Source organism: Parasphingorhabdus sp. NYA22, from assembly GCF_976973735.1.
Genome location: NZ_OZ333477.1, coordinates 793,788 through 850,526, shown reverse-complemented (window position 1 = coordinate 850,526; position 56,739 = coordinate 793,788). Strand labels below are relative to the sequence as shown.

General features: G+C 57.3%; 58 protein-coding genes (2 of these 58 running past the window's edge). 26 read left to right on the top strand and 32 right to left on the bottom strand.

Features of this window, described 5'->3' with window-relative positions:
- The 4 genes in view from hemH to ACWFTY_RS04185 are tightly spaced (at most 17 nt apart) and all read right to left on the bottom strand, a layout consistent with a single transcriptional unit that may run on beyond the window.
- Nucleotides 1–40 carry the start of a ferrochelatase gene (hemH, locus tag ACWFTY_RS04200; RefSeq protein WP_447526140.1) on the bottom strand. 968 nt of this gene lie to the left of the window's left edge, so only the first 40 of its 1,008 coding nucleotides appear in the window; its start codon is at nt 38–40; its stop codon lies off the left edge, out of view.
- A 3-nt stretch (nt 41–43) separates the two neighbouring features.
- Entirely contained in the window at nt 44–2,332 is a 2,289-nt protein-coding gene (locus ACWFTY_RS04195) for a molybdopterin cofactor-binding domain-containing protein (protein WP_447526139.1), read from the bottom strand.
- 4 nt (nt 2,333–2,336) lie between these two features.
- A complete protein-coding gene (locus ACWFTY_RS04190) occupies nt 2,337–2,759 on the bottom strand; it encodes a CoA-binding protein (protein WP_447526138.1) in 423 nt (140 codons plus the stop codon).
- Nucleotides 2,760–2,776: 17 nt separating this feature from the next.
- A complete protein-coding gene (locus ACWFTY_RS04185) occupies nt 2,777–3,739 on the bottom strand; it encodes an Mrp/NBP35 family ATP-binding protein (protein ID WP_447526137.1) in 963 nt (320 codons plus the stop codon).
- Between the two features lie 131 nt (nt 3,740–3,870).
- On the opposite strand from ACWFTY_RS04185, the gene hflK reads away from it, so the two are divergent.
- The 5 genes from hflK to ACWFTY_RS04160 all read left to right on the top strand — a co-directional run bounded on the left by hflK (nt 3,871) and on the right by ACWFTY_RS04160 (nt 9,716).
- Nucleotides 3,871–4,908: a protease modulator HflK gene (gene hflK, locus ACWFTY_RS04180; protein WP_447526940.1), complete on the top strand. Its 1,038-nt coding sequence runs from the start codon at nt 3,871–3,873 to the stop codon at nt 4,906–4,908.
- Entirely contained in the window at nt 4,908–5,759 is an 852-nt protein-coding gene (gene hflC / locus ACWFTY_RS04175) for a protease modulator HflC (RefSeq protein ID WP_447526136.1), read from the top strand. Before hflK ends, hflC begins: the two co-directional genes overlap by 1 nt.
- A 6-nt stretch (nt 5,760–5,765) precedes the next feature.
- On the top strand, nt 5,766–6,206 hold the full coding sequence (locus ACWFTY_RS04170; RefSeq protein ID WP_447526135.1) for a nuclear transport factor 2 family protein: 441 nt from the start codon (nt 5,766–5,768) through the stop codon (nt 6,204–6,206).
- Between the two features lie 286 nt (nt 6,207–6,492).
- Nucleotides 6,493–8,031: a Do family serine endopeptidase gene (locus ACWFTY_RS04165; RefSeq protein WP_447526134.1), complete on the top strand. Its 1,539-nt coding sequence runs from the start codon at nt 6,493–6,495 to the stop codon at nt 8,029–8,031.
- 104 nt (nt 8,032–8,135) lie between these two features.
- The gene (locus ACWFTY_RS04160) at nt 8,136–9,716 is read left to right on the top strand and encodes a helicase HerA-like domain-containing protein (RefSeq protein WP_447526133.1); all 1,581 of its coding nucleotides are present in this window, start codon (nt 8,136–8,138) and stop codon (nt 9,714–9,716) included.
- Between the two features lie 57 nt (nt 9,717–9,773).
- Here the strand turns inward: ACWFTY_RS04160 and ACWFTY_RS04155 are convergent, their stop codons facing one another.
- The 3 genes from ACWFTY_RS04155 to queF form a co-directional block, all read right to left on the bottom strand.
- Entirely contained in the window at nt 9,774–10,166 is a 393-nt protein-coding gene (locus tag ACWFTY_RS04155) for an acyl-CoA thioesterase (RefSeq protein WP_447526132.1), read from the bottom strand.
- Between the two features lie 83 nt (nt 10,167–10,249).
- Complete coding sequence (locus tag ACWFTY_RS04150) at nt 10,250–11,338, bottom strand: glutathione S-transferase family protein (RefSeq protein ID WP_447526131.1); 1,089 nt, start codon at nt 11,336–11,338, stop codon at nt 10,250–10,252.
- Nucleotides 11,338–11,808, bottom strand: coding sequence for a preQ(1) synthase (gene queF / locus ACWFTY_RS04145; protein ID WP_447526130.1), 471 nt, complete (start codon nt 11,806–11,808; stop codon nt 11,338–11,340). The genes ACWFTY_RS04150 and queF overlap by 1 nt, the downstream gene beginning before the upstream one ends.
- Nucleotides 11,809–11,950: 142 nt before the next feature.
- On the opposite strand from queF, the gene ACWFTY_RS04140 reads away from it, so the two are divergent.
- The 5 genes from ACWFTY_RS04140 (at nt 11,951) to ACWFTY_RS04120 (ending at nt 17,759) form a co-directional block, all read left to right on the top strand.
- On the top strand, nt 11,951–13,099 hold the full coding sequence (locus ACWFTY_RS04140) for a hypothetical protein (protein WP_447526129.1): 1,149 nt from the start codon (nt 11,951–11,953) through the stop codon (nt 13,097–13,099).
- Nucleotides 13,100–13,293: 194 nt separating this feature from the next.
- Complete coding sequence (gene sseA / locus ACWFTY_RS04135) at nt 13,294–14,130, top strand: 3-mercaptopyruvate sulfurtransferase (protein WP_447526128.1); 837 nt, start codon at nt 13,294–13,296, stop codon at nt 14,128–14,130.
- Nucleotides 14,131–14,156: 26 nt separating this feature from the next.
- Entirely contained in the window at nt 14,157–15,356 is a 1,200-nt protein-coding gene (gene metC, locus ACWFTY_RS04130; protein WP_447526127.1) for a cystathionine beta-lyase, read from the top strand.
- On the top strand, nt 15,353–16,690 hold the full coding sequence (locus tag ACWFTY_RS04125; RefSeq protein ID WP_447526126.1) for a mechanosensitive ion channel family protein: 1,338 nt from the start codon (nt 15,353–15,355) through the stop codon (nt 16,688–16,690). The genes metC and ACWFTY_RS04125 overlap by 4 nt, the downstream gene beginning before the upstream one ends.
- A 301-nt stretch (nt 16,691–16,991) precedes the next feature.
- Nucleotides 16,992–17,759: a TorF family putative porin gene (locus ACWFTY_RS04120; RefSeq protein ID WP_447526125.1), complete on the top strand. Its 768-nt coding sequence runs from the start codon at nt 16,992–16,994 to the stop codon at nt 17,757–17,759.
- A 57-nt stretch (nt 17,760–17,816) separates the two neighbouring features.
- On the opposite strand, the gene nikE is transcribed toward ACWFTY_RS04120, so the two are convergent.
- The 5 genes from nikE to ACWFTY_RS04095 all read right to left on the bottom strand — a co-directional run bounded on the left by nikE (nt 17,817) and on the right by ACWFTY_RS04095 (nt 23,193).
- Complete coding sequence (gene nikE / locus ACWFTY_RS04115; RefSeq protein ID WP_447526124.1) at nt 17,817–19,364, bottom strand: nickel ABC transporter ATP-binding protein NikE; 1,548 nt, start codon at nt 19,362–19,364, stop codon at nt 17,817–17,819.
- Nucleotides 19,361–20,149 (bottom strand): ABC transporter permease, encoded by a 789-nt coding sequence (locus ACWFTY_RS04110; protein ID WP_447526123.1) that lies wholly within the window; start codon nt 20,147–20,149, stop codon nt 19,361–19,363. The genes nikE and ACWFTY_RS04110 overlap by 4 nt, the downstream gene beginning before the upstream one ends.
- Nucleotides 20,150–20,153: 4 nt before the next feature.
- Nucleotides 20,154–21,047: an ABC transporter permease gene (locus tag ACWFTY_RS04105; protein ID WP_447526122.1), complete on the bottom strand. Its 894-nt coding sequence runs from the start codon at nt 21,045–21,047 to the stop codon at nt 20,154–20,156.
- 33 nt (nt 21,048–21,080) lie between these two features.
- Nucleotides 21,081–22,226, bottom strand: coding sequence for an epoxide hydrolase family protein (locus tag ACWFTY_RS04100; protein WP_447526121.1), 1,146 nt, complete (start codon nt 22,224–22,226; stop codon nt 21,081–21,083).
- Nucleotides 22,227–22,323: 97 nt separating this feature from the next.
- Complete coding sequence (locus ACWFTY_RS04095; RefSeq protein ID WP_447526120.1) at nt 22,324–23,193, bottom strand: 3-hydroxyacyl-CoA dehydrogenase family protein; 870 nt, start codon at nt 23,191–23,193, stop codon at nt 22,324–22,326.
- A 76-nt stretch (nt 23,194–23,269) separates the two neighbouring features.
- On the opposite strand from ACWFTY_RS04095, the gene ACWFTY_RS04090 reads away from it, so the two are divergent.
- Nucleotides 23,270–24,367, top strand: a complete 1,098-nt coding sequence (locus tag ACWFTY_RS04090; RefSeq protein WP_447526119.1) for a DUF1176 domain-containing protein — start codon at nt 23,270–23,272, stop codon at nt 24,365–24,367.
- A 3-nt stretch (nt 24,368–24,370) separates the two neighbouring features.
- Here the strand turns inward: ACWFTY_RS04090 and egtD are convergent, their stop codons facing one another.
- The 5 genes from egtD to gluQRS all read right to left on the bottom strand — a co-directional run bounded on the left by egtD (nt 24,371) and on the right by gluQRS (nt 28,412).
- On the bottom strand, nt 24,371–25,330 hold the full coding sequence (gene egtD / locus ACWFTY_RS04085; RefSeq protein ID WP_447526118.1) for an L-histidine N(alpha)-methyltransferase: 960 nt from the start codon (nt 25,328–25,330) through the stop codon (nt 24,371–24,373).
- A 16-nt stretch (nt 25,331–25,346) separates the two neighbouring features.
- Entirely contained in the window at nt 25,347–26,519 is a 1,173-nt protein-coding gene (egtB, locus tag ACWFTY_RS04080) for an ergothioneine biosynthesis protein EgtB (RefSeq protein ID WP_447526939.1), read from the bottom strand.
- A 171-nt stretch (nt 26,520–26,690) separates the two neighbouring features.
- Nucleotides 26,691–27,269 (bottom strand): cob(I)yrinic acid a,c-diamide adenosyltransferase, encoded by a 579-nt coding sequence (locus ACWFTY_RS04075; RefSeq protein WP_447526117.1) that lies wholly within the window; start codon nt 27,267–27,269, stop codon nt 26,691–26,693.
- 12 nt (nt 27,270–27,281) lie between these two features.
- Nucleotides 27,282–27,512 carry an HIG1 domain-containing protein gene (locus ACWFTY_RS04070; RefSeq protein ID WP_447526116.1) on the bottom strand — a complete coding sequence of 77 codons (231 nt, stop codon included), beginning with the start codon at nt 27,510–27,512 and terminating at the stop codon, nt 27,282–27,284.
- Between the two features lie 9 nt (nt 27,513–27,521).
- Entirely contained in the window at nt 27,522–28,412 is an 891-nt protein-coding gene (gene gluQRS, locus ACWFTY_RS04065) for a tRNA glutamyl-Q(34) synthetase GluQRS (protein ID WP_447526115.1), read from the bottom strand.
- A gap of 87 nt (nt 28,413–28,499) precedes the next feature.
- Between gluQRS and ACWFTY_RS04060 the strand changes: the two genes are divergently transcribed.
- Complete coding sequence (locus tag ACWFTY_RS04060) at nt 28,500–29,066, top strand: HNH endonuclease (protein WP_447526114.1); 567 nt, start codon at nt 28,500–28,502, stop codon at nt 29,064–29,066.
- Nucleotides 29,067–29,092: 26 nt separating this feature from the next.
- Here the strand turns inward: ACWFTY_RS04060 and ACWFTY_RS04055 are convergent, their stop codons facing one another.
- From ACWFTY_RS04055 to ACWFTY_RS04045, 3 genes are all read right to left on the bottom strand, one after another.
- Nucleotides 29,093–29,503, bottom strand: a complete 411-nt coding sequence (locus ACWFTY_RS04055; RefSeq protein WP_447526113.1) for a response regulator transcription factor — start codon at nt 29,501–29,503, stop codon at nt 29,093–29,095.
- Between the two features lie 71 nt (nt 29,504–29,574).
- The gene (locus ACWFTY_RS04050) at nt 29,575–29,727 is read right to left on the bottom strand and encodes a hypothetical protein (protein WP_447526112.1); all 153 of its coding nucleotides are present in this window, start codon (nt 29,725–29,727) and stop codon (nt 29,575–29,577) included.
- A gap of 187 nt (nt 29,728–29,914) precedes the next feature.
- Complete coding sequence (locus tag ACWFTY_RS04045; RefSeq protein WP_447526111.1) at nt 29,915–30,550, bottom strand: CPBP family glutamic-type intramembrane protease; 636 nt, start codon at nt 30,548–30,550, stop codon at nt 29,915–29,917.
- 110 nt (nt 30,551–30,660) lie between these two features.
- Between ACWFTY_RS04045 and ppc the strand changes: the two genes are divergently transcribed.
- Together ppc and ACWFTY_RS04035 are read left to right on the top strand one after the other, a co-directional pair.
- Nucleotides 30,661–33,348, top strand: coding sequence for a phosphoenolpyruvate carboxylase (gene ppc, locus ACWFTY_RS04040; RefSeq protein ID WP_447526110.1), 2,688 nt, complete (start codon nt 30,661–30,663; stop codon nt 33,346–33,348).
- Between the two features lie 130 nt (nt 33,349–33,478).
- The gene (locus tag ACWFTY_RS04035; RefSeq protein ID WP_447526109.1) at nt 33,479–35,617 is read left to right on the top strand and encodes a molybdopterin-containing oxidoreductase family protein; all 2,139 of its coding nucleotides are present in this window, start codon (nt 33,479–33,481) and stop codon (nt 35,615–35,617) included.
- A gap of 118 nt (nt 35,618–35,735) precedes the next feature.
- Here ACWFTY_RS04035 and ACWFTY_RS04030 read toward each other — a convergent pair whose 3' ends face one another.
- A complete protein-coding gene (locus ACWFTY_RS04030) occupies nt 35,736–36,635 on the bottom strand; it encodes an ATP-grasp fold amidoligase family protein (protein ID WP_447526108.1) in 900 nt (299 codons plus the stop codon).
- 184 nt (nt 36,636–36,819) lie between these two features.
- On the opposite strand from ACWFTY_RS04030, the gene ACWFTY_RS04025 reads away from it, so the two are divergent.
- From ACWFTY_RS04025 to ACWFTY_RS04005, 5 genes are all read left to right on the top strand, one after another.
- Entirely contained in the window at nt 36,820–38,121 is a 1,302-nt protein-coding gene (locus tag ACWFTY_RS04025) for an aromatic ring-hydroxylating oxygenase subunit alpha (protein ID WP_447526107.1), read from the top strand.
- A gap of 46 nt (nt 38,122–38,167) precedes the next feature.
- Nucleotides 38,168–38,923, top strand: a complete 756-nt coding sequence (locus ACWFTY_RS04020) for a glucose 1-dehydrogenase (protein WP_447526106.1) — start codon at nt 38,168–38,170, stop codon at nt 38,921–38,923.
- An 89-nt stretch (nt 38,924–39,012) separates the two neighbouring features.
- Entirely contained in the window at nt 39,013–40,077 is a 1,065-nt protein-coding gene (gene obgE / locus ACWFTY_RS04015) for a GTPase ObgE (protein WP_447526105.1), read from the top strand.
- Nucleotides 40,074–41,183, top strand: coding sequence for a glutamate 5-kinase (gene proB, locus ACWFTY_RS04010; protein ID WP_447526104.1), 1,110 nt, complete (start codon nt 40,074–40,076; stop codon nt 41,181–41,183). Before obgE ends, proB begins: the two co-directional genes overlap by 4 nt.
- A 5-nt stretch (nt 41,184–41,188) precedes the next feature.
- Nucleotides 41,189–42,121, top strand: coding sequence for an NAD-dependent epimerase/dehydratase family protein (locus tag ACWFTY_RS04005; protein ID WP_447526103.1), 933 nt, complete (start codon nt 41,189–41,191; stop codon nt 42,119–42,121).
- Here the strand turns inward: ACWFTY_RS04005 and ACWFTY_RS04000 are convergent, their stop codons facing one another.
- Complete coding sequence (locus ACWFTY_RS04000; RefSeq protein WP_447526102.1) at nt 42,122–42,646, bottom strand: Pycsar system effector family protein; 525 nt, start codon at nt 42,644–42,646, stop codon at nt 42,122–42,124. It abuts the gene before it with no gap.
- A 163-nt stretch (nt 42,647–42,809) separates the two neighbouring features.
- On the opposite strand from ACWFTY_RS04000, the gene ACWFTY_RS03995 reads away from it, so the two are divergent.
- The 4 genes from ACWFTY_RS03995 to ACWFTY_RS03980 all read left to right on the top strand — a co-directional run bounded on the left by ACWFTY_RS03995 (nt 42,810) and on the right by ACWFTY_RS03980 (nt 45,669).
- Nucleotides 42,810–43,055 carry an acyl carrier protein gene (locus ACWFTY_RS03995; protein WP_447526101.1) on the top strand — a complete coding sequence of 82 codons (246 nt, stop codon included), beginning with the start codon at nt 42,810–42,812 and terminating at the stop codon, nt 43,053–43,055.
- Between the two features lie 91 nt (nt 43,056–43,146).
- Nucleotides 43,147–44,346, top strand: coding sequence for a serine palmitoyltransferase (spt, locus tag ACWFTY_RS03990; protein WP_447526100.1), 1,200 nt, complete (start codon nt 43,147–43,149; stop codon nt 44,344–44,346).
- Nucleotides 44,346–44,882 (top strand): hypothetical protein, encoded by a 537-nt coding sequence (locus ACWFTY_RS03985; protein ID WP_089133259.1) that lies wholly within the window; start codon nt 44,346–44,348, stop codon nt 44,880–44,882. Before spt ends, ACWFTY_RS03985 begins: the two co-directional genes overlap by 1 nt.
- Complete coding sequence (locus ACWFTY_RS03980; RefSeq protein ID WP_447526099.1) at nt 44,875–45,669, top strand: enoyl-CoA hydratase/isomerase family protein; 795 nt, start codon at nt 44,875–44,877, stop codon at nt 45,667–45,669. The genes ACWFTY_RS03985 and ACWFTY_RS03980 overlap by 8 nt, the downstream gene beginning before the upstream one ends.
- Before the next feature lie 117 nt (nt 45,670–45,786).
- On the opposite strand, the gene ACWFTY_RS03975 is transcribed toward ACWFTY_RS03980, so the two are convergent.
- From ACWFTY_RS03975 to ACWFTY_RS03965, 3 genes are read right to left on the bottom strand one after another with little or no spacing between them, the layout of a single operon-like run.
- Complete coding sequence (locus ACWFTY_RS03975; RefSeq protein ID WP_447526098.1) at nt 45,787–46,704, bottom strand: hypothetical protein; 918 nt, start codon at nt 46,702–46,704, stop codon at nt 45,787–45,789.
- Between the two features lie 15 nt (nt 46,705–46,719).
- Nucleotides 46,720–47,694, bottom strand: a complete 975-nt coding sequence (locus tag ACWFTY_RS03970) for a diacylglycerol/lipid kinase family protein (protein ID WP_447526097.1) — start codon at nt 47,692–47,694, stop codon at nt 46,720–46,722.
- Between the two features lie 35 nt (nt 47,695–47,729).
- Complete coding sequence (locus tag ACWFTY_RS03965; RefSeq protein ID WP_447526096.1) at nt 47,730–48,212, bottom strand: DUF2141 domain-containing protein; 483 nt, start codon at nt 48,210–48,212, stop codon at nt 47,730–47,732.
- A 132-nt stretch (nt 48,213–48,344) separates the two neighbouring features.
- On the opposite strand from ACWFTY_RS03965, the gene lptF reads away from it, so the two are divergent.
- Nucleotides 48,345–49,550: an LPS export ABC transporter permease LptF gene (gene lptF / locus ACWFTY_RS03960; RefSeq protein WP_447526938.1), complete on the top strand. Its 1,206-nt coding sequence runs from the start codon at nt 48,345–48,347 to the stop codon at nt 49,548–49,550.
- A 6-nt stretch (nt 49,551–49,556) separates the two neighbouring features.
- Nucleotides 49,557–50,645, top strand: coding sequence for an LPS export ABC transporter permease LptG (gene lptG / locus ACWFTY_RS03955; protein WP_447526095.1), 1,089 nt, complete (start codon nt 49,557–49,559; stop codon nt 50,643–50,645).
- A 5-nt stretch (nt 50,646–50,650) separates the two neighbouring features.
- On the opposite strand, the gene ACWFTY_RS03950 is transcribed toward lptG, so the two are convergent.
- Entirely contained in the window at nt 50,651–51,751 is a 1,101-nt protein-coding gene (locus ACWFTY_RS03950; RefSeq protein WP_447526094.1) for a fatty acid desaturase family protein, read from the bottom strand.
- A 143-nt stretch (nt 51,752–51,894) separates the two neighbouring features.
- Here ACWFTY_RS03950 and ACWFTY_RS03945 point away from each other — a divergent pair, with 143 nt between their 5' ends.
- Nucleotides 51,895–53,058, top strand: coding sequence for an N-acetyltransferase (locus ACWFTY_RS03945; protein WP_447526093.1), 1,164 nt, complete (start codon nt 51,895–51,897; stop codon nt 53,056–53,058).
- A gap of 31 nt (nt 53,059–53,089) precedes the next feature.
- On the opposite strand, the gene xth is transcribed toward ACWFTY_RS03945, so the two are convergent.
- The 6 genes from xth to ACWFTY_RS03915 form a co-directional block, all read right to left on the bottom strand.
- Nucleotides 53,090–53,878, bottom strand: coding sequence for an exodeoxyribonuclease III (gene xth, locus ACWFTY_RS03940; protein WP_447526092.1), 789 nt, complete (start codon nt 53,876–53,878; stop codon nt 53,090–53,092).
- Nucleotides 53,879–54,229, bottom strand: a complete 351-nt coding sequence (erpA, locus tag ACWFTY_RS03935; RefSeq protein ID WP_447526091.1) for an iron-sulfur cluster insertion protein ErpA — start codon at nt 54,227–54,229, stop codon at nt 53,879–53,881.
- Nucleotides 54,230–54,320: 91 nt separating this feature from the next.
- Nucleotides 54,321–54,980 (bottom strand): M23 family metallopeptidase, encoded by a 660-nt coding sequence (locus ACWFTY_RS03930; protein ID WP_447526090.1) that lies wholly within the window; start codon nt 54,978–54,980, stop codon nt 54,321–54,323.
- Nucleotides 54,981–55,124: 144 nt separating this feature from the next.
- Nucleotides 55,125–55,922: a ferritin-like domain-containing protein gene (locus ACWFTY_RS03925; RefSeq protein ID WP_447526089.1), complete on the bottom strand. Its 798-nt coding sequence runs from the start codon at nt 55,920–55,922 to the stop codon at nt 55,125–55,127.
- 10 nt (nt 55,923–55,932) lie between these two features.
- Nucleotides 55,933–56,394 carry a peroxiredoxin gene (locus ACWFTY_RS03920; RefSeq protein ID WP_447526088.1) on the bottom strand — a complete coding sequence of 154 codons (462 nt, stop codon included), beginning with the start codon at nt 56,392–56,394 and terminating at the stop codon, nt 55,933–55,935.
- On the bottom strand, nt 56,391–56,739 hold the end of the coding sequence (locus tag ACWFTY_RS03915; RefSeq protein WP_447526087.1) for a bifunctional [glutamine synthetase] adenylyltransferase/[glutamine synthetase]-adenylyl-L-tyrosine phosphorylase. It continues 2,378 nt past the right edge of the window; 349 of the gene's 2,727 nt are visible here — the last part of the coding sequence; its start codon lies off the right edge, out of view; the stop codon is at nt 56,391–56,393. Before ACWFTY_RS03915 ends, ACWFTY_RS03920 begins: the two co-directional genes overlap by 4 nt.

The window sequence follows — 56,739 nt, the reverse complement described above, 5'->3', positions numbered from 1 at the left end:
CTGGCGGATGGTCTTTTGGCAATGGTCCGGTTTCACGCATGATTTAGGATACTTCCCCGAAAAGTGGTAATTGCCGAAGCCGGACACCAGTTGCCGAGAACAAGGCATTGGCAACCGCAGGTGCAACCGCGGGTACGCCCAGTTCTTCGTAACCGACCGACTCTTCCTCGCTTCTGACAAATTCGATCTGGATTGGCGGAATTTCGGCCAATCGCGGCAAGGACAGATCGCGCAGCCTTTTGGCCGTCGGCAGGCCTTTTGCAAAGCGGGTCGCGCTGCCCAGCGCCATCGCCAGCCCAAAGACAATGCCGCCCTCGATCTGTTGCCGGGCGATATCGGGGTGGATGATCCGGCCGATGTCGACGCTTGCCGAGATTCGACGGACCTCCAGACCGCTTCCGCCTCGGCTCGCACTCGCGATAACCGCAATATGGCCGCCGCGCATGCTGTGACAGGCGATACCCTGACCGCTGCGATCCAGACCACCATCCCATGCGGCCATGGCCGCGACACTGGTCAGGCAACGGGCAAGTCTCGGCTGATTGTCCATCATCTGCATGCGGAAGGACAAGGGCTCGATACCGGCCTTTGCCGCCAGCTCGTCGATGAACGATTCGAGATAGAAGACATTGCTGCTATGGGCGTTGCTGCGCCAGCTGCCGGTCGGCACGCCGACAAAGGCGCTATGATGATCGACGGTCAGATTGGGAATATCATAAGGCACTTCGAGGCCGGCCACGGCCTTGATATCGGCTTCCCCTATAGAAGAGCGCATGGCATCGACATTGTCCATGCCATCAAACAGCCGCCTCGCCTGTTCGCGCGCAGATGGCGGGGCGGCAATCTTGATCTGCATCGCTTCCACGCGCCCGGCCTTGGCCATCGCCGCATCCAGCCGCGCCTGGCTCGGCGCCCGGTAATGATCATGCATCAGATCTTCGGCGCGGGACCAGACCAGTTGCACTGGCCGGCCCATTTGCCTGGCGATCATGGCGACCTGTGCGGCTATTTCATTGTCGAGATTACGGTCGAACGACCCGCCGCTCAGCATCGGATAAAGCGTCACCCGTTCCTGCCGGATATTCAACGCGCGAGCAGCCGCTTGCACCGCTGCTACGGGCGCTTGCGTCGCCATCCAGAGTTCCAGGCTACCATCCTTGAACTCTGCCGTGGCTGTCCGAGTCTCGATCGGCGCGTGCAGCGCGGCGTCGGCGCGATAGCGCGCCTGAAACAGATTCTCGTCGGTAAAAGCGCCTTTGGTTTCGCCGCGGGAAACGAAGCGTGTTCCCGGCCCCTCGTCGAGCGCCTCTTGCAAAGACGCGTCGATCTTGTCGCTATCGGCCATGAAACCCTTCGTCTCGAAAACCGGGCTCATCTTGTCCAGCGCCCGGTTGGCGGCCCACCAGTTGGTCGCGACCGCAGCGATCCATCTGTCGCCTTTGACCACGTCGATAAAGCCGGTGATCTTGCCGGCCCCTCCGCGGTTGAATGATTTCAGCCTTGTCTCGCCAATCGGGCCCTGCCTTATCGCGGCAAACACCATGTCCGGCAGCCGGACGTCACCGGCAAAATTGGCCGAACCGTCGAGTTTGCTGGGCAGATCAAGGCGCGGAACATCCTGTCCGATCAGACTGCCGGCACCGGCCGTCCGCAACGGAACGGGATCGGGCAGGCTTTGACTTGCCGCATCGCGAACCAGTTCGCCGAAGCGCAGGGTCTTGTCTCCGTTGGCAATGATGCCATTTTCGACCGTACAGGCTTCCCATGAGACATCCCATTTGGCCGCAGCTGCCTTGGTCAGCAACACACGCGCTGCCGCGCCTGCCTCACGGAAACTTGCGGCGAAGGCAGGGATAGATGTGGAATCGGCGGTCAGCATGAACTGTTCGCGGATCGCCACATTTTGCGCGACCCACCGGACCGCAGCATTTTCAGCCAGTTTTTCGGTGCCTGCGGGCATCAGCGATTCGGCCCATTGCTCGGCCAGCGGGATGTTGCTGTAAAGCGGATTGATCGGTGCGGGCTCCACCGCGACCGTCCGCCAGTCGGCGCCCAGTTCGTCGGCAAGAATTTGTGGCAGGACGGTATAGACGCCCTGACCCATTTCGCTCTGCGGCACGACCACCGTGACCTGCCCGTCCTCGGAAATTTTCAGAAAAGCGCCAAAAACCTCTTCATTCTCGGTCGCGGCGACGTTCGGCTCATAGCTGCGCGGCCAGAATGCCCAGGCCACCACCAGACCGCCCAAAGCGCCACCTCCGATCAGGAATTTTCGGCGATTCAGTCCCGTCGATGAATTGTCGTCCTGCCCAAGGTCTGAATCAACCGCCACGATTCTACTTCAATAGACCCAGACGGGGTATTTCGATTTTCGGACAACGGTCCATGACGACCTTGAGGCCAGCGTCGGTCGCGCGCTTTGCTGCAGGTTCATTGATCACGCCGAGCTGCATCCAGACCGCTTTGACCCCGACTGCAATCGCTTCATCAACCGTTACACCGGCCGCCTCTGAATTGCGGAAAATATCGACCATATCAATATCGCCCTCGATATCCGCCAGCGATGCAACCACTGGAACGCCGTGTAACATTTCGCCAGCCAGAACCGGATTGACCGGGATCACATCATAGCCCTGGTCGAGCAGAAATCTGAGTATCTCGTTGCTCGCGCGCTCCGGCTTGGCCGAAGCGCCGACCAGAGCGATACGCCGGGTCGATGTCAGCAATGCGCCTATATCCTGGTCGCTTTCCAGCATCATGCTGATATTCCTTTCTGCTATTGGTTATCCAGCCATGTCGCGAGCTTTTTGGCAATATCAAGGAACGCCTGCCCGTGCACATCGTCAGCACAGGCCGGCGGCGTTCCACCATCGCTCGACTTGCGAATTTCGATATCGAGCGGAATGCGGCCGAGAAAGGGCATGCCCATAGTCTTTGCAGCTGCTTCCGCCCCGCCTGCACCGAAGGGATCGCTGACCTCGCCGCAATGCGGACATTGATAGCCGGCCATATTTTCGACCATGCCGATGATCGGGATTTTCGCCTGATTGAACAAATCAACCGCCCGGGTTGCATCCATCAGCGCCAGATCCTGCGGGGTCGAAACGATCACCGCGCCAACCGGCTTGTGATTCTGCATCATCGACAGCTGCACATCACCGGTACCGGGCGGCATATCGACGATCAGTTCCTCGACATCACCCCAATGGGCGTCGATCAGTTGCTCGAGCGCCTTGCCCGCCATCGGTCCGCGCCAGGCAATCGCCTGCCCCGGTTTCGCCAGATGGCCCATCGACAGCACTGGCACGTCATAATCATTGGGCACCGGAATCAGCTGCTTGCCTTCGGCCTCCGGACGCATCCCCTCACAGTGGAGCAGCCGCGGCTGGGACGGCCCATATATATCGGCGTCAACCATTCCGACCTTGCGGCCCATGCGCTTCATGGCAATTGCCAGATTGGCGGACAGGGTCGACTTGCCGACACCGCCCTTGCCGCTGGCCACAGCGATCAGACGGCGTTCGATCTTCTCGGCGGTCATCGCGATATCGACTTTCTCGACACCGTCGAGCGCCAGCAAACTGCCTTTGACGGCAATCTCGATCTGGCCGCGCTCGCGGACGTCCAGCCCGCCAACATTGAGCACCAGCGTAATCCGGCCTTCGGTGAATTTTACGGCGCTGAAACGGCCCTTGGCAACGTCGTCGAGCGCTGTTTCGATTGTGGAAATATCGGTCATCGGATCGACATAGTTACACTTTTCTCGGATTGACACTGTTTTTCTGGCGGCGTGCTACCTATAAAGAAACTATGAATGAAAATATTAACGGTGACGCGCGCCGCAAATCGATTTTGGGCTCAATATTGAACATGTCCGGCCCTTGGGGCAATAACGGCGACAGCGGCAATGGTGGCGGCGGTGGCGGTGGCCCTCGCAATCCGTGGGGCAATCCTCCCGGCGGATCATCCGGCGGTGGCCGCAAGGGTGCCGGCTCTCTCGAAGAACTGTTTAAAAAAGGCACCGGCGGCGGCTTCAAGGGCGGCATCCCGAAACGTCCCGGCGGACGGTCCTGGTGGCCTCTCATGGCAATCGGCTTCATAGTCCTCTGGGTGTTGCTGACCAGCATCCACCGCGTCAGCCCGCAGGAACGCGGCGTCGTGACATTTCTGGGTTCCTATTCGCGCACCCTGCAACCGGGTCTGCACTTTTCGCTTCCCACTCCGATGGAGCAGGTCACGAAAATGGACGTCGAGGAAATTCGGACAATCGATATTCCGGAAGGCGAATCCGAGAAGCTGATCCTGACCGGCGACCAGAATATCGTCGATCTCGCTTACTCGGTGCGGTGGAATATCAAGGCACCAGAATTGTTCCTGTTCCAGATCGCCGAACCGGAAGAAACAATCAAGGAAGTGGCGGAGGCGTCGATGCGCGCCGCCGTCGCCAATTTCACGCTTGATGACACCATTGGTTCTGAACGGTCCGAAATCGAACAGACGGTGGAACGGAATATGCAGCAACTGCTCGACGGCTATGGTGCGGGCGTTGTCATTCGCGGCATCGCGATCAAGAAGGCCGATCCTCCGGCTTTGGTCAACGATGCGTTTAAGGAAGTGTCCGCTGCCCAGCAGACGGCGCAAACCTATCTCAACGAAGCCCGCGCCTATGCACAGCAATTGACGGCGCAGGCGCAAGGTGAATCCGCGGCCTTTGACAAGGTTTACGAGGAATATCGACTGGCTCCGACGGTCACGAGACAGCGGATGTATTATGAAACAATGGAGCGTGTATTGTCCAAGGTCGACAAGACGGTGGTCGAAGTGAAAGGCGTGACGCCTTATCTGGCCCTGCCGGAATTGAAGAAACGCGCGCAGCAACCCGCGATTACGACCGTGGAGGGCAAATAATGGGACAGATCATGAAAAATCCCGTTGCGCTCGGCGTCATCGTCATTGCGCTGCTGTTCACCTTGCTGAACACGCTCATCATCGTCCCGGAAACACGGCAAGGCGTGGTTGTGCGCTTCGGTGAACCGGTCCGCATCATCAACCGCTATCAGAGTGGTGTCCCCTTCGGCCAGACAGGCGCCGGACTGCTTATGAAAATTCCATTTCTTGAACAGGTGGTCTGGATCGACAAGCGGATTCGCGACGTGGAGATGGAGCAGCAGCAAGTGCTGTCGACCGACCAGCTTCGCCTGCAGGTCGATGCCTTTGCCCGGTTCCGGATCACCGATCCGCTGCGTATGTATATTGCAGCCGGCAGCGAAGAACGCGTCTCTGAGGAACTTCGACCAATTCTAGGCTCTGCCCTTAGAAACGAGCTCGGCAAGCGTCCGTTTGCCGCCTTGCTGAGTCCGGAACGCGGTCAGGTGATGGATAATATCCAGGCCGGCCTCAACCGGGTTTCAAGACAATATGGCGCGGAGATTGTCGACGTGCGGATCAAGCGGGCCGACTTGCCCGAAGGCACACCGCTCGACAGCGCCTATCAGAGAATGCGGACTGCTCGTGACCAGGAAGCGCGGACGATTCGCGCCCAAGGCGCGAAGCAGGCGCAGATCATTCGCGCCGAAGCCGATGCCAGCGCCGCCCGGACCTATGCCGAGAGCTTTGGCAAGGATGCGAATTTCTATGACTTCTATCGCGCCATGAAGAGCTACGAAACGACCTTCCAGGACGGTGGCGAAAACGGTCCGCAAAGCTCGTTCGTGCTGTCACCGGACAATGAATATCTGCGCCAGTTCCGGGGCCGGTAAGGCATTTTGCCCACCAATCGCGAGATTATCGACGCCTATTACACCGCTTTGTCGGTGATGGACGTCGATGGTTTCGAAGCGCTGCACCATCCGGATGTGGTTTACAATGTGTCCGGCAACACGATTATATCGGGCCGATATGACAGCTTCGCCGCGCTGAAACAGGTTTTGCCTGCCATATTCGAGGCACTGGATTTCGAGCAGTTCCGCTTTGCGGAAAAATGGCGAGTGATGAACGACGGACCGGATGGTGCGACCGCCATCATGGAAGCCAAAGGTATCGCCCGAAACGGTCAGCGCTATGACCAGCGCTACGTGCATATCTTTTCGTTCCGCGAAGGGAAAATTGCCTCGGTCCACGAATTTTTCGATACGCAGCTGGCCAATGATGCACTGGGATTTTCGGGAAAACCCCGGTTTGAAACCGACGGTCCGTTTGAATTCTGACGTCCCGAAAATCCGGAACGGCAGCAGTCGACTACAAATGTCGTCTTTTCTGCACAATGCCGGTTTTTTTCTACGAAACGACGATTCCCGGCTTGCGAAAGGGCTTTTGCACACCCAAATAGGTTTGCATCGGGGATGTCTTGCGGTTCTGCGCTTAAGATCGGCAGACAAATATGCTAATATTCAATTTCCGTTCATGAAAATTGCGCCATTATTTCAGCGATTTTGAACGGATTTGGCGGCGACATCCATTTGCTCCGCCAGGATTTTGAGAGGAAGATATATAGTGCGTTACGCTTATGGAATTTCAGCAGCCTTGCTTTTGGCCGGCAGTGCAGCAACTCTGGCTGGCATTGGGCCGGCTGGTGCTCAGACCGCCGCCAACGACAGCTCGGTGATGCGCAATGTCGTACCACGCGCAAATGCTCCGATGAGTTTTGCAGACCTGACAGAGCAATTGCAGCCTGCCGTGGTCAATATCTCCACGACCCAGCGGGTTCGTGTGAACACCAGCAACCCCTTTGCCGGCACGCCTTTTGACGGCCTGTTCGGCAATCGCCAGAGCGGCGGCAGTGAACAAACCCGCGAGGCGCAATCTCTGGGTTCCGGATTCATCATTTCAGCAGATGGTTATGTCGTCACCAACAACCATGTTGTTGCACCGGGCAATCGCAACGCGACGATCGAATCGATCACCGTGATCATGCCGGATCGCACCGAATATGAAGCAGAACTTGTCGGCCGCGATGCGGCATCCGATATCGCTGTCCTCAAGATCAAGGCAAACAAGCCCCTTCCCTTCGTCAAATTCGGAGACAGCACCGGCGCCCGCGTCGGCGACTGGGTCATTGCCATTGGCAATCCTTTCGGCCTTGGCGGCACTGTGACCACCGGCATCCTGTCTGCTATCCACAGAAACACCGGTCAGGGCGGTGCATATGACCGTTTCCTGCAGACCGACGCATCGATCAACCGCGGCAATAGTGGTGGCCCGATGTTCGATCTCAACGGCAATGTCATCGGCATCAATAACGCAATCATTTCGCCAACCGGCGGCAATGTCGGGATTGGCTTTGCCATTCCCGCCGAAGTCGCTGCCCCGATCGTCGAGACGCTGAAAGCCGGACAGGCGATCGAGCGCGGTTATCTCGGTGTGCAGATCAGCGGACTGTCCGAAGATCTGGCAGACTCTCTCGGTCTGGAGAAAAATCTGGGCGAATTCGTCCAGCGGGTCGAACCGGGTGAAGCGGCCGCAAAAGCCGGTATCCAGGCGGGCGACGTGATCACCAAGGTGAACGGCAAGACGGTCACACCCGACCAGACCCTGTCCTATCTGGTGACCAATCTTCCGATCGGCACCGATGTTCCGATCGAACTGGTTCGCAGCGGCAAGACGATCAAGGTCACTGCGAAGCTCGGCAAGCGTCCTTCCGAAGAGGAACTGGCTGGCAGCACATTCGATCCGGATGCTGAAGATGATGCCATGGGCCAGAATGATGATGGCACCAGCGCGCAGGCCACCGCCGATGCGCTGGGCTTGTCGGTTATCGATCTGACGCCGGCCATCGCGCGGCAGATCGGAGTCCCGTCGACGCAAAAAGGCGTGGTCGTAACGACAGTTAATCCGAACAGCGATGCCGCCCAGAAAGGCATAAGGCGCGGATATCTGATCACCAGCGTCAACCGTCAACCGGTGACCAGTGCTGCCGAACTGGATCAGGCTATCAACAAGGTGAAGCGCTCGAACCGCGAGGCAGTTCTGCTGCAAGTTCGCCGTGGCGCGCGCGATCCGCAATTTGTCGCGGTCCGCCTGCAGGATAGCTAAACGCATATAAACACATGTAACAGAAATTGGCCGGCGCTTGACGCCGGCCTTTTTTTTGCGTCAAGTCAGGGTCAGCTTTGCAACATGATTGAGGAAATCCGCCGATGGCCGACGCAACAGAAATATTCTTGGGTCTCGGCGGCGGCGAGCGGCAGAGCCTCAACCTTTCCCGCGCTAATCGCCATGGTCTGATCGCCGGGGCCACCGGTACCGGCAAGACGGTCACGTTGCAGGGCCTGGCCGAGAGCTTTTCCGCCAATGGTGTCCCTGTCTTTGTCGCAGACGTAAAAGGCGACCTTGCCGGCATTTCCATGGCCGGTTCCGCGCAGTTCAAACATGCTGACAAGCTGGAGGGTCGCGCCAAGGAGCTGGGCATGGATGATTATGCCTATTCGGACAATCCGGCAGTATTCTGGGATCTTTACGGCAAACAGGGTCATCCGATCCGCACCACGATCAGTGAAATGGGGCCATTATTGCTGGCGCGCCTGATGGATCTGAATGACACACAGGAAGGCGTGCTCAACATCGTCTTCCGTTTTGCAGATGAACAGGGCATGCTGCTGCTGAACCTCGACGATCTGCAGTCGATGCTCGCTTATACCGCGGAAAATGCGAAACAGTTATCCGCCAAATATGGCAATGTCAGCAAGGCCAGCGTTGGCGCGATCCAGCGCCAGTTGCTCCAGCTGGACAGTCAGGGCGCGGGCCAGTTTTTTGGCGAACCCGCTCTGGAAATCGACGACTTCATCAAATGCGACGAACAGGGTCGCGGCTATATCAACGTCCTCGCCGCCGATCAGCTGATGCGCAGCCCGAAGCTCTACGCGACATTTCTGCTCTGGCTGCTCGCCGAACTGTTTGAAACATTGCCGGAAGTCGGCGATCCGAAAAAACCGAAACTGGTTTTCTTCTTCGATGAAGCGCATCTGCTGTTTGACGACGCGCCGAAAGCACTGGAAGACAAAATCGAACAGGTCGTGCGCCTGATCCGCTCGAAAGGCGTCGGCGTCTTTTTCGTAACCCAGAATCCGGTCGACATACCCCAGGAAGTCGCTGGCCAGCTTGGCAACCGTGTGCAGCACGCCCTGCGCGCTTTTACGCCGCGCGACAAAAAGGCGATCAAGGCCGCAGCCGACACGTTCCGGATCAATCCCGAACTGGACGTCGAGGAAGCGATCACCGAATTGCGCGTGGGTGAAGCGCTCGTTTCGACCTTGCTCGAGGACGGCGCACCGTCGATCGTCCAGCGGACGTTGATCAAGCCGCCCCGGTCCCGCCTGGGTCCGATCTCGGCTAAAGAACGCGCCATTATCAATTCAATTTCGCCCTATGAAGGCAAATATGATGAAGAGGTCGACCGGCACAGCGCCGAAGAGATACTCGCGCAAAAGGTGATCGACGCCACGGCAACAGCCAGGGAAGTCGAAGAAAAGGGTGAAGAAGAAGTCCGCAAACAGCCGCGCAAGAGCAAAAGCATCTGGGAGAAAGCATTCAGTCGCGGCGCAAAGGTCGCCATGGGATCTGCGGCAGGCATGGCCGCATCGACAATGCTCGGCAAAAAATCCCGGGCAAACCCGATGCGCACAGGCGTGACGTCGGCTGTAGGCTCAGTGGTTACCGATCTCGCCGGACCGATGGCAGGACGTTTTGTCCGCAATCTGATTGGTGGTCTGATGCGTTGATAGCCGGCTCACCAGCCTGTTTTCACGGCACCGACGGACTGACGCGACTTCAGTCTTCTACCCGAAAAAGCGGGCGACAATATCTTTCGCCAAGCGGGTCGGGCGCAAGGTATCGGCATCGATACAGCACCAGCTGGACTGCACTTCGGCGAGCACCTCTTCACCGCGACGGATGATCGTGCTGTAAAATGCCCGCGCTCCGTGAACTTTTTCGAGCAATACTTCGGCGATCACATCATCGTCCAGAAACGCCGGTTTCCGGTAGGTTATCTCGTGTTTCAGCGCCACCCAGAGATGGTCTGCTATCGCTTCGGAAGGCGCAAATTTCTGCCAATGCGCGACCACAGCTTCCTGCACCCACGTCAGATAATTGGCATTGTTGACATGTCCCATGAAATCAATGTCAGACGCCTCGATGGCAATGCTGTGATGATGTGAAATACTGTTCATATCATCAATATATAAGATTAGCGGAGGCCGATTGATAGGGCAAACTAGATTCATACTCCAGAATCCGGGAGCAGGTCGTCATATCAGGCAAGGCCAAGCTTGAAGTTTCTGAACGCCAGTCGCCGTTCCGCCGTGAAATTCCGGAACGCTGATGCGCCGTCAATCGTCGATAAAAATTCATCCACCGCAAGTTTGTCGGCATCAGGCAAATCCCGATAATAGTCCAGCGGCCGCTGCAGCATCCAAAGACTGAACGACGGCGCGATACGCTGTCCGGTTACATCCTCGACGGTAAAATCGGCCATCCCGACGGCACGCGGGATTTCTATATCCGGATTGGCCTCGGCCCAGGCAGCAAACAGGTCCGCGGTTTTCTGCAGGAATGGCAGTTGCTCCGCCATCATTTTTTCCAGCACGGGCACCAAGCTTTCCGGAATCTCGTCATCGGGCAGAAATTCTCCGGATAACGGCTGCTGCACATCAACCATCCGCTCGACCCACGCGGCAACTTTCGGCGCCAGGCGTTTCATGATCTCACCCGAAGCGGGATCGCGGTATAGATGGGCAAAAAGCGGTCCGATCAGGCCATAATCGCCAATCGAGGGACGTGAACCCAGCAGATAATCATATTGGGCAAAATGCCGGTCGAGATCGGCCAAAAGGGCTTCATAGCTGGCCTCGATCGCAGGGATGGTTTGCTCGTTAATCCCCAATATCGGACAAAAGCCCTTGAATGCCTGGCCGCGCTCGCGACCGATGGCCAGTTGCTCTTCCTTGCTGGCTTCCGGCGCTGCGACGGCGCCAAATTCGCCGTAGACCCATTCTTCATTATAGTTCCAGCGATAGTGCATCGCCGGGATCACCAGCCATTCATCACCGAACACTTCCATCAACAACGCCACCAGCCTCTGTTTCGGCGTGTCGGGATAGACGGACGGCCCGCCGATCTCGGCTTCGAAATGGTCGATGATCAGCGTCGTATCCTGCAGCGTTTCGCCTGCGTCGGTCACCATCACGGGGATGACGGGTCGGCCCACTTTCGGCACGATAATCGTCTTGTAGACTTCCGTGGTGCTGAGGATTTCTTCGTAATCCACCTCTTTCCAGTCGAGATAGGCCCGCGCCTTGCCGGAATAGAGCGACAGTGGTCCACCGTAGAATTTATGGGTCATCAGCCTCGTCCTCGATAAGATGCTACGCCCTGATCGGGCAACCAAAGTCCTTTGGGAGGTTCGCCCGATTGCCAGAATATATCTATCGGTATGCCGCCCCGCGGATACCAATAGCCGCCGATCCGCAGCCATCTCGGTTTCATTTCGTCGAACAGGCGCTTGCCGATGCCGACCGTACAATCTTCGTGAAAGGCAGCATGGTCGCGGAACGATCCGAGAAACAGCTTGAGCGACTTTGATTCGACGATCGTCTGGTCCGGCGCATAATCGATGACCAGATGGGCAAAATCCGGCTGGCCCGTCACGGGGCAAAGCGATGTAAATTCGGGCACGGCGAAGCGTGTGAGATAGAGCTCGCCCGCACGGGGATTGGGCACATAGTCGAGTATCGCCTCTTCGGGAGAAGCGGGCATCGAACTGGTCTTGCCTAGAAATTTCGGTGCTGGCGGTGCGGATGGTTTGTCGGTCATGCAGATTATCTAGTGCACGGGGCGCTTCATGTCATCACCTCTGCTGCATTCATCAACGGTTCACTGCTTTGGGCGGCATTTCGACCTGTAACTTTACAGGGACAGGGCTGTTCTTCAGACGATCAAATATAATCGGTTCGGCATGGTTTTGACCGGCGCAATTTCGGGATTTCTCCTGAGTGCTGCCGCTATGGCGCAGACGTCTGGCGAGGATCCATTGCCTATTCCGCAAAGCCGGCCCTCGGTGGAAAGCTATTCGCTGCCGCCCGGACCAGGCAGCAATCCGAAGCAGAATGGCTTGCAGGGGCCGGTCGACGCCGAAATTCCGCTTACCGCGCCGACCAATGTCGCGCCGTCCACCGCCCCAGCAAGAGCGCCATCGCCCGTACCGGCACAGAGCAGTTCGGCGGCCAAGCCTGCCACCACCGGCAGCACACCCGATCGGGTGCAACCTCCGATCAAGCAGGCTCCGCTCAAACCAGAAGTAGAAGAAGATATATCCGCACCGGAATCAGGTCCGCCACCAGCGGAACCGGTGGACGTGCCTAACGAAAACCGGGAGACAGCCGGGGCATCGGTAGATAGCGAATTACCTCCGACAGAAGCCGCAGCAGAATCTGTGCCGGAAAAAGCGACCAATGACTGGATGCTTCTGGCCTTCGCGGCGCTGCTGTTCGCCCTGCTTGGGGCTTTATTTCTTTGGCGGGCCAGCAGAGCCAAGCCGCAACAAGCGATCGTCACGGAGCCGGATCGTGCGAGTGCCAGTCCCACCGGTGACGCTGCCGAACCCACCGAATTTCTCCAACCAGCCCCCGCCATCACTATCGGTTTCCTGCCGCGATCGGCGAATACAACGCTGTTCAATGCAGTCCTTGGCTTCGAACTCACGCTCTCCAACCATGGCGGCGAAGATTTAAGCGATATCAGGGTCAGCGGGACTATGGTTCAGGCCGACGATCATGGCGCCCGCGATTCGATAGCGGCCGGCCTCTCGCTCTTGCAAGCGGTCCCCAATCTCACAACCGGAGAAACCGAGAAGATTGTCGCAGAATTTCGAGTCCCCCTGGCCGGCATTCATCCGATTTTGTTCGGATCTCAGGCCTTGTTTGTCCCGCTGGTGCAAATATCGATAGAATTTACCGATGCTTCCGGCTTTCAGCATTTTCAGACCACAGCCTTTCTGGTCGGTCAGGAACATCAACCGCCACGCCCCAAAATGGCGCCTTTTCGGTTGGATCTGGGGCCCCGCAGCTTTGCTCCCCTCGGCCATCGCCCGTTCTTCGCGGATTGAACTCTTCTGGTGAAGGCCAGTGATCGATATTGATCGGGTCGCGCTTCAGATGTTACCGTGACAACATGCCATGCAGAAAAACTACATAAGCGGTGGATTCGCGATGCAATGCGTTATAGCCTCGACGGCTTGAAATCGAGTCGCTAAACGGCGGTTAGAGTAGCGCAAATTATTGCGGGCATGAGGAGTTTAATATGGAATTGCTGGTAACGACCGAATGGTTGGCCAACGAACTGGGTGCGTCTGACCTGCGCATCGTGGACGCGACAAAATTCATGGCGGATGCGGGGCGCAACCCGGCAGCCGAATATGAGGCTGGCCATATCCCCGGCGCGGTTTTCATGGACCTCAGTGATCTGACCGATGGCAGCAACCCGATTGATAATATGCTGCCGCCGGCTGAAAAGTTCGCCAGCCGCATGCAATCGCTCGGACTTGGCGATGGCAGCCGCGTGGTTCTCTATGATGACAGCCCGCTCAAGAGCGCAGCCCGCGCATGGTGGATGCTCACCATGTTCGGCGCGCATGAAGTCGCGCTGCTCGATGGCGGTATTGCCAAATGGAAGGCCGAAGGCCGGCCACTGGAAACCGGCAAGGAAGCACTGCGCCACCGTCATTTCACCGTCTGGAAAGATGACAAGGATATCCGCACCAAGGCGGATATGCTCGCCAATTTGCACAGCAAGAATGAACAGGTCGTCGATGCGCGTCCTGCCGACCGGTTTAGCGGCGAAACACCAGACCCGCGTGGTAATGCAGCGTCCGGCCATATCCCCGGCTCGGTCAATATTCCGCACAGCGAATTCTTCAACGCGGACGGAACGTGGAAAAGCAGCGACGAGATCAAGGCGATCTTCAGCGACGCCGGCGTCGATCTCTCCAAGCCACTGATCACAACCTGCGGCTCGGGAATGACCGCAGCGGTTGTATCCTTTGCAGCAGCGATTGCCGGTGCAGAAAAAACCGCTCTTTACGACGGCAGCTGGGCCGAATGGGGTGCCGACGCCGACACCCCGAAAGAAACCGCCTGAATATGCCGGCGCTGCTGGAACTTTAATTGGCCGATAACGGCTCTGGTTCAAAAAAACCCGCGACCCAGGTTGTCACCGGAGGTCGCCGGAAAATATGGACCGGAGCCGTGGTCAATCCGCCCGTATGGCGGGGGAGCACGCATCTATACGACGATGTCGCCCATCTCCGGGACGGCCTGAAATCCAACGATGACGGCCGTTTCTTCTATGGCCGCCGCGGCTCTCCGACCCAATGGTCGCTCGCCGAAGCCCTGACCGAAATGGAACCCGGTGCAGCCGGGACCATGCTTTACCCGTCCGGTGTCGCTGCCATTTCCTGTTCCTTGCTCGCTGTCCTGCAACCGGGCGACGAAATCCTGCTCACCGACAGCAGCTATGATCCCAGCCGCAGCTTTGCCGATGCCTTTCTAAAACGCATGGGCATCACCGCGCGCTATTATGATCCGATGATCGGGGCGGATATTACAGATCTGTTCGGACCGGACACAAAAGCCATTTTGATGGAAAGCCCCGGTAGCCTTACGTTCGAGGTTCAGGATGTGCCTGCCATCTGCAAGGCAGCGCGGGCAGCGGGCATTGTAACCCTGCTCGACAATACATGGGCGACGTCGCGCTTTTTCCCGGCGCTGGAACATGGTGTCGATATCGCCATAACCGCCGCCACCAAATATATTGTCGGTCATAGCGATGTGATGATGGGCGCGGTCACCACCCACAGCAAATATTGGACCCGTCTCCGGCGCACCGCCCAGCAACTGGGTCAGGTGGTCTCGCCCGATGATGCCTATCTCGCCGCGCGCGGATTGAGGACGCTGGACGTCCGCCTGCGCCAGCATGAAGCCAGCGCCCTGAAAATTGCCCATTGGCTGAAGGATCGGCCCGAAGTCGGTCTGGTCCTGCATCCCGCTCTGCCCGATTGTCCGGGGCACGAGATTTGGAAGCGTGATTTCAGCGGAGCTTCGGGTCTATTCTCGTTTGAGCTATCGGATGGTGACGACAGGTCCCGTGCCGCGTTCATTGACGCACTGAGCCTATTCGGCATTGGTTACAGTTGGGGCGGCTTTGAAAGCCTCGCACTGCCGGTTGATCCGGCAAAGCATCGCACCGCCACCGAATGGGCCGGAAAAGGCCCGCTCGTACGACTGAATATCGGTCTGGAAGACCCGGACGATTTGATTGCGGACCTTGCCAAAGCTTTTGAACATTACCACGGTGCAAAGCCATGATCGATAATGCGTTCTCATATATTGAAGCTCTGACTCCTGACACACCGCGCAACGTCCAGTATATCGAAGGCGCCGTTGCCGCCGGACTGGTCATGCTGGCCCTGACTGCGGGCTGGTATCTCAGCAAATATATCGGTCCCAAGTTGCGCCACCTCTGGGAAGCGCGCGCGGGCTATGAGAGCGAACTCGCCGGCCGACGCATCCGCGACATGACACGCCGCGCAACCACATTCATCCTGTGCGGTATTTTCCTGGCTTTCTATCCCTGGCATCTGATCGCCCAGGTCGTCTTTTCGCTCACCATCGCCATAACGGTCGGCCTGTTCGCCAATGACCTGATCCGCGGCGTGCGGATGCCGGACTGGCTGGGGACCATCATCGGACTGGCGCTGTTCGTGAGTATCGGATCGGGTCTGGTCGGCGGTATCGAACCAATCACGCTGGCACTGGACAAAGTCGGATTCGGCATCGGATCGCGAAGGATTTCGCTACTCTGGATCGTCACCCTGGCGATGACGGCCGTTATCCTGCTGGCGGTAGCCCGCGTGCTGATGAAGCTGGTGGCTTATATCATCGGCAATAGCGAGCTCGACGCCGCACAGAAGGTATTGGGCCAGAAGCTGGCGACCGTTGCCATATTGGCCGGAGCCTTTGTGCTAGGCCTCGACGTGGTCGGGATCGATCTCACGGCTCTGGCGGTCTTCTCCGGTGCCTTTGGTCTCGCCATCGGCTTCGGCATGCAAAAGACGATCGGTAACCTGATCGCCGGGATCATCCTGCTGATGGACAGGTCGATCAAGCCCGGTGACGTGATCGCGGTCGGCGATACCTATGGCTGGGTCAACAAGATTGGCGTGCGCGCCGTGTCCGTCCTCACCCGCGCGGGCAAGGAACATCTGATCCCGAACGAGGATCTGATGACACGCGAAGTGGAAAACTGGTCCTATTCCAGCCCCAATATCCGGATCAGTATCCCGGTTGGCGTATCCTATAATACCGACATGGATCAGGCGATCGACCTGATGAAACAGGCCTGCGTCGATGTACCGCGCGTGCTCAACCATCCCAAGCCAGTGGTCTGGATGCTCGAATTTGGCGATAGCAGTGTCAATTTTGAAATTCGTTGCTGGATCAAGGACCCGCAATCGGGGGTGGGCAACTTCAGGGCAGCAATCCTCAAACGGGTCTGGGATCTTTTCAAGGAACATGGCGTCGAGATTCCCTTCCCGCAGCGTGATGTCCATATCAAGTCGTTACCCGAGGGTGGAACAGTCACGCTTGAAGCCGCTCCGAAACCGGTTGCAGCCCCGGCAGAATCGACCGCAAAAGACTGAAGCAAGATCGCACGATCCAGCGCCGGCGACGCACGAGCGGACGCCGGATGACGCTTTATTAATCAGCCTGAATTGAATTCGCCTAAATTTTAAGCGGCTGAAATCAAGTTTGTGGCGCAAGTGCAACATATGACGATTATGTCACCCTTCCTGTCATTTTATTTCTTGTGCAGCGCAACAATATAGAGCAGCTTTCTTGCACATGTTTAGAGACTGTTCGCGTTCGGGGCATCTGGCGTAATAAAAAAACAGCCTAGCAAATCCAGGAGGGGCGATACGCATTAACGAGAAAGGGATTTCCATGCGCACGTCTAATAAAATTACCCTTGGCGGAAAAGCCAAGTCAACTGTTCTCGGCCTCTCGGCCATTTTGCTGGCCTCTACGGCTGTACCAGCATTCGCTCAAGAAGCTGAATCTTCCAGCGGAATCACCGTTTCCGGAAATGCCGCAGTTACGTCCGATTACCGCTTTCGCGGTGTTTCGTTTTCCGATGGTGATATCGCCATTCAGGGCGGCATCGATGTCGCCCATGAAAGCGGTTTCTATATCGGAACCTGGGGTTCATCGATCGAGGATTCCGCAACCTTCGGACACACAGAACTCGACGTTTACGGCGGCTGGTCTGGCGAAGTCGCTTCCGGCATCACCTTTGACGTTGGCCTGCTCTATTATATCTATCCAAATGGCGAAGGTGGCATTGCTGGCCCGAGCGACTATTTCGAGCCCTATGCATCGATCTCCGGAACATTGGGTCCGGTCGAAGCAACTCTGGGAGCGGCATATGCGTTCGATCAAGCAGCAATCGGAGATGACGACAACCTCTATATCTACACCGATTTTTCTTCCGGTATTCCTGACACGCCAATTTCACTGAATGCCCATCTTGGTTATACGGACGGCACATTGTCGACAGCCACAGATGGAGACAATTTCGATTGGTCGGTCGGCGCTGACTGGGCCATCACCGAAAATCTCACCGCCAGCCTGATGTATGTCGGCGTCGGTGGTGTCAAAGTGGACGATTTCACGGATGACACAGTCGTCTTCACTCTCGGCGTAGCCTTCTAAATTCACATCGTCACGCTGAAAAGGGGGCCGCTCGGACAACCGGGTGGCCCTCTTTTTTTAACTGGCGGCGACAAGCTTTTGCGTCGCGGCGTGCCGGGGATGATCAATCACCGCCTGGATATCCCCTGTTTCGACAATCCGGCCCGCTTCCATCACCGCAATCCGGTGGCATAATCGGCGCGCCGCAGCGATATCATGGGTGATGAAGAGCAAGCTCAATCCATTCTCCACTTGCAGCCGGAGGAGAAGCTTGAGAATCTCCGCCCCGACCAGCGGATCGAGCGCCGATGTCGCCTCGTCCAGCACCAATAGCCGCGGCGCAGCAATAATCGCCCGCGCGAGTGCAACCCGTTGCGCCTGCCCGCCCGAGAGACTGGCTGGTAGGCGAGTCAGGAAATCTTCTGCCAAATCAACATCATACAGGGCTTGCCGCGCCATCTCGTTGCGCTCCGCCTTTTTCATGTCGGGCCGCAAGTTGCGCAAAGGTTCGGTCACAATATCGCTGACGCGCCATTGCGGATCGAGGCTGGCGACCGGATCCTGAAACACCGGCTGGATCAACCGGCGCATTTCCAGACCGCGCTCGCGGCGCTCCGGGATCGGCGCGCCCTCCCACAGAACTTCACCTTGGGTAACTGGTCCGATACCGGCAATGGCGCGGCCAAGCGTCGACTTTCCGGAACCGGAGCCGCCGACGAGGGCCAGAGACTCTGCTTGCCGTATCGTAATATTAGCGTTCACCACGGCGCGAACCTTTCCCCGACGCCAGCCGGGGCGAGGAAATTCGACGCCGACGTCTCTTGTTTCGACCAGCAGATCGCCAGACTGACGGAGCTTCGGTACTGCCTCATCAAGGCGCGGCGTAGCGGCGATCAGACGCCGGGTGTATTCTTCCGCAGGATTGGCAATGACGGCGCCAGTCGGCCCGGTTTCCACAACCCTGCCCTTTTCCATCACCACCAGTTGGTCGGCATGGCCCCCAACCGAGGCCAGATCATGGCTGACCAGCAGCATGCCCAACCCCTGTTCGGCGCGCAATTCATCGAGCAGATCCATGATCTCCGCGCGCAGGGATGCGTCCAGCGCACTGGTCGGTTCGTCAGCGATCAGTAATTTGGGGCCATGGGCGATAGCCGCGGCAATCATCACCCGCTGGCGTTCGCCCCCGGACAGCCGGTGCGGGAACTGGTCCAGTCGCTCGGCCGGCCTAGAGAGACCAACACGCTCGAGCTTTTGTGCCAACTCACGCCGCGACGGCCGCGCTGATCCCGCTTGCATCGTCGCTTCCTGTAGTTGCACGCCAACTGTCAGATGCGGTGTCAGCGCGGTCAATGGCTGCTGGAACACAAATCCGGTCAGTCTGCGGCGAACATCGCGAAGCTGAGCGGTATTGGCGGTTCCGAGGTCGGTACCGTCCAGCTTGATCGAACCGGAAGCGGAGCCCGGCGTTAGCCCGAAGGGCGTCAGGCAGCTCAGGCTCTTCCCAGACCCGGATGCGCCGATGATCGCCGTACACTGCCCCGCTTCTACGGTCAGGCTGACATTTTCGACCAGTCGCTTGCCCGCAATATCAACCGCCAGATTGCGAATTTCATACAGGCTCATGAGAACCGGTCCCGCAATCGTTCGCCTTCGATGGTCAGACAGACCAATATCAGCACCAGCAAGCCACCGGGCAGCAGCAAGCCGAGCGGTGCCATATCCATATCGTCAGCCCCTTCCTTGACCAGGATGCCGAGCGAGGTCAGCGGTTCCTGTACACCCAGGCCGAGAAAGGAGAGGAAGCTCTCGACCATCACCACCTGCGGCACGGTCAGCATCAGATATGCCAGCGCCACGCCGGCGATATTCGGCAATATATGACGCAATATGATGGTGATCGACGGCGTCCCCGCCGCCTCTGCCGCCAGAACGAAGGGCCTCTGTTTCAGCGCCATCACCTGCCCTCGGACGACACGCGCCATGGTCAGCCATTCGACCAGCCCGATACCGACGAAGACCAGCAATATCGACCGCCCGAAAACCACCATCAGCAGGATGACAATGAACATGAACGGCAATGCATAGAGACCATCTACAATCCGCATCATCGCCTCGTCGACTCTACCGCCGATCCAGCCCGCAGTCGCGCCCCAGGCGATGCCGACTATCAGGGAAACCAGCGCCGCTGCAATCGCCACCATCAGCGTGACCCGGGTTCCCGCCGCAAGCCGTGCCAGGTGATCCCGTCCAATTTCATCCGTGCCGAATATATGCGATCCGCTGAACGCCGGCGAGCGAACGGCATCCCAGTCGATCTGGTCATAGCTCCACGGGAGAAGAAACGGCAGCAACAGCGCCAGCGTTACGATCACCAGAACAAGGACAAGCGGGAAATGACGTTTTAGCAATGCCTCACCCTTCCCGCATTCTGGGATCGAGCCAGCCATAGATCAGGTCGGCAAACAGGTTGAAGAGGATGATCAGCGCTGCATAAAGCGTCACCACACCGAGCACGAGCGGATAGTCACGATTGAGCGCACCTTGGACGAAATAACGTCCCAGACCTGGCAGACCAAATACGGTTTCGACGACGACCGCCCCGGTCAAAAGGCCCGCCGCTGCCGGCCCCATATAACTCGCTACTGGTACCAGCGCGGGACGCAAACCATGTTTGAACAGGATTTTGGTTTCGAGAAGGCCGCGTGCCCGCGCGGTGCGGATATGATCCTGCTTGAGCACGCTCGCCAGTCCGGCACGGGTCAGCTTGGCAATCGCCCCCGACACCGGCAGCGCCAGTGCCACGACCGGCATGATCAGCCATGCGACACCCTGACCAGTACCCGACACGGGGAGCAAGCCAAGCCATAAACCGAATAACAGCGCCAGCGCGGGTCCGGTGACAAAGGTCGGCAGCGCAGTGGCGACCGTAGCCAGCATCATGATCGCCTTGTCCGCCGCTTTTCCCTCTCGCACAGCAGCAAACAGGCCGGCCGTCACACCGATCATCAGGGCAAGCAATATCGCCAGCCCTCCCAGCGTGAGTGAAATCGGCAGACCCTGCGCGATCAGTTCCGATACGGTAAAGTCCCGATAGACCAATGATGGCCCGAAATCCCCCTGCACCAGCCGCGAAATATAGAGCCACGCCTGTTCCCACAAAGGTCGGTCAAGACCATAAGCCTGCTGCAATGCCGCCTGCGTCGCTGGATCCAGCGGTCTTTCCCCGTCAAACGGCCCACCGGGCGCCAGCCGCATCAGGAAGAAAGACGCCAGTATGATCACCAGCAGCGTTGGTATGGCCGTCATCAACCGCCGGGTGATCAGGGCAAGCACCTGCCGCTAGAGCTCCATCCCCGCAAAACAGGTGCGTACTTCCTGCACAAACAGCTCCGGTACTTCCATCGCGGCGAAATGGCCGCCTTTTGCCGGCTCGCCCCAGTGGCGCAGATTCTTGAACCGTTGCTCGGCCCAACGGCGCGAGGGGGTGATGATCTCGTTGGGGAAGATGCTGCACCCGGACGGTATGTTGACCGGATCGACATTCGGCGCACCGAAGCTTTCGCGGTACAGCCGCGCCGAGGAAGCGCCGGCGTTGTTGAGCCAGTAGATCATCACATTGTCGAGCAAATGGTCGCAATCGAAATTTTCATCCGGGGCTTTGGCATCGTCGGCCCAGCCCTGGAATTTCTCCATGATCCAGGCCATTTGCCCGACTGGAGAATCGGCCAGACCATAGCCCAAAGTCTGCGGCCGGGTCCGCTGGATTTCGGCATAGCCGCCCCCCTCGGTCTGATAGACAGCAAAATGGGCCAGCGCCGCCTGCTCTTCGGGCGTCGGATTGGTCATAATCTCTTCGGAAGGCTGTCCGACGACGACCAGATTGACGTGGATGCCAGCACAATGGCCAAGATCTTGCGCGCCGATAACCGAGGTCACCATCCCGCCCCAGTCGCCGCCCTGCGCGAAATAGCGGTCATAACCGAGCCGGGTCATCAACGTGTCCCATGCTTTCGCGATTTTTTCGAGGCCCCATCCGGTCGTGGTCGGCTTGCCGGAAAACCCGTATCCGGGTAGCGACGGCACCACCAGATGATAGGCATCCTTCGCCTCGCCACCATAAGCAACCGGATCGGTCAGCGGGCCGATCACATCCATGAACTCGACGATGGAACCCGGCCAGCCATGGGTCATCAGCAAAGGCCGTGCATCAGCCTCCGGCGAGCGGATGTGCATGAAGTGGATGTCGACACCGTCAATCTCGGTCAGATGATGACTATACTGGTTTAGCGCGTCCTCACAGCGCCGCCAGTCATAGCTGGTCCGCCAATGTTCGACGATGGTTTTGACATAGTCGAGCGGTATGCCCTGCGACCAGTCATCAACCGGCTCGGGATCAGGCCAGCGCACATGGCGCAGCCTTATGTCGAGATCATCCAGTGCGGTCTTCGGGATATCAATTTCAAAGTCTCTGATTATCTCGCTCACAAACTATCCTCTTCCTGTCCGCTCGCCCTGACCCTAACGCCGGACGAATTCTCGATCTTTGTTCTAGTCCGAAAACCCGAAATTGAAAGCAGTCTGCCTACATTGTCGGAACCGGCACTTCGCCGGAATAGTCATAAAAGCCCTTGCCTGTCTTGCGGCCGAGCCAGCCGGCTTCGACATATTTCGTAAGGATCGGCGCAGGACGATATTTCGGATCGCCGAAGTCGTTCTGCAATACGCGCAGGATTTCCAGCAACGTATCGAGGCCGATCAGATCGGCCAGCGTGATCGGCCCCATCGGGTGGCCGAGGCCAAGCTGCACACCGCGATCAATATCTTCCATCGACGCCGTGCCTTCACCCAATGCGAAGAAAGCTTCGTTGAGCATCGGCAGCAGGATACGGTTGACGACGAAACAGGGTGAATCTTTCGCCATAACCGGGCTCTTGCCGACGGCTTTGGCAAAATCGCTGGCCATCGTGGCGGTCTGGTCGCTGGTCGCCAGTCCGCGAATGACTTCAACCAGCCCCATCAGCGGCACCGGATTGAAAAAATGCACGCCGACAAAGCGCGACGGATCTTTCACCGACTGCGCCAGCCGGGTGATCGAGATTGACGAAGTATTGCTCGCGAGAATTGCCTGATGGCCGAGAACCTCGGAAGCCGCCGCGAAAATCTGGCGTTTGACCTCTTCCCGCTCGGTGGCCGCTTCGATGATGATGTCGGCATTGGCCATTGGATCAAGCTGGACGATCGGTTCGATTCGGCCGAGCGCGGTCTCGGCCGCCTGCTGCTCGATCTTTTCCTTTTCCACCAGCCGCGCCAGCTGCTTGGCGATACCGGCCTTGCTACGTTCGGCAATCTCCATGCTGACATCCGAAAGATAGACATGATAGCCTGCCTGAGCTGAAACCTGAGCGATACCGGCGCCCATTTGTCCCGATCCGATAATGCCAATTGCTTTCATTTCATGCCTTTCGAGCTGTTCTATGTGTTTGAACAAGCCACTAGCGATTGTCGATCAAACTGGCTAGATTGCAATTATGCCCCCTATCAATTTCATCGCCGGAATATTTGCGTTAATCACCGCCAGTGGCGCGCTACCGGCTCCGCAGCCGGGTGAGATACTTACCTTCAAGGACTGGACCGTGGGCTGCGACAATGGCGGCAATTGTCAGGCCATTTCGTTGGTCCCGGATGACGAAGGGGCCGGTTTTGATGGCTGGGACGGACCGGTCTCGATCGTACGCACCGCCGGCAGCGATGATATTTTCAAGATTCGCGTCCTGTTTCAGACCCAGGATATCGACCGCTACAGGATGAATATCGACGGCAAGCTGGTTGATACCGGGCCGATTGTGCAGGGCGACTATCCGATTGAGATTGTCGGCAAAGATGCCGAAAAGGTGGCGAAGGCCATTATCCAGGGCAAACATCTTGTCATAGAGGGCCCCCGCGGCGAGAATATCACCCAGATCTCGCTGGCCGGTTCATCGGCGGCCTTGCGCTATATGGACGAGAAGCAGCAGCGCGCCGGAACCGCTACGGCGCTGGTCGCAACAGGATCGCGCGCCTTTCAGCCCGCGAATATTGAAATTCCGACGATCATCGTCGACCCATGGGATACTGCCAAGCTCGCCCCGGAAACAGGCGATATTGTCGCACTGGTCGAAGAGTCCCGATGCAAGGACGAGCGCTATGGACTGGTCGAGGATCAAGTCTTTCCGCTCGGCAAACGCGGCAATAGATTCCGGGCGCTGGTGCTGATTTCCTGTGGCTCGGGTGCCTATAATTTTTCCAGCGCGCCCTATATCGGCGAATATGTCGAGAATGAACGTGCCACCAGCGACTGGACTTTTGCTCCCGCCAAATTTGACCGGCAGCCGAGCTGGGGCGGCGAAGGCAGTGATCCTTTGCTGGTCAACGCCAGCTGGGACGAACAGGACCAGACAATAAGCAGCTATGGCAAGGGCCGCGGTCTCGGCGATTGCGGGAGCGCAGAAAATTATATCTGGGACGGGGACATGTTCCGTATGGTCGATGCCAGCGCGATGCCGGAGTGCCGCGGTGCCTATGAATGGATCACCATCTGGCGAGCCCAATATCGCAAGCTGGAACAGGCCGCAGCACCAGCAAAATAGGCGTCAGGGCGCGTATTTGAGCGGGTGCGCTTCTACCAGCATCAGCGTGAAATAATCCTGCTCGTCGCTCCATTCGTGTAATGGCGTCCAGCCGCCCGCCCGCAACATCAGGCGGGCATCGCGCAAGCCATATTTGTGGCTGTTCTCGATGTGGATTTTCTGACCCTCGGCCATTTCATGGACATGCCCGTCGATTGAGAACCGGACATCAGCCTGTGCTTCGAGATAGATTTCCACCCTGGCATAAAGATCGTTCCAGACGGCCACATGCCGGAATTTGTCGCAGGGAATATCACCGTCCAGTTCGCGGTTGATCCGGTGGAGCAGATTGAGCGAGAATTGTGCCGTCACGCCAGCAGCATCATCATAAGCGTCAACCAGCGTCTGAATGTCCTTGATCCGGTCAAAGCCGATCAGAAGCTGAGCGCCCTCGCCCAGGGTCTCCCGCATGAAGCGCAGCAGATCCACAGAGGTGCGCGCGATCATATTGCCAATCGTCGAGCCAGGGAAAAAACCTAGCTTCGGCATGTCGGCAACAGCTTCGGGCAGCGCGACGCGGGTCATGAAATCCGCTTCGACCGGATATATCGGCAGGTCAGGAAATTCTTCCTGAAGTAACGATGCGCTATGCTCGAGAAACTCGCCCGAAATGTCGATCGGCACATAAGCGGCCGGATCAATCGCCTTCAGCAAATGGGGAGTCTTGACCGAACTGCCGGAGCCGAATTCGATCACCGCCCGCCCCGTCCCCACGGATGCGGCGAAGGCGGGTCCGTTCGCCTTGAGAAGCTCTGTTTCCGTGCGGGTTGGATAATATTCCGGAAGCCCGGTAATTTCCTCGAACAATTCCGAACCGCGCCGGTCATAAAGCCAGCGCGCCGGAATGGCATAGGTCTGCTTGTCAAAACAGCGCCTGACGTCCTTGCGAAACGTATGATCGACGAGCGAAGTAGTCATGTCCATGGGGTCGTCCTTTGCGTCAAAGGTCTTTGGCGAGCCGCAGTCCACAGAACTGCCAGCGCTGGTGAGGATAAAAGAAATTGCGGTAACTGGGGCGTATATGGCCGGGCGGCGTAGCAATGCTACCGCCCTTCAGGACAGATTGCCCCGACATGAATTTCCCATTATATTCGCCCACTGCGCCTGCAGCAGGCTTGAACCCGGGATAAGGCAGATAGGCACTGCCGGTCCATTCCCACACGGCACCGCTATTGGGCAGGCCATTGTTCGCGGCCACCTCCCATTCGGCTTCAGTCGGCAAACGCGCGCCTGCCCATGTTGCATAAGCATCGGCCTCGTAGTGGCTGACATGCTTGACGGCCGCCGCCCGATCGAGACTGTGATTGCCGGCCAGTCCGAACTCGCTCCACTCCAGATCAGATTTTCTGTTCCAATATAATGGCGCTTCAATCGCCTGATTCTGGACCCAGGCCCAGCCGTCGGACAGCCAGTGGCGGGCATCGCGATAGCCGCCGTCTTCAATGAACGCGAGCCATTCGCCATTGGTCACCGGCCGATTGGCAAGAGCATGCGGGCGGAGCAGCACCTCGTGGCACGGGCCTTCGCAATCAAAGGCAAAGCTCCGTCCTGCATGTCCGATCTGCTGGATGCCGGCCTTGCCTTCAAGCCATTGCAGGGGGCCGGAATCAGCGGCGCGAGCGGGCGCTTTGTCAGAATAAGCAGGCTTCAACGGGTTGCGGGAAAACAGATGGAGAATATCCGTCAGCAGCAATTCCTGATGCTGCTGTTCGTGATGGAGCCCGAGCTCGACCAGATCGAGCAACTCTGCCGAGAAGCCCTCCATCGCGTCTGCCATCGCCTTGTCGACATGGGTGCGATAGTCGATCACTTCTGCCAGCGACGGACGAGTCAGCAAGCCTCGTTCAGGCCGCGCGTGCCGTGCGCCTTCGGCTTCATAATAGCTGTTGAACAGATAGGGGTAAGCCTCGTCGAACAACTGATAACCGGCAACATGATCGCGCAGCAGAAAGGTTTCGAAAAACCAGCTGATATGGGCCAGGTGCCATTTTGTCGGAGACGCATCATCCATCGACTGCGCTGTCGCATCGGCGTCACTCAGACCTTTAGCGAGTGCGACCGAATGGCGCCTGACATCCCGGTAACGATCCAGCAGAACGGTCGATCGGGAAATATTTTCGGCGTCGAGCGAAGGCGGGAACGGGCGTTGCGGTTGGCTTGCGATCAATCCTACTCCGGTGGAAGCTCGGGTTCTTGATGGAACATAGAGCGAACGATGATTAGGTCAACAACGCATATTCGCACCAGTTGGTTGCATATATTCGCAAGGCGTTGCGCTTTTGCGCTAGCGCGATGCTCCCGGCACCCACAAAATATCATCCTTGCCGCCATTATTCAGCGCCCGTCCGAGCACGAACAGATAGTCCGAGAGACGATTGATATAGGCCAGCGCCTGCGGGTTGATGGACATGTCTCTGCCAGCCGCGACACAGGTGCGTTCGGTTCGCCGGGCAACGGCGCGGACAAGATGGACCGCCGCAGCGGCCTTCGCGCCACCAGGCAGGATAAAACTGGTCAACGGATCAAGCTCGGCAGTGGCCGCGTCGATTGCTTTCTCCAGCCGCTCCACTTGTGATGGGACGACTCTCAGCACCATTTCTGATGGAGCAAAATCATCACCGTCGGCTGCCGGCGTTGCCAGATCCGCACCGAGATCAAACAGGTCATTCTGGATGATACGCAATGTCTGGACCAGCGCCTCGTCGGTGATTTCGCAAATCGCTACACCGAGCGCGCTGTTCAATTCATCGACATCGCCAATCGCCGCCATGCGCGGATCATTTTTGGCAATGCGCGATCCATCGACCAGCCCGGTCGTACCGTCATCGCCGGTTTTCGTGTAGATTTTATTGAGCTTTACCATCGGGAAAGCGGCCTAGCTCTGGCCACCCGCCACAGCCAGCAATATCACCACCAGGATGATCGCAATCGCCTGATATTTGACGCGGGCAAACATCATCTCGTTCTGCTTCTTATGTGACGCGGTAATGCCGTCTGCATCGACGTCGCCCGGTTCCATATTGGCGAAGGCGATCAGCCCGCGCACGAGTGCATAAACGACAGCGCCTGCGGCTGCGATGATCATCAATATCAAAATATAGCTCATATATTCACCTTAAGCCTGGGAAAGGGAGATTCCAACAGGGAAAATTCCTGCTCTGAGTTCCTGCACTAACCTATATCCGTCTTCGCCCGCAGTCCGCAATACGGACAAAGAGGCAGATCCCCGGCTTTTGGACAGCTTTCCACCATTTTCATCGAGCAAAAGCGGATGATGGAAATAGGTCGGCGTCGGCAAATCCAGCAGCGCCTGCAGCAAACGATGGATGTCGGTGGAAGCGAACAGATCGTCCCCGCGCACGACATGGCTGATCGCATCGCGAGCATCGTCAAGCGTCACGGCAAGATGATAAGCCGCCGGCATATCCTTTGGCACCAGGATAACATCGCCGAGTCGTTCGGGATCGCTCGATTGCTCGCCGTGCCGTTCATCCGTCCATCTCAGTGGTCCGGAGATCGCGGCCGCTTTCGCCACATCTAGCCTCCAGCTGTGCGGCTCCGTTACCGCCCGCTTTCTGGCCAATTCCGGGTCCAGATGCCGGCAAGTTCCCGCATAGATCGGACCATCCGGCCCTTCCGGCTGCGGACCGTCCTCCTGCAATTGCCGCATGTCCGAGCGGGTACAAAAGCAGGGATATAGTAGCCCCATCGCCTTCAGCCGGTCGGCGGCGGCAGCATAGCTTTCCAGCCGTGCAGACTGGAAAATCACATCCCGGTCCCAGTCCAGACCCAGCCAGCGCAGGTCGTCGAGTATCGCCCTGACGAATTCGGGACGACTGCGGCCGCCGTCGATATCCTCGATCCGGAGCAGAAACCGGCCACCCCGTGCCCGGGCGAAGTCATGCGCCACCATCGCGGCATAGGCGTGGCCCAAATGCAACAATCCGTTGGGGCTCGGGGCAAAACGCACCACAATATCTGGGTTTAAATGCGTACTTGACGTCATAAGCCGGATATTGTTCTTTGTGTAACAGTCATGTCACGTTCTTAGGCATAAAGAGCAGACAGTAAAGGACAAGGGAGACAGACGCTTATGTATCACCCCGACCTGCAAAGGCATCCGGAAAGCTGCCCCTCGCTCGTCCTCAACGCAGACTATACGCCGCTGTCTTATTATCCGCTCAGCTTGTGGCCCTGGCAAACCGCAATCAAGGCCGTATTTCTTGACCGGGTCGATATTATTTCCAGCTATGAGCGCGAAGTGCACAGCCCCAATCTCGACATGAAAATCCCGTCGGTGATCGCGCTAAAAAAATATATCAAGCCTTCCGAATATCCGGCTTTCACCCGCTTCAACCTGTTTCTGCGCGACAAGTTCGAGTGCCAATATTGCGGATCACCCGAGCATCTGACCTTTGACCATGTCATCCCGCGCCGCCAGAAAGGCCGCACAACCTGGGAAAATGTCGCCACCGCCTGCCTGCCCTGTAATCTCAAGAAGGGTGGCCGCACGCCCAAGGAAGCGCATATGCAGCTCGCCAATCGGCCGATCAAACCAACCAGCTGGCATCTCCAGGAACATGGCCGGGCTTTCCCGCCCAATTTCCTGCACGATACGTGGCATGACTGGCTCTATTGGGATATCGAACTGGAAAGTTAGGCCGGTTCAGGCCTTATGCCCGGAAATCAGACGTAGCGCATCGGCAGTTTTTGCGTATCTTTGCGCTTTTGCACTTTATCCAGCATATTTTCGACGACCACCACCAGTTCGTCGGGGTCGAACGGCTTTTTCAGATAATCCGTTGCACCCGCCTCCAGCGCAATACGTTCATCAACGGCGGAAGATCTTCCGGTGAGCATCAGCACTGGGGTCGCGAACAGCTCGTGATGGTTGCGGATCCGCCGAACGACCTCGACTCCGCCCATTCCCGGCATGCTGCAATCCAATATGATCAGATCGGGATTTTTCGCCTTGGCAACCTTGAGCGCAGTAAGTCCGTCGCCGATCACGCCGATGGCATGACCCGCATCCATCAGCGTATCACGAACGATCTCGGCGACAAGTTCGTCATCCTCGGCATAAATAATTCGCGCCATTAGAAATCTCCTTGATCGGGCAAACTAGCGGAAACTGGTTCATTCATGTCCTTGTCTGCTATTGACGGCGGTCAGGCCGTTTGGTGAAGCACCTTATCCGGTTCATTCAGCTTGCTTTTATCAATATCACCGCCCGAGACGCGCGTTTGAAAATCGAGGTTGGCAGCGGCCCGGCCGAAATCGTCGTCGCCGAAAACCGTCAGAACCCACCGGTTCATGGGCAAATTGGGTTAATTGCCCGAGACGCCCCGGGTGGAACAAACTCCTCGCCGTTAACCTTGATATTTTTGGCAATGCTGACCGGTTCCGCTGGCTGTAAACTCTTTCGGATCCTGGCCGTACTGTCTCAGTCGCGGATGCCGAGGAACCGGAACGTCTGACCGAGACTGTTAAAAATCCCGTGCGCGAAAATCAGCGGCATGATATTTTTGCGTCCGAACCAGAGGTAAAGCCACCGGCGCCGGTGATCAGGGCGCCGTACATGCCCTGATAATAATAATGCCGGTATCCGAAGAAAATCGAGGAAAACAGGGCGGCTACAATATCGGCTTTCCATCCGCCACCAAGGGCGGTGCTCGTCCGGTCAATGACAAAAGCGCGGAACAGCAGTTCCTCGAAAAACGAGCCATGGGTCCAGACCAGCAGCATGATTCCGATATAGGCTGCGAGGTTGCCTTCAATATGGTCAAACCGCCCGCCCGTGCCGACATCCTCGAAAAATGCATTGGCAAACAGCTGCATCAACTGCGTTGCGGCGATGAAAGCGGCCATTGAAAGCAGCGTAAGGCCGATCGTCTTCCACCAGTTTTCAGGCCAGCGAAGCCCCAGGTCTTTCCATCCGAGCCCGCTGCGCCGCAATATCATGGTCGCAACCACCATCGCCGACAATGTGGATGCCGGCCCCGCATAGAGATAGCTGAACGGCAAGACCGATTGCTTGACGATGACGAGCACCGCCAGAATTGTCAGCAGGTCTAATAGCGCACTACCGTCAAACAGTTTTGCCTGTCTCGTTAAAACGGGTTCAGAATCCGGACTGCCTGACATATAAACCTATCCTCACTCACGGTGTATTATATAGGTATAACACTGGTTATTATTATCGCAACCGCACAGAATTTCTTGACCGTTACGACGGTGCAGTGCAGCATATAGGCATGACCCAGCCCCTCACCGTAAGCCAAAACCCGGACATCAAATATCTCGGCAAATTGCTGGGCGATGTTATTCGTTCCTATGGTGGGGAGGAACTGTACCGGCGCACCGAATATATCCGGTCAACCAGCGTTGATCGCCATCGCGGCCTTGCCGATGCGGATGCGATTGATCCTGGTCTCGACGCGCTGTCACTCGATGAAACGCTCGCCTTTGTGCGCGGTTTCATGCTGTTTTCCCTGCTCGCCAATCTCGCCGAGGATCGCCAGGGCGTTGCCGCTGAAAAAGGCGCCACGGTTGTCGAGGCAATCGAACTGCTCGCCAGCGAGGGCGTTGACCGGGAAGCGATCCTGAAGCTGCTCGACGATGCGCTGATCGCGCCGGTACTGACCGCCCACCCGACCGAAGTGCGGCGCAAGAGCATCATCGACCATAAATCCCGCATTGCCGAACTCCTGATGATGAAAGACGAGGGGGAGACAGAAACACCGCAAGGCGACATGCTCGACGCCGCTATCCTGCGCCAGATCGCCTTGCTTTGGCAGACCCGTCCGCTGCGCCGCGAGCGGCTGTTCGTCACCGATGAAGTCCAGATTTCGCAGAGCTATATGAAGGATGTGTTCCTGCCTGTCCTGCCCCGGCTCTATGCCAAATGGGAGCGGACTCTGGGCGCGCGGCTACCCAGTTTCCTGAAACTCAACAGCTGGATTGGCGGCGATCGCGATGGCAATCCCTTCGTCGACGCCGGTGCCATGGAAGAGGCGCTTTCGCGGGCCGCCGAAACCGTGATCGGCTATTATCTGATGTGCGTGCATACATTGGGCGCAGAGCTGTCCATTTCCACCGAGCTCGCGAATGTACCCGACGCTGTAATCTCGCTGGCCGAAGCCAGTGGCGACGATTCGCTCAGCCGCAAGGACGAGCCCTATCGCCGCGCATTGTCCGGCATCTATGCGAAATTGTCGGCAACCCATCTCAAGCTTTGCGGTCATGTACCGGGCCGCGCGTCGACCATTACAGCCCAGGCCTATGACAATCCGCAGCAGTTACGAGAGGAACTGGTGATTCTTGCGCAAGGCCTCAAGTCGGCCGGCAAGGGTGTCTTCGCGACATCCGGAGCGCTTGGCCGCCTGATCCGGACAGTAGAGCTTTTCGGCTTCCATCTCGCCACCCTCGACATGCGCCAGAACAGCAAGGTCCATGAACGTGTCGTCGCCGAACTGCTGAAACAGGCGGGCGTCGAGGATGATTATCTGGCGCTGGACGAAGCGGCACGGGTCAAGCGGCTCCGTGCCGAACTGGCCAACAACCGGCCGCTGGCCAGCCCGTGGATCACCTATAGCGACGAGACCGCAAAGGAATTGTCGATCATCCGGGCCGCTGCCGAAGCGCACCGGAAATATGGCCCCGAGGTCATTACCAATTATAATATCAGCAACGGCGAAAGCGTGTCCGACATATTGGAAGTCTATGTCCTGTTGATGGAGACGGGTCTCTATCACGCGCCGACCGAGAACGACGCATCCCCGTCCTGCCCGGTGATGGCGGTGCCGTTGTTCGAGACCGTGGCCGATCTGGAAAATGCGCCCGAAGTGATGACCGATTTCTTCGCTCTTCCGGAGATGCACGCGCTCGCGAAAGGACGCGGCCATCAGGAAGTGATGATCGGCTATTCGGACAGCAACAAGGATGGCGGTTATCTGACCTCGACCTGGAGCCTGTTCAAGGCGAGCGATGCGCTGACTCCGATATTTGCCAAGGCGGGCATAAAAATGCAGCTCTTCCACGGACGCGGCGGGGCCGTGGGCCGTGGTGGCGGCTCGGCCTTCGGCGCGATCAAGGCGCAGCCCAAGGGAACCGTCGCCGGCCGCATCCGGATCACCGAACAGGGTGAAGTGATTGCCGCGAAATATGGCACCGAAGATGTGGCAGAAGCTAATCTGGAAGCGATGACTTCGGCCGTGCTGATCAATTCGCTAGAACCTGACCGGACCGACAGCAAAGTGCTGGCCGAACACGCGGCGGCGATGGACCAGATCTCGCAAGTCGCGTTCTCCGAATATCGCGATCTGGTCTATGGCGACGACAGTTTCCGGACCTTCTTCCGGCAGATGACGCCGCTGACGGAAATCGCCAAATTGAAAATCGGCTCGCGCCCGGCCAGCCGGACGAAAAGCGACAAGATCGAGGATTTGCGCGCCATTCCCTGGGTGTTCAGCTGGGCCCAGGCCCGCGTCATGCTGCCTGGCTGGTACGGTGTCGGACAGGCGCTCAATCGTTTTGAGGACAAGGCGAAGCTGAAAGACATGGCGCAAAGCTGGCCATTCTTTCAGGCGTCTCTGTCCAATATGGAAATGGTACTGGCCAAGTCCGATATGGGCATCGCCGCCCGTTATGCCGAACTGGTCGAGGATCAGGACATGGGTCAGGCCTTTTTCGGCCGCATCCGTTCGAGCTGGTACCAGACCCGCGACATATTGCTCGATATCACCGATCAGCCGCATCTGCTGGCGAAAAGCCCGGCGCTGTTCAACAGCATCGAGTTGCGCCTGCCCTATATCGAGCCGCTCAACCATCTCCAGATCGAGCTGATGAAACGCCTGCGCGCCGGGGAAGATGACACGCGCATCGGCGAAGGCATCCAGTTGTCGCTCAACGCGATCGCTACCGCGCTGCGCAATAGCGGCTGACTTTTAGCTGCATTTGCGGCCCGCGCAGACAAATATAGTGCGCGGACCGGAAAGCGATTCTTCCGAGCATTTTTGTCAGTCGCCTGCGCTGTCATCCCTGCCTAGACTTCTCCGAAATCAGGAGAGATTCATGGCTGTCGAGACCAAGCGTAGTTTTTGCCGTTTTTGCCACGCAAGTTGCGCAATGATCGTCGAGGTGGAGGACGATAAGGTCAAATCCGTGCGCGGCGACAAGCAGGACCATCTGTTCCACGGCTATACCTGCATCAAGGGCCGCCAGCTACCCGACATGCACAACCTGCCCGACCGAATGATCACCAGCAAGATCCGTCAGCCGGACGGCAGTTTCAAGGACATCTCGACCGCCGAAGCGCTCAAACTGGCGGGCGCGCAGATGAAGAAAATGGTCGAGGAACACGGCCCCCATAGCATCGCCGTCTATTGCGGCACCAACGCCTTCCAGAACAGCGCCGTGCTTGGCACATCTTATGCCTTTGCCCAGGGCATCGGTTCGCGCAACTGGTATACCAGCGTCACCGTCGATCAGCCGGCCAAGGTGTTCACCACCGCGCGCTATGGCATGTGGATGGGTGGCGGCAACGCCTTCACCGAATCCGATGTTGCGATGTTTGTCGGCAATAATCCTATTGTCTCCCATTATTCCGGCGGCATGCCAACATCCTCGCCATCACGCGGCCTGCGCGATGCCAAGGAACGCGGTCTCAAGGTTATCGTCGCCGACCCGCGGGTCAGCGAAATGGGCAAATTGGCCGACATCTATCTGCCGGTCAAACCAGGTGAAGACCCGGCTCTGCTCGCCGGGATGCTCAACGTCATTTTCGAAGAGAAGCTCTACGACCAGAATTTTGTCGCAGCCCATGTCGATGGCGTCGAAGAACTGGAAGCAGCGGTCAAGTCCATGACACCCGATATCGCCGCGAAACGCGCCGGGGTCGACAAGGACCAACTCGTCGCTGCTGCCCGTATGTTCGCTGGCGCCCACAAGGGTCGCGTCGTCACCGGCACCGGTCCGGAAATGGCTGGCAATGGCACGCTGACCGAATATCTGGTCGCCTCGCTCAACATCCTGTGCGCCCGCTTCAACCAGGAAGGCGAGAAGGTTTCGGCGCCGATGGTATTCAATCCATTGATGGGCGGACCGAAAAAGGCCCAGGTTGCACCGAAAATGCCGACCTTTGGCGAAGGCTTCCCGAAATCGCGGATCCGCGGCCTCGGCCATCTCGGCAAGGAAATGCCGTGCAATGTGCTGGCCGATGAAATCCTGACACCGGGTGAAGGCCAGATCAAGGCGCTGATCTCGATCGGCGGCAATCCGGAAATCGCTTTCCCCGACCAGCAGAAAGTCCGCCGCGCGCTGGACGAATGCGAATTGTTCATCCAAGTCGATCCGTGGATGTCGGCCAGCGCCAAGCGCGCCGATATGATCCTCGCGCCCTCCATGTGCCTGGAACGCGAAGACATCAACAATGTCTCCGATGCCTTTACCGAGGAAGCCTATGGCCATTATACCGAAGCGATGGTGCCCGCTCCCGGCGACACGATGGACGAATATGAAATGCTGTGGTGGCTCGCCAAACATATGGGCATCGAAATGAATTTTCCCGGCGGCCCCGTATCGATGGACGAATGCCCGGACAAGGCGACCGTGCTCGACCTTATTTCCGAAGGTTCGCTGCTCAAGCCGAGCAAGGCCAAAGCCGATGCAGCGGCGCTGGAGCGCAAGGGGGCAGCGATCACCTATGAGGAACTGCACCCCGTGGTCGGTCCGGCCGATCCGGATGCGCAGGAGAAATTCGATCTCAACGCCGGCGCAATGCCCAGCGAGCTTCTCGACTATGCCGCCAATGATCCGGTCGAAAACGGCTTCGACTTCCGCCTGATCTCCCGCCGGTCCAAGCATCGCTACAACAGCAACGGTCATACTTTCCCGAAACTGGTCGAGAAAATGCCGACCAATCCGGCCTTCTTCAACCCCGCTGATCTGGCCGCAGCAGGCATAGAAGACGGCGCAATTATCGAAATAACCTCACCGACCGCCTCGATATTCGGCCTTGCCAAAGCAGACGACAAAGTCCGCCAAGGCGTTATCTCGATGAGCCATGCCTTCGGCGACAGCGAAGCCGGCAAAGGCGACGTGATGACCAAGGGCGGATCGACCAACCGGCTGATCGTCGACGACGCCCATCTCGATCCAATCACCGGGCAAGCGATGCAGAGCGCGATTCCGGTCAGAGTGAGCGCGGCATAGATCTAGAAAATAGCGGAGAATTCGATAGCTGGAGGGTCTGCGGCATCTTGTCGCGCCTCTCGGCTTTGACTTCGCATAACGCCAGTCTCTTGATGACCGGTCTCTAGATGAAGCGCGATCAGGCCGCTTGTGGCTGCCATCGTCCATCCAGAAATTGGCGGGCTGTGGGGTCGGCAGATCCTGCCAACCACAATGCGCCAATCATAAGATCTAGTTCGGGAGGATCGAATGGATCAAGTCCCGAACCCGGATAGAATGTGACTTCACCGAATTTTGGCTTGCCAGCGATTTCATAAAAATCAATGCGTGCAAAATCAAACTCACCGGCAACTTTTTCGGCACCATCCAGAATTTTTGCCAAATGCTCGGGCGCGGATGGAAGATCGCGATCACCAAGCCGGGAAATCTGGTTCCATTGTCGATCAAATAATATCCACCGGTGGTCCGAATCGCGATCCAGATGAACTTGAATGAAGGCCGCCTTGCCGGCGAACACGTAAATTTTATAGTCGATCGGAAGCTCGGCAGCGCTACCCAGATAGGGTTCTACAATATAGGCTCGCGGGATGTCGCGATAGGCCCACTCATCAAGCCACAGCCCATAAGGGGCACGCGTCCATCTGGCGGACTCTCGTCGTGCCTTTTGCCAGTCGGACTGATCGCGACAGACGATATTCTGATTGCAGCCGTGGCTTGCCTTCAGGATGAAGGGGTAAGGCCATGACGGATGTTCCGGCAGGGTCCGGCCACTCCAGTAAGTCGGAATGATCCATTCCCCGCCCAATAGATGTCCAATCTGCTTTTTCACCGCGATCTTGTCCGCCATCACCGGCATCATCGGATTGTGATCGTAAAGTTTCCGCCATTGGACAAGCTCTGAAAAGCGCTGCGGATTCAGCAAGTCCGGCAATCGACCATGCCGCCACCAATATATAATATATATTCGCAAGCGGGCAGAAGGGATCAGCCAGTTTGGCAAGGCAGGCAGGAACCGCAGATTCACCGTTATCTTACGCATGATCGTCCGTCCGGTTCCTTCTGTCTTTATCGGTATCTGTCCATGCCCCGAGAGCGGGAATCAAAGCCAAGTGGTAACGACGGAATGGATACACCTGCGATATGGAATCCGGTCTATCATATTTGCCAATCGACTTTAGCGCATGAATCGCGTCTTTCCTATCGGCAGGAAGAGGACCGGAAACATGCCGATGACGCAAGCCTATATCGATCAGATGAAACGCCTGATGGAATGGGAAGCCTCCCGCAAGGCGCCGCCCGAGGATTTCCCGCGGTTACCGGATTTGCCAGCAGGTCGCTACACGTCCCAGGAATATTACGACCTGGAGCAGGAACATCTGTGGAAAAAGACATGGCTGTTTGCGGCCCACATCGATGAAGTGCCCGACCCCGGCTGCTTCATGAAATGGGAACAGATCGGCGATCCGATCATCATCGTCCACGGCATGGATGGTGAAATACGCGCTTTCTACAACACGTGCCGCCATCGCGGCGCACCGGTGGTCACCGAAGAGAAGGGCAAGGCACCGCGGCTGATGTGCGGCTATCACAACTGGACCTACAAGACCGACGGCACTCTGGTCGGCGTAACCGACAAGCAGGATTTTCCGCCGGATTTCGATCTGTCTTGCCGCAGCCTGATTCCAGTCAAATGCGAGATGCTGGGCAATCTGATTTTCGTCAACTTTGACGAAGAAGGGATGCCGCTTAAACAATGGCTCGGGCCCGTCTGGGACGAGTGGAAGGAATTCCGCTTTGACAAGATCAGGCTCGCGGCCCGCCATAGCTTCGACCTGAAGTGCAACTGGAAGGTGGCGATGGAAGCCAATATGGAGGTCTATCACGTGCCCTTCATCCATCCCGACACGGTAGCGCCGCTCGTCGACAGCAAGCGCAATGTGAACACCATCTATCCCAATGGCCATGCCCGGATGCTGGCCCCGGCACCGCAGCAGACCGACCGCGAACATGTCCGCGCCATCGATAGCTCGCCCAACTGGCAGGAAATTGAAGGCGTCGGTGAATTTGGCCGGACCTGCACGCAAAGCTACACCATGTTTCCCAACTGGGTGTCGCCATTGAGCAATTATTTTGTGCCGCCGCTGATTTTCTGGCCGACTTCGCTCAACACGACGCGGATCGAGCTGGTGACCATGGCGATGGACTGGGGCGATGGCCCGGCACCGGACCTCTGGACCGTACCGGACGAAAGCAAGCCCAATGGCCGCGACATGTCGCCGATCATCCTCGAAGACACGCAATTTGGCGAGATGATCCAGAAATCGATGGAGAGCGACGGCTTCAAAAGCGTGCCGCTCAGTTATCAGGAAGCGCGCATCTACAGCTTTCACCAGACGTGCGACAAGATGATCGGCCTCAACCGGGTGCCGGAACATCTGGCGGTCGAGCAGGTGATTGGCGAGGAATGGGTCTATCCCAATGATCCCCGCGTCGCCGAAATGGAACAGATGGAAGCGGCAGAATAGCGGCTTAAAACCGCCAGCACCACAGGACAGCAACCGGGAGAAACTAATGGGACGCGTGCAAGACAAGATCATATTATTGACCGGTGGCGCGATGGGGCTGGGCAAGGCCGCCGCACAGCGCCTGATCGACGAAGGCGCGCGCATCATAATCACCGATCACAACGCCGAAGCCGGAGCCGCAACGGCGGCAGAGCTCGGCGACAATGCCGAATTTCTCGAGCAGGATGTCACCGATCCGGATCGCTGGGGTGAAGTGATCGCCCATGTCGAGGCCGAATATGGCCGGCTGGATGTGCTGGTGAACAACGCCGCAGTCACGGTTTTCGGTTCAATAGCGGATGTGAGCTACGAGGATTTCAAGCGCTGTTACACCGTCGATGTCGACTCGATCTTTCTGGGTTGCAAGACGGCCTTACCTCTAATGAGCAAGACGGGCGGCTCGATCATCAACCTTTCATCGGCTGCCGCGATTAACGCCAGCGCCGATCTGGTCGCTTATAACAGCGCAAAGGCTGCGATCCCGATGCTGACCAAATCCATCGCACTCTACTGCGCGCGCGAGAAAAACAAGGTTCGGGTCAATGCGGTTCTGCCCGGCACAATCATGACCCCCAATGTTCGCAGCGTTATCGACGGAACGCCAAATCCGGCAGAAACCGAGGAATCCTTCGCACTCGCCCAGCCGGTTGGTCATATGGGCGAACCCGATGATATCGCGCATCTGATCGTCTATCTTGCTTCAGATGAAACCAAATTCGCCACCGGAGCGGCATTTGCGGTCGACGGAGGCCTGAGCATCTAGCCTGTCAGACCGATCAATGGATAAAGGCAATGTCGTTATATTGCAGCAAAGCCTAGCCTTTCGCGCACCAAATCCCTAAATGCACAACCATGCATTTTCTCGATCAAGCCAAAATCTATGTCAGCTCCGGTCAGGGCGGGCCTGGCGCTGTCAGTTTCCGGCGCGAAAAATATATTCAATATGGCGGTCCCGACGGCGGCAATGGCGGTAAAGGCGGCGATATTGTCTTCCTGGCGGTTGAAGGCCTCAACACGCTGATCGACTTCCGCTATGCCCAGCATTTCAAAGCCCCGCGCGGCAAGGGCGGCGCTGGCCGTAACCGGACCGGCGCAGGCGGCGAGGATCTCGTCGTCAAAGTACCCGTCGGCACGCAAATATTGTCGGAAGACAAGGAGCATGTGCTGCTTGATTTCACCCACGAGGGCCAGCAAGCGATGTTCCTCGAAGGCGGAATCGGCGGACGCGGCAATGCCAGCTATAAAAGTTCGACCAACCGCGCGCCGCGCCAGCACCAGCCCGGTGAACTCGGCGAGGAAGCAGCCGTCTGGCTGCGACTCAAGTTGATTGCAGATGCCGGTCTTGTCGGCCTGCCCAATGCGGGCAAATCGACGCTGATCAACAAAGTGACCAACGCCGGCGCGAAAGTAGGCGCCTATCCGTTTACCACCATCCATCCGCAACTCGGCGTAGTGCGGCACAAGAGCCGCGAATTCGTGCTGGCCGATATCCCCGGACTGATCGAGGGCGCGGCAGACGGAGCCGGTATCGGTGACCGCTTTCTCGGCCATATCGAGCGGTGCAAGATTTTGCTCCATCTCATCGACGCAACCGGTGATGACCCGGTAAAAGCCTGGAAGACGGTGAGCAAGGAACTGGAGAAATATGGCGGCGGACTTGCCGAGAAGCCCCAGATACTGGCGCTCAACAAGGCCGACTTGCTGGACGACGAGCTGATGGCCGACATCGCCGATCAGTTGCGCGCAGCCGGTGCGGAACATGTGCTCCCGGTATCGGGTGCCACCGGCGAAGGCCTGGACGCGGCTCTGGACAAAATTCTTGAAGCGGTTGGTGAAAACAGCTCGATCGAACGCAAGGGTCAGACAACGCTGACCTCAGGCAAAGAGGATGTAGCCAAGGATTGGTCGCCACTGTGAGCGCCGCAAAGCCGGACACGATAGTCGTCAAGGTCGGGTCTTCCCTGCTTGTCGGCGAAGACGGCCAGGCACGCCGCGACTGGTTGAGAACGCTGGTTGCAGACATTGCCAAACGCCATCAGGCAGGTGACAATCTTATCATCGTTTCATCGGGATCGATCGCGCTTGGCGCGCGCAAACTTGGTCTGGAAAAAGGCGGCCGGGCGAGCCTGGCCGATGCCCAGGCAGCAGCCTCCATCGGCCAGATTGCATTGAGCAGCCTTTGGTCAGAGCTGCTCGGAGAGCATCAGCTTACCGCCGCCCAGATGCTGCTCACGCTCGACGATATGGAAGATCGCAAACGCTATCTCAACGCGACCGCGACACTGGAAAAGCTGCTCGAACATCGCGCCATTCCGGTGATCAACGAAAATGACAGCGTCGCCACCGACGAAATCCGCTTTGGTGACAATGACCGGCTGGCCGCACGGGTGGCCCAAGCTGGTGGAGCGGACCGGATATTGCTGCTTTCCGATATCGACGGCCTTTACGATCGCAGGCCGGACAGTGAAACCAACGGACAATTTATCGGCGTGGTAGAAACGGTCGACGATTCGATCATGGCGATGGCAGACGGCTCATCCTCATCCGGATTGGGTTCGGGCGGAATGACGTCGAAGCTGGAAGCAGCAAAAATCGCCAATCTCGCCGGAATCGAACTGTCGATCATCTCGGGACGCGAAGAACATCCGCTGGAACGCTATACGCTGACCAATGTCGGCACATTGTTCAAGGCAGGCGACGGCGCCAATGCCCGCAAAGCCTGGCTGGGCGGGCGTCTTACCTCGGCCGGATCGATCACCATCGATGCCGGTGCGGAGGCCGCCTTGCAATCCGGCAACAGCCTGCTGGCGGCAGGGATCATCACGATTGACGGCCAGTTCGAACGCAGCGATGTAATCGAAATCAAAAACGAAGACGGTCTGACGATCGCGCGCGGTCTGGCCGAATATAATGCGCTCGATTGCGCCAAGATCATCGGCCGCCGCAGCTCCGAACTGGAGCCGCTGCTTGGCTATGCCCCGCGCAGCGCAGTGGTTCACCGCAACCAGATGGTGATGGTCTAGTCACCATGACCGTAGCCGCTCAAAAGACAGTCGCGATCACGGGCGCGACAGGCTTTGTTGGCAGCCGGATGCTCAATCTTGTGGTTCGGGAAGGATATGACGCGCGCGCCCTGACCCGGCGCAAGCAGGATGACCGTCCGGGCGTCACCTGGGTACGCGGTGCACTGGGCGACAAAGCAAGCCTCGCAACATTATGCAGCGGCGCGGATATGGTCCTGCATATCGCCGGCGTCGTCAACGCACCTGACCGAGCCGGTTTCGAGGCCGGGAATGTCGCAGGGACACTGGCCGTCATCGAAGCCGCCAAACAGGCCGGGGCCAAGCGCTTCATCCATGTCTCTTCGCTGGCAGCCACGCAGCCGCAGCTGTCAATCTATGGCGAGACCAAGGCCAAGGCCGAAAAACTGGTGAAAACCAGCGGCCTCGACTGGACGATCCTCCGCCCGCCCGCCGTCTATGGCCCGGGCGACGGCGAATTTCTGGATCTGTTCAAAATGGCCCGACTGGGGTTCGTGACCCTGCCGCCTGATGCTGACGGCCTTTTATCAGTGATCCACGTCCAGGATCTGTGCCAGGCGCTGCTTGCGCTGTTGCCGGAACGGGAAGATTTTACTGCTGAGATTTTCGAGGTTGATGACGGCAAGCCGGGCGGCTGGACGCAGGCCGGTTTTGCCAAGGCGATAGGTCAGGCGATAGGCAAACGCGTTGCTACGGTGGGCATACCAAAATCCCTGTTGCGTCTCGCTGCCAGGGCGGACCGTCTGGCCCGCGGCGACAAGGCCAAGCTTACCGCAGACCGGGTCAATTATTTTTGCCATGACGACTGGACGATTGACCCGCAAAAGCGCCTGCCGACGCAATTGTGGCAAGCAGAGATCGAAACGCGGCAGGGCCTGAAGGATACCGCAAAATGGTATCGCCACAACGACTGGCTGTAGTCAGACCTGGAGAATCGGTCCGGCGAACTGTTCGTAAACATAGGTGATGAAGGTCAGCGTCAGGCCGATCAGAAATACCCGATAGGCCCAGCCGAGAAAACGGTATTTCTTCTGTTCCAGAATCTGCCCCATTTGATAGATATCGCGCAGCATCGCCCGATAGGTTGATTCCTGGGTGCGCAATTCCTTTTCCAGCAGGAGGTCGATGAACTCGTCTTCACTGACTTTCGAAAAGCCGCCAAAGAACAGCATATTGGGAGAAGTGTCTTTCCGCGGCCTCACCGATGGCATCACCGCCAGTGCCGCCAAGCCGGCGGACCCGAAGGCCGAAATAGCGAGAATCAGAAGCGGCAGGGAGATATTGCCGGCGTGGCTTTGGCCAATGGCGAGCGTGAACACGACAAAGGTCGCGCCAATCAGCATATTCGCCTTGTTATCCGCCATAACGCTCAATTGCACATGATGTCGCTGGGTGGTGCCAAGCGCGTACACAACTTCATCCGGCCATTTGCTGCCTTCGTCCATAAACACTATCCCCCAGAGTCGACTGCGATACGGCAGAAGCGTGGCAGAAAGCACATGCTTGGGCAAGCCAAGGCACGCATTGTGCCGCTTTTACGCCTTATTCACTTGCCAATGGTGCGCATGTCTTGGCAAAGGTCAGGAATAGCAATTTTGAAAGCATATTATGGCAAATCGCGACGAAATCATGACCAAGATCAGCGAATTGATCGGGCCGTTCAACAATAAGGGCGTCGATCTGGCCGCAGGCACGACCTTTCAGGGTGATCTCGAATGGGACAGCTTGACGGTCATGGACTTTGTCGCCGCCGTCGAAGACGAATTTGATATCATCATCACCATGAACATGCAGGCCGAGATCGAATCCGTCGGCCAGCTCGCCGATGCCGTCGCAAAGTTGATGGAAAACTAAAGCCAGACACCCGTTCGCCCTGAGGAAAACTAAGGGTCGCACGAGCGGGTAGTTGGTACTTCGACAGGCTCAGGACTAACGGAAGTAAAGCATGACCGATCTACTCAGTAAATTTGATCCGCTCATTCAGGAGCGTGAAAATCTCCTCGCCACGGGCGTCAAGGACCCGTTTTCGCTGGTGATGGAGGAAGTCATCTCGCCCACTGTCGCCATTTGCGATGGCAAGGAGACCATTCTCCTCGGCACCTATAATTATATGGGCATGACCTTTGACGACGACGTTCGTCAGGCGGGATTGAAAGCGCTCAAGGAATTCGGTTCCGGCACCACCGGCAGCCGGGTACTCAACGGCACCTACAGCCTGCATCGCGATTGCGAGGAAGCGCTCAAGGAATTCTACGACATGGACCATGCGATGGTCTTTTCCACCGGCTATCAGGCCAATCTCGGAATCATCTCCACGCTCGCCGGCAAGGGCGACTATGTCATTCTCGACATCGACAGCCATGCCTCCATCTATGACGGCTGCGCTATGGGCAATGCCGAGGTCGTCGCCTTTCGCCATAACGATGTCGAAGCGCTGGAAAAGCGCCTGAAACGCCTCCCCGCCGAAGCCGGCAAGCTGGTCGTCCTCGAAGGCGTCTATTCAATGCTCGGCGATGTCGCACCGCTCAAGGAAATGGTACGCATCTGCAAGGAAAACGGCGCGATGGTGCTGGTCGACGAAGCGCATAGCATGGGCTTTATCGGCGAGAACGGGCGCGGCGTGTGCGAAGAACAGGGCGTGATTGACGATGTCGATTTCATCATCGGCACGTTCAGCAAAAGCGTCGGCACGGTTGGCGGCTTCTGCGTCTCCAACCACCCCAAATCCGAAATTTTGCGGCTAGTTTGCCGTCCCTATGTGTTCACCGCCAGCCTGCCGCCCAGCGTCATGGCAACGGCGAGCACCTCGATCCGCAAGCTGATGCACAGCGGCAACAAACGCGCGCATCTGTGGGAGAATAGCAAAAAGCTCCACAAAGGCCTACGCGATCTCGGCTTCACCCTCGGTACACCGGAAGCGCAAAGCGCGATCATCGCAGTGATCATGCCCGATCTCGAAAAAGGCGCGATGATGTGGCAGGCGCTGCTCGCCGAAGGGCTTTATGTGAACCTGGCAAGACCGCCAGCGACACCCGCGAATATGACTCTGCTACGCTGTTCATTATGCGCGGAACATACAAGCGAACAGGTCGACCAGATATTGGGCATGTTTGAAGCGGCCGGGAAAGCGGTCGGGGCGATTTGATGCCAGTCAGAAATAGACATCAGATTCAATTGTTTCTGATCGCTATTTTCTCTATTTTTGGCTTAGCTGCATGTGATGCCCAAAAAGCCCAAGCTCCCTCGGATGAACTCATAACAGAAACAAAGTCTATCGAAGTCTATCCTCACGCCAAGTCGGTACGTTTATTCATTGAAGACCGACCACTCAACGACGATGGCTTCTTTGGTATGGGCAATGTCGATGGGGTCGAGTTGACTTCCGAGCAACGAATGATGTTTGAAAAAGCCATCTTTCGTCAAATCATCGTTCAACGTCCCGAAAGTGGCGAAGGTGCCTACGAAGAAGCATGTTTTATTCCCCACCATTTCTTCCGATATTTTAATGAATTGGGAGAAATGGTTGGCGAAATAGAAATTTGCTTTTGTTGCGATGGAGGGTTGGCCAGTCCGGCATTGATCGAACCTGCGGATGATCAGTGGGTCGAATATGACATAGCAACAATCAAGAAATTGGTTCAATCGATGGACCTTCCAACGGACGTAAACTGTAATGAATAATCCCATCCTCATCGAACAGCGCGGCGCGATCGAAATCCTGGCGCTCAACCGCCCCGAAAAGCTCAACACGATGAACGAGGAAATGATCTTTGCGCTGCAGGATTATTTCCGCGGTCTGCAGAAGCGTCTGGATGTCCGTGTCGTTCTCTTCCGCGCAGAAGGCCGCGCCTTTTGCGCGGGTCTCGATATCGGTGGCTGGAAGAATGCCGGCTCGCGCGGGCAGGTCCAGCACGTCTGGAACACCCAGCGTTCGATCGCCACCGTGATGCAATTGATGCGGCAATGTCCGCAGCCGATTATTGCGCTGGCGCAGGGCGCCGCCTGTGGTGGCGGTTTCTCGCTGTTACTCGCCAGCGATGTTCGCTTTGGCGCGCCATCGCTCAAAATGAACGCCGCCTATATCAAGATCGGTCTCGGCGGCTGCGATATGGGATCGAGCTATTTTCTGCCGCGGATGGTCGGCGCGTCAATTGCGTCGGAACTGATCCTGACCGGCCGGTTCATCCATGCCGAACGGGCGGAGAAACATGGCCTGATCAGCGAGGTTGTCGACGAGGACAAGCTGCTCTCGACCGGCCTGTCGCTGGCCGAAGAAATGCTCGACACCGCGCCAATGGGTTTGCGCCTGTCTAAGGATGCGCTCAATCGCAATATCGATGCACAGAGTTTCGAAGCCGCCCTCGCCATCGAAGACCGGCAGCAGGTGATGCTGTCGATGACCGAAGACAGCCGCGAGGCGGCCAAGGCGTTTTTTGCGAAGCGGAAGCCGGACTACAAGGATCGGTGATTTCTCGTCATCCTGAACTTGTTTCAGGACCCCGTCACTCTTGCCACCATCTTCCGGTTTAGACGCCTAAGGTCCTGAAACGAGTTCAGGATGACGGACCTATTTAGTTGAATAGCGTCATTTAATCGCCCCACCGGCAATCAATCGCGGCAGCATCACCAGCGCACCCAATATCGGCCACTTGCGTTGCCACGGCTTGATCACATAATCGGTCCCGGCGTGACGATTTATCTTCCAGGCGAGATAATCGATGCCGCCGGCATAAGTGGCGGACGCCTTGGCCAGTCTGGCGAGAGTCAAAATCTTGCCGTTGCGCCGCAATTGCCGCCATCTTTTTTCAACCGCATCGCGAGAGGCGACAATTTTGATCTTCTTGCCCCGCGCTTTGTCCCGTTCGGCAATCGCCGCCATCACGGCCGGTCCAAATCTGGCATAACGTTCGGGATCGGAATCGACGACCGAATCGGAACGATCCTTCCGCTCGGCGCGCAACTCCGCACCATAGGTCAGTTCAAAACCGCGTTTCCAGAGCGCGGCTATTGTATGTTCCGTATCGATATCCATCATCGGAAAGCTCATGTCGAACAAGGTTATTGCGGCGCCTTCAATCGCCTCGACCGCATGCGCCTGTGCCGCTTCGTCCGCTTGCCAGACCAGCCGCGAGGGCTGTGCAAAGCGGGCCCAGACGCTGACCGCGCTGGCACCAATCCGGTTCAGTCTGTAAAAATCCTTCTCGCTGAGCACCGCCACCTTGGCGACCAGTCCGGCATGTTCCGCCGGAAATACATTGGGTGGTAACCGCTTGTTCGCCCCCGCCAGCCAGCTTTTTCCATAAGCCGCCTCATAGTCCGAAACGATCAGGTAGAAATCGAGCATCTGCCCGTCGAGCTGAGTTGTTCGCAAGCAGGAGCCATAGAACAGCACCGCTCGCGATGCGTCGCCATATTGCGCCGCAATCGAGGCCGCAAAAGCCGAGACCCGCTTATCAACGGGCTCGGCCAGTTCCTGCGCAATTAATGATTTGAGATCGCTCACGCGAAACGTCCTAGCTCAGGCGGCTAGCCGAAGGAAGGATACCGGCTTGGTTGATTTCAGCACGATCGGATGGCCTGGCTGGGCCGAGAAAAGTTCGCCGTCCATCAGCACATTGCTGCCCTCGCCCTCGATGCGGATCATATCGCCGCGCTCGAGATGGATGCCTTTCTGGACATTTTTGCCCAACCGTCCGAAAATCACCGACAGCAAAAAACGCACGATAGAACTGGCGCGCTGGTCAATCGCCAGAAATTGCATCCGGCCAATCGCATGCTGGTTTCGCATCGATCGTTTCATTAGCAGAAGCTTTTCCAGCGTGGTGACGATCAGCACGGCAAAATTGCCCTGAAACTGGCCATCGCGGATCAGCGATATCTTGATCGGTGTCGATCGTTTGGGCAGGAATTTCCCTCTTATCCCGAACAGGACCGATGCAAGCGCGGCAAAAACCGTCAGCACATGCGCCGCCGCGTTTGGCAGTCCCAGCGGGTAGATCTTGTGGCGGCAATAGAGAATGAACTCCGACAGACCGGCACCGCCGAGAAACATGCCGAGCACGACCTTGCTATCCTTGCTGCCATCGGAGAGCGCGATAAGCTCGCGGTCGACCAGATGTTCGTGCAAATCATGCTTGGCCAGTTCGACAATGCGCTCGAGCGCTTTCAGCGGATTGCCTTCCGAACCGAGATCGAGCGCGATCAAATTGGTCTTGCCATTGGGCAGAACCGCGACCGGCGGCGGGTTGTCACCAAAATGGCCACCCTGGTGCAATTCGGTCAATGCCGCCTGTACCGTTCCGTCGCCACCGTTGATGACCAGCACTTTCGGTTTCACCCGGGCAATGGTTTCCAGCGCCTTGGCAATTTCATCAACATGATCCACTTCATAGTGGAAAACATCGCTGTTTTTGACGCAATAAGAGCGCACTTCTGGCAAAATTGCCCGGTTCCCGGTCGAGTTCGGATTGGAAAGAAGTGCGACATTTGCCATGAATTAGCCCCAAATTATCCGGCGAGCCCGGTGCATCACATATATTTCATTGTGATGCGGATGGATTTAACCTCATTGCCGATCGCAAATTTGGTTTTCTTGTAGCTTGGCTTGCCAAGGTTGAAGATGTTGATGCTCGGATTGTTCGACATGCCGCCGCCGTCGCTGGTCAGGTCGGTCTTGCCGTTACCGTTAAGATCATGACGCACGGCAATCGCATATTCGCCGGCCTGGCTGAACGGCAGGCAGAAGGTCATGTTTTTCGCGCTGACGGGGACTTCGATACGAGACAACCAGGCACCGCTTTTCAGCCATTCGTCCTTGGTACCGCGATAGCTCTGGACGCGGACCCTTCCGGTAGTTTCCTTCAGACCCTCAATTTCGACTCTTACAGCAGGGCCTTTGCCCGACTGGCAACGGCGCATGTCATTGGGTATCTCGCGGCCTCCAGCGAATGCCGGGGCAGAAGATAACAAAATAGTGGTCGATAATGCGATGGATGCCGCAAATTTCAACATGACGTAGTAACTCCTAGTCGTTATACCCGCGCCATTACTCCGGCACGGACAAGAATCAGCCCCCCGATCTACCGATTGTTATGGATTTGATTTGCGGCGAAAACATGGTGAGAGGGAGACAACAAGTTGAAACTGCTGACTTCCACTGATCGCTATCTAGCAAAATTGATCGCCGTGCCTCTGTTCAGTACATTGGTGATCGCGGCCATGCTGCTGGTGCTGGAAAAAATGCTGCGTCTTTTCGATTTTGTCGCGGCAGAAGGCGGCCCTGTCAGCGTGGTTTGGCGGATGCTGGCCAATCTGATACCCGAATATCTTTCTCTCGGCATACCGATCGGCCTGCTGCTCGGTATTTTGCTGGCGTTCCGACAGCTTGCGCTCAGTTCGGAACTCGATGTTTTCCGTGCCGTTGGCCAGGGTTACGGACGGCTGCTCCGGGTGCCTTATATGTTCACAATCGCCTTGATGCTGGTCAATCTCGCACTTGTCGGCTTCATTCAGCCACTGTCCCGCTATTATTATGAAGAACTACGCTTCGAATTGCGGTCGGGTGCGCTCGGTGCCTCCATAAAGGTCGGCGAATTCACCAATCTGGGCAGCCGGATGACCCTGCGGATCGAGGAAAGCCGCGACAACGGCACCAAATTGAGCGGGATGTTCGTCCGCGCCGAGAATAAAAAAGGCCAGACCGTCTCCGTCACGGCGAAACACGGCCAGTTTCTGGCGACCGACGATCCCGATACGATCATCTTGCGGCTGACCGATGGCGTGCTGGTCCATGATGCCCCGAATTACGAAAAACCGCGCATCCTGAGTTTCAGCAACCATGATTTGCCGATCGATTTGCCCGATATCGAGAGCTTCCGCTCGCGCGGCGGCAAGAATCTGGAATATACGATACCGGAACTGGTCCGGGTCGGACAGGACGAAAACCGCCCGGTTGCCGAACGCAATGAAAGCCGCGCCAATTTCCACTTTCGCATGGTCGAGGTGATGATGATGTTGCTGCTGCCGCTATTGGCGGTGGCGCTGGCTGTACCCCCGAAACGCTCCAGCTCCGCGCTTGGCGTTTTTCTGTCGATCATCATGATTGTGACCTATCACAAGGTCAACGAATATGGCGAGGATGTCGGGGCGCTCGGCCTTATTGACCCGATCATAGCCTTGTGGCTGCCCTTCTGTCTGTTCGCCGCGCTGATCATGTGGATGTATCATGTTGCAGCCCATGTTCCCGGCGGCCAGCCGATCGGTGCACTGGAAAAGGCCTTCTCCAAGTTCGGAGGCGTTTTCAAGGGCTTGCTGAATTTCAATCGCAAACGCGCGTTGATGAAGGAATAGCCGGATATGGACTTTTTCCCCTCCCGGACACTGGCCATCTATATGGCGAAAATGTTCATCGTCCGGACGCTGGCGGTGCTTGCATTGCTCGTACTGGTACTGCAGGCGCTCGACCTGCTCGGCGAGAGTGGCAAGATCATGGCCTATCAAGGCAATGGCGAAGCCGAGCTCTGGACCTATGTTTCCCTGCGCGCCCCGCAGCTCGTGGCGCGTTTTCTGCCCTTTTCCGTGCTGCTCGGGACGATCATCACCCTCGCCACCTTGAACCAGAATAGCGAAGTCATCTCGATGAAGGCCGGCGGCCTGTCCGCCCACCAGATCCTCGCGCCATTGATCGTAACCAGCATGGGCGTGGCGCTGGTCTCGTTCGTGTTCAACGAAACAATTGTCGCCCCATCGACCGCCCGATTGTCGCAGTGGGAGAAAGTCGAGTTCGGCCCGATTCCGGCGGAAAGCAACGTCCGCACCAATGTATGGGTAAAGGATGGCAATAATCTTATCAACGCGCGAACGGTGACCGGCCGCGGCAATGATGTCGTGCTGCAAGACATCACCATCTACAATCGCACCGGGAACGGACTGAAAGGCCTGATGCAAGGCGACGAAGCCCGGTTCACGGACAAAGGTTGGAAACTCACCGACGTCACCCAGTTTGATGTCAGCAGCGGAACCGAAGAAAAGAAAGCCGAGATATTGATCGGTGATTCGATCCGGCCGGACCAGTTCACGCTGACGAATGTCGACGCGGACAGCCTGTCGATTTTTGCACTGCACACAGCCATTGGTGAACTCGAGCGCGCGGGCCGCCCGACGATGAGCCTGAAAGCCGGCTGGTGGCACAAAATTTCCGGGCCGATGTCTTCGATCCTGATGCCGTTGCTGGGTGCTGTCGCCGCTTTCGGTCTGGCCCGGTCCGGGCAGTTGTTCCTGCGCGCCGTGATCGGCATGGCGCTCGGCTTTGCCTATTTCGTCGCCGATAATTTCGCGCTGGCGATGGGCAATATCGGCGCTTATCCGACCCTATTGGCAGCCTGGGCGCCGTTCATGCTATTTTTCCTGATCGGCGAGACGGTGCTGATCCGGACCGAGGAATAGCTGCTTCAGTTTCTGCCTGCGCTGCCGCGCACCAGTCCCGTGATCAACTTCCATAGACTGCCGTGATCCGCCCGGTAGAATTTGGAATCGGACGGCAATTCTGCCGCGATACGCCGGTGCGCTTCGCCAAGACTATGATAGGGAACACCCGGCAGCAGATGGTGCAACGCGTGATAGCGCAGCCCAACCGGCGCCCATAAGGCGGGCAAGGTTGCTGGCGGCGGCACGTTGACACTGTCGAGATATTGCCCCGTCACGCTCATTTCCTGACCATCATTCTCCCAGAGATGCGCGACCAGCGTGCGAATCTGGTTGAGCACAACGCTGCCCGACATCACGCCGAGGAATATCAGAAAAGCGCGCATGGAAATGACGTCGGTCGCAACCATGGCCAGCAGGGAAATAGACCAGATGCTCGCGCCAATTTCGCAAGCGAGCCAGCGCCGTTTAAGGTCGCCTTCGGGCGGCTTGCGGCGAAAGTCGGGATTGATGATCAGGCCAGAATAGCGTTCGACCACAATCCTGCGCAGCGGCGGAATGATCGCGGATAGCGGCGACAATATCGCATAGCGGAACAGCAACGCCACCGGTGCCAGCGCCGCGACAATCACGAATAGAGGCACCGACCAGGGCTTCATCAGTGCCAGCGGCAAATATTCCGGATCTTCCACCGTGCCATATTTCTTGGTCCGGTGATGGATGCTGTGAATGCCTTCATACATGAACGACGGGATCAGCATCGGTACGCCGAACAAGGCGTTCCAGGCGAAATGAAAGCCGGGGAGCGCATTGCGGCGGACGTGCGTCAATTCGTGAATGAAGCTGCCCGCGCGATAGAGAGCGAGGACCGCAATCAAGCCAAAGGCAATCGCGAGAACAGTGGACGGGCTGACAATCGCGCCGGCGAGGGCACCGTAGCCAACAACCACAGATGCCAGAAAATCAGCCCAGTAAACTGCGGCCTTGGGCGTGTTGAGATCACGCGTGACCTTGGCCGCAGTGCGGATCAGTTCGACATCTTCGGGAACCGGGACAGCGGCATTGATCCGGCGCGGGTCTACCGCAGCCGTTGGCGTATTTTTCGGAGAGATGGTTGTCGTACTCATAAACACCTGCATAATTGTTGGATGGCCTAGAGCAACATATCGTGGCGACATCATGGCAAGGACAAGACCGCAATGGCGCGCCTGCCCTTGACATTGCGTCTCGATTAACGCCACAGCCAGCCGCTAATATAGAAGGATCAAATATGGTGGCCACTCAGGATATAGTCGTAGAACCTGTCACTACCAAGGCCCAGACCAAGCAGTTCATCGATATTGCCTACAAGCTCAACGCCTCTGATCCGCATTGGGTTCCGCCGCTCCGATCCGAATTCGCCAAGCTGATCACGCCGGGACAAAATCCGTTCTTCGAACATGCGCGGGTGCAATTATTCCTCGCCCTCCGACGGGGCAAGGTGGTCGGCCGGATCAGCGCGCATATTGACGAGCTGGCGCTGGAACAGCCGCCCGAACAGGGTATGGGACCCGGAACCGGCAATTGGGGGCTGATGGAAGCAAGCGATGAAGCGACCATGCACGCCTTGATCCATGCCGCCGAAGACTGGTTGAAAGATCAGGGCATGACCCGCGTGCTTGCCCCGATCAGCATGTCGGTCTGGGAAGAACCCGGTCTCTTGACCGAGGGCCATGACCATAGCCCGATGATCATGATGGGCCACCACAATGAAGAATATCAGGGTTGGATCGAGAATCTTGGATATCGTGTCGCCAAACGGCTCGTGACCTACCATCTTCCCGTGGAGGATGGCTTTCCTGATCTCGTCAAACGGATCGTGGCATCCGGTGAGCGTAACAAGCGACTGAAAATCCGCAAAGTCGACAAGAAATATTTTGATCGCGATGCCGCAATCATCATGAATCTCCTGAACGACGCATGGTCAAGCAATTGGGGGTTTGTCCCGATGACCGACCGGGAGATCGAACATGCCGGCAAAAGCCTGAAACCGATCGTCCATGAAGATCTGATCCGGATTGCCGAACTGGAAGGTGAGCCGGTAGCCTTCATGATGACGCTACCCGATATGAACGAGGTGCTCAAAACCATGAAGGGTTCGCTATGGCCCTTCGGCTGGGCCAAGCTGCTATGGTGGCTGAAATTCCCCAAATCCAATTCGATGCGGGTGCCGTTAATGGGGGTTAAAAAAGAACTGCAAAACAGCCGCCTGGCCAGCCAGATGGTGTTCATGCTGATCGAATATATCCGTCGCGATGCCAAGCTGAATTTCGGCACCAAGCGTGCGGAAATCGGCTGGATATTGGAAGATAATCAGGGGATGGTAGCGATTGCAGAAGCGATTGAAGCGACCATCAACCGCGAATATCTTATTTATGAAAAGCCGATCACCTAAGCGAAACCGTTATTAATCGCCGTCAGGCGCCTCAAATGTCCAGATCGACCCACGCTGGTGTATGATCGCTGGCTTTCTCCCGGCCGCGATACTCCTTGTCGACACCGCAGCTTTCGAGGCGATCCGCGGCAAGCGGGCTAAGCAACAGATGATCGATGCGAAAGCCCTGATCGCGTTGCCAGCCGCCGCTGCGATAGTCCCAATAGGTCCAGATATTGCCAGCCGGATAGGTGACACCGAGAGCATCGGTCCAGCCGTCGTTTAATATGCGCCGATAGCCCTCACGGCTTTCCGGCTGCATCAGCGCGTCATTCTGCATCGCCTTGACCGAATAGACATCATTGTCGCGCGGGATGACATTATAGTCGCCGGCGAGCACCGCAGGCACCTCTTCCGCCCAGATTTCTGCGGCACGTTCCCGCAACCGTTTCATCCACCGCAGCTTGAAATCGAATTTCGGACCCGGGTGGGGGTTACCGTTGGGCAGATAGATGCTGGAGACGCGGACTTTCGAACCGTCTTTGGCACTGATATTGGCTTCGATATAGCGGCTATGCTCGTCTTCCGGTTCGCCATCGAGGCCACGCTTGACCTCTTCCGGCACCTGATCGCGCGCCAATATGGCAACGCCATTGAAGCTCTTCTGGCCGTGCCAGATCGCGCCATAGCCAATTTCCTCGAACTTGTCGGCGGGGAAGCCCTCGTCCTGCGTCTTGATTTCCTGCAGGCAGGCGACATCGGGCCTGGTCTCTTCAAGCCACTCCAGCAAGCGCGGCAGGCGTGCCTTGATGCCGTTGATATTGTAGCTGGCTATTTTCACTTAGACAGAGAAGCTGGAGCCGCAGCCGCATCCAGACGCAGCATTGGGATTGGTAACCTGAAAGGCGCTGCCGCCAAGCGACTCGACAAAGTCGACGGCGCTACCGCGCACCAGATCGAGGCTGATTTCGTCAACAACCAGCGTTACGCCAGCTTCCTCGACCGCGATATCATCCGCTTCGATGCCGTCGGCGAGACCGAAACGATATTGAAATCCGGAACAGCCCCCGCCTTCGACCGCAAGTCGCAATATGGCTGCTTTGCCCTGTTTTTCGGCAATGGCAGCCACGCGTTTGGCGGCATTGGGGGTCAGGATGATATCCTGCTCGAGAGTTGTAAGGGCCTGGTTCATATTGTTAAGATAGGGAGAATCAAAAGGAGCGGCAAGCCTTAAGCTCAAACCGCTCCCTTATGCACCCTCTCCCAAAGGTGTAAAATCGATCTTATTCGGCTGGGCCGCCCAATGCAACGCCGGAATTCAGCTTCTGCGCGATCAGGAAATCATTGGATTGCATGAATGGGATGGGATTGACCGCTTCGCCGGCAATCCGCACTTCATAATGCAGGTGGCTGCCAGTGGAGCGACCGGTCGAGCCCATGAAGCCGATCAGGTCGCCGCTCTTGACGCGGGCGTTTGCTTCAACATTGAGCCGCGACATATGGCCATAACGGGTCTGGATGCCGTTGCCGTGGTTGATTTCGATATATTTGCCATAGCCGTTCACCCATTGGGCGCGGCCGATGATGCCGTCAGCGGTAGCATAAATGGGAGTGCCGATCGGTCCGGCCATATCAAGGCCCTTGTGATTGGCGCGGCGACCTTTGAAAGGGTCGGAACGGAAACCGTAAGAACTGGTCAGCGTGAAATCTTTCACCGGCTTTCTCGAAGGAATGGTGAGTTTCACCGCTTCAATCTTGCCCTGGCCGCTCCAGTTGTTGAAAATCATCTTGAATGCTGGGTCCGCTTCGCCAAGAGCGCTTTCAGCTGCCTGGCTTTTCAGCACATCAACCGGGATGCTGGCTTCTGCGGCTGCTTCCGCTGATGCGGCGGTGGAAAAAATCATCGCCGATCCGAGAAAAGCAATGGCTGTGATCTTGCTCACAGATTTCTTAAATAAAACTACTATGTTTTCGGTCATATAATGATCGAACCTTTTATTTGCGACCCATGAAATCCATGGCGTGAATTTTGCGGCGGAACCTTCGCCCCCGTTGTGCGTTTACGGGTGTAAATTCATTCGGGTTAATTATTCAACACCATAATAATATTCTTGGGTCAGACCGGCTGCTCGGCGCGCTGAGTCGTTAAATGGAGGCTTTAACCCGCCTTTGAAGTGGGTTTTTACAAGATGTTTCCAATGGTCATGCGGGGCCAGATTGTCTCTTTCGCAGGCATATTCGAACCATTTCGTGCCGAAAGAAACGTGGCAAATCTCGTCATTATAGATTCGATGTAAAACCTTTGCCGTCAGTTCATCGCCCTGTCGTTTGAAACGCTCGACTGTCTCCAGGGTCACGTCCAGTCCCCTCGCCTCGAGCACCATCGGAACGATGGCGAGACGCGCCGAAGCATTATAGGCGGTATTTTTTGCGCTATCCCAGAGACCATCATGAGCGGGAAGTGCGCCGTAATGACTGCCCTGATCCCGCAACCTGCGATCCAGCAAGGCAAAATGCATCGCTTCTTCCGCACCGACCCGCATCCAGTCATCCGTGAATTCTCGCGGAAACTCTGCGCCGAACCGGCCGATCATGTCGAAGGCCAGATCAATCGCGACAAATTCGATATGGGCGAGCGCATGGATCAGGGCGACCCGCCGGGGTACCGAGGTGCCTGTGCCGCGTCTTGGCATGTCGCGGGGACGCATCAACACCGGATGGCCGGGCCGCGCCGGAATGTCCGGCATGATCTCGCCAAAATTGTGAGTCAGCCTCGCCAGCCGCCATTCCCGCGCAGCATGGCGCGCGGCCATCACCTTGGCGGTGGGATCAGCGGTCTGAAGCACGCGCAGAACGGCTGCGCCTACAGTGATCGGTTGAGTCATTTCGAAGGGTTTATGCCGCCTGCACCGCAGCCAGAACCTCTTCCGCATGGCCCTTGACCTTCACTTTCGGCCAGGCCTTGAGCACAGTACCGTCCGGGCCGATCAGAAAGGTCGAACGGATAATCCCCATATAGGTCTTGCCGTACATTTTCTTTTCCGCCCAGACGCCGATTTTCTCGAGAAACTCGGTGCTTTCGTCGGAAGCGATATCGACCGTCAATTCCTGTTTGGCGATGAAATTCTGCTGCCGTTTCGGCGAATCGGCAGACATGCCGAGCACTGCGGCACCGGCTTTCTTGAATTCCGGCAAGAGGGCAGAAAAATCCTTCGACTCCGTTGTGCATCCGGGCGTGCTGGCTTTCGGGTAGAAAAACAGCACGAGCTTCTTGCCGGCATAATCGGATATCTTCACCGGGCTGCCATCCGGCGCCACCAGTTCCATATCCGGTATTTTGTCGCCCACATCGATCATATTATGTCTCCTAGAATTTCATCGGGGTCCGGCCGCAAGTGCCTGTTCCACTCGTCAATAACGCATTGCCGCGCCTGATCATAGCCATCGAGCAGCGCGTCCCAGCTTTCCTGCCCCGCAGCCTTGGCGATCAAGGCCCGGCTGGTTTCCGGCGGAAAGTCGCAATCCGGAGACATCAGGCGCAGGGCCACCAGCAAGCGTGTCATCAATTCATGCGCGGTGATCATATCCTCACCCAGATGCCCCGCGGCGACGAGCGCACGCACCGCTTTGCCGAGCTGCGGATAGAGCGCCTCACCGGTTTTCAGCTGCAGGAAGTGGACGATAAACTCCCAGTCGACCAGT

Coding starts and splice junctions, on each gene's coding strand:
- ACWFTY_RS04190 (WP_447526138.1), bottom strand. CDS start 2,759: ATGATGCTGGAAAGCGACCAGGATATAGGCGCATTGCTGACATCGACC.
- ACWFTY_RS04185 (WP_447526137.1), bottom strand. CDS start 3,739: ATGACCGATATTTCCACAATCGAAACAGCGCTCGACGACGTTGCCAAG.
- hflK (WP_447526940.1), top strand. CDS start 3,871: ATGTCCGGCCCTTGGGGCAATAACGGCGACAGCGGCAATGGTGGCGGC.
- hflC (WP_447526136.1), top strand. CDS start 4,908: ATGGGACAGATCATGAAAAATCCCGTTGCGCTCGGCGTCATCGTCATT.
- ACWFTY_RS04160 (WP_447526133.1), top strand. CDS start 8,136: ATGGCCGACGCAACAGAAATATTCTTGGGTCTCGGCGGCGGCGAGCGG.
- ACWFTY_RS04155 (WP_447526132.1), bottom strand. CDS start 10,166: ATGAACAGTATTTCACATCATCACAGCATTGCCATCGAGGCGTCTGAC.
- ACWFTY_RS04150 (WP_447526131.1), bottom strand. CDS start 11,338: ATGACCCATAAATTCTACGGTGGACCACTGTCGCTCTATTCCGGCAAG.
- queF (WP_447526130.1), bottom strand. CDS start 11,808: ATGACCGACAAACCATCCGCACCGCCAGCACCGAAATTTCTAGGCAAG.
- ACWFTY_RS04140 (WP_447526129.1), top strand. CDS start 11,951: ATGGTTTTGACCGGCGCAATTTCGGGATTTCTCCTGAGTGCTGCCGCT.
- sseA (WP_447526128.1), top strand. CDS start 13,294: ATGGAATTGCTGGTAACGACCGAATGGTTGGCCAACGAACTGGGTGCG.
- ACWFTY_RS04125 (WP_447526126.1), top strand. CDS start 15,353: ATGATCGATAATGCGTTCTCATATATTGAAGCTCTGACTCCTGACACA.
- ACWFTY_RS04120 (WP_447526125.1), top strand. CDS start 16,992: ATGCGCACGTCTAATAAAATTACCCTTGGCGGAAAAGCCAAGTCAACT.
- nikE (WP_447526124.1), bottom strand. CDS start 19,364: ATGAGCCTGTATGAAATTCGCAATCTGGCGGTTGATATTGCGGGCAAG.
- ACWFTY_RS04105 (WP_447526122.1), bottom strand. CDS start 21,047: ATGACGGCCATACCAACGCTGCTGGTGATCATACTGGCGTCTTTCTTC.
- ACWFTY_RS04095 (WP_447526120.1), bottom strand. CDS start 23,193: ATGAAAGCAATTGGCATTATCGGATCGGGACAAATGGGCGCCGGTATC.
- ACWFTY_RS04090 (WP_447526119.1), top strand. CDS start 23,270: ATGCCCCCTATCAATTTCATCGCCGGAATATTTGCGTTAATCACCGCC.
- egtD (WP_447526118.1), bottom strand. CDS start 25,330: ATGGACATGACTACTTCGCTCGTCGATCATACGTTTCGCAAGGACGTC.
- ACWFTY_RS04075 (WP_447526117.1), bottom strand. CDS start 27,269: ATGGTAAAGCTCAATAAAATCTACACGAAAACCGGCGATGACGGTACG.
- ACWFTY_RS04070 (WP_447526116.1), bottom strand. CDS start 27,512: ATGAGCTATATTTTGATATTGATGATCATCGCAGCCGCAGGCGCTGTC.
- gluQRS (WP_447526115.1), bottom strand. CDS start 28,412: ATGACGTCAAGTACGCATTTAAACCCAGATATTGTGGTGCGTTTTGCC.
- ACWFTY_RS04060 (WP_447526114.1), top strand. CDS start 28,500: ATGTATCACCCCGACCTGCAAAGGCATCCGGAAAGCTGCCCCTCGCTC.
- ACWFTY_RS04055 (WP_447526113.1), bottom strand. CDS start 29,503: ATGGCGCGAATTATTTATGCCGAGGATGACGAACTTGTCGCCGAGATC.
- ACWFTY_RS04045 (WP_447526111.1), bottom strand. CDS start 30,550: ATGTCAGGCAGTCCGGATTCTGAACCCGTTTTAACGAGACAGGCAAAA.
- ppc (WP_447526110.1), top strand. CDS start 30,661: ATGACCCAGCCCCTCACCGTAAGCCAAAACCCGGACATCAAATATCTC.
- ACWFTY_RS04035 (WP_447526109.1), top strand. CDS start 33,479: ATGGCTGTCGAGACCAAGCGTAGTTTTTGCCGTTTTTGCCACGCAAGT.
- ACWFTY_RS04030 (WP_447526108.1), bottom strand. CDS start 36,635: ATGCGTAAGATAACGGTGAATCTGCGGTTCCTGCCTGCCTTGCCAAAC.
- ACWFTY_RS04025 (WP_447526107.1), top strand. CDS start 36,820: ATGCCGATGACGCAAGCCTATATCGATCAGATGAAACGCCTGATGGAA.
- ACWFTY_RS04020 (WP_447526106.1), top strand. CDS start 38,168: ATGGGACGCGTGCAAGACAAGATCATATTATTGACCGGTGGCGCGATG.
- obgE (WP_447526105.1), top strand. CDS start 39,013: ATGCATTTTCTCGATCAAGCCAAAATCTATGTCAGCTCCGGTCAGGGC.
- ACWFTY_RS04005 (WP_447526103.1), top strand. CDS start 41,189: ATGACCGTAGCCGCTCAAAAGACAGTCGCGATCACGGGCGCGACAGGC.
- ACWFTY_RS04000 (WP_447526102.1), bottom strand. CDS start 42,646: ATGGACGAAGGCAGCAAATGGCCGGATGAAGTTGTGTACGCGCTTGGC.
- ACWFTY_RS03995 (WP_447526101.1), top strand. CDS start 42,810: ATGGCAAATCGCGACGAAATCATGACCAAGATCAGCGAATTGATCGGG.
- spt (WP_447526100.1), top strand. CDS start 43,147: ATGACCGATCTACTCAGTAAATTTGATCCGCTCATTCAGGAGCGTGAA.
- ACWFTY_RS03985 (WP_089133259.1), top strand. CDS start 44,346: ATGCCAGTCAGAAATAGACATCAGATTCAATTGTTTCTGATCGCTATT.
- ACWFTY_RS03980 (WP_447526099.1), top strand. CDS start 44,875: ATGAATAATCCCATCCTCATCGAACAGCGCGGCGCGATCGAAATCCTG.
- ACWFTY_RS03970 (WP_447526097.1), bottom strand. CDS start 47,694: ATGGCAAATGTCGCACTTCTTTCCAATCCGAACTCGACCGGGAACCGG.
- ACWFTY_RS03965 (WP_447526096.1), bottom strand. CDS start 48,212: ATGTTGAAATTTGCGGCATCCATCGCATTATCGACCACTATTTTGTTA.
- lptG (WP_447526095.1), top strand. CDS start 49,557: ATGGACTTTTTCCCCTCCCGGACACTGGCCATCTATATGGCGAAAATG.
- ACWFTY_RS03950 (WP_447526094.1), bottom strand. CDS start 51,751: ATGAGTACGACAACCATCTCTCCGAAAAATACGCCAACGGCTGCGGTA.
- ACWFTY_RS03945 (WP_447526093.1), top strand. CDS start 51,895: ATGGTGGCCACTCAGGATATAGTCGTAGAACCTGTCACTACCAAGGCC.
- erpA (WP_447526091.1), bottom strand. CDS start 54,229: ATGAACCAGGCCCTTACAACTCTCGAGCAGGATATCATCCTGACCCCC.
- ACWFTY_RS03925 (WP_447526089.1), bottom strand. CDS start 55,922: ATGACTCAACCGATCACTGTAGGCGCAGCCGTTCTGCGCGTGCTTCAG.
- ACWFTY_RS03920 (WP_447526088.1), bottom strand. CDS start 56,394: ATGATCGATGTGGGCGACAAAATACCGGATATGGAACTGGTGGCGCCG.